Origin of the sequence: Streptomyces tagetis, assembly GCF_018069565.1 — a bacterium.
Lineage (GTDB): Bacteria > Actinomycetota > Actinomycetes > Streptomycetales > Streptomycetaceae > Streptomyces > Streptomyces tagetis.
Window position 1 is genome coordinate 169,604 of record NZ_JAGPNL010000006.1, and the last position, 56,227, is coordinate 225,830.

General features: G+C 73.8%; 51 protein-coding genes, 3 tRNA genes and 1 pseudogene (1 of these 55 only partly in view). 23 read left to right on the forward strand and 32 right to left on the reverse strand.

The window, feature by feature from the left end:
- Positions 1 to 94 precede the first annotated feature (94 nt).
- Positions 95 to 805 (forward strand): YidC/Oxa1 family membrane protein insertase, encoded by a 711-nt coding sequence (locus J5Y05_RS21615; RefSeq protein ID WP_210874698.1) that lies wholly within the window; start codon positions 95 to 97, stop codon positions 803 to 805.
- A gap of 98 nt (positions 806 to 903) precedes the next feature.
- On the opposite strand, the gene J5Y05_RS21620 is transcribed toward J5Y05_RS21615, so the two are convergent.
- The 3 genes from J5Y05_RS21620 to J5Y05_RS21630 form a co-directional block, all read right to left on the reverse strand.
- On the reverse strand, positions 904 to 1,776 hold the full coding sequence (locus tag J5Y05_RS21620) for an LLM class F420-dependent oxidoreductase (RefSeq protein WP_210874699.1): 873 nt from the start codon (positions 1,774 to 1,776) through the stop codon (positions 904 to 906).
- Between the two features lie 98 nt (positions 1,777 to 1,874).
- Positions 1,875 to 2,354, reverse strand: a complete 480-nt coding sequence (locus tag J5Y05_RS21625) for a heme-degrading domain-containing protein (RefSeq protein WP_210874700.1) — start codon at positions 2,352 to 2,354, stop codon at positions 1,875 to 1,877.
- Positions 2,351 to 3,430 (reverse strand): Gfo/Idh/MocA family oxidoreductase, encoded by a 1,080-nt coding sequence (locus J5Y05_RS21630; protein WP_210874701.1) that lies wholly within the window; start codon positions 3,428 to 3,430, stop codon positions 2,351 to 2,353. The genes J5Y05_RS21625 and J5Y05_RS21630 overlap by 4 nt, the downstream gene beginning before the upstream one ends.
- A gap of 367 nt (positions 3,431 to 3,797) precedes the next feature.
- Between J5Y05_RS21630 and J5Y05_RS21635 the strand changes: the two genes are divergently transcribed.
- The 6 genes and pseudogenes from J5Y05_RS21635 (at position 3,798) to J5Y05_RS21660 (ending at position 9,776) form a co-directional block, all read left to right on the forward strand.
- Positions 3,798 to 5,006: an ROK family transcriptional regulator gene (locus J5Y05_RS21635; RefSeq protein ID WP_307854026.1), complete on the forward strand. Its 1,209-nt coding sequence runs from the start codon at positions 3,798 to 3,800 to the stop codon at positions 5,004 to 5,006.
- Positions 5,007 to 5,134: 128 nt separating this feature from the next.
- The gene (locus tag J5Y05_RS21640) at positions 5,135 to 6,016 is read left to right on the forward strand and encodes a hypothetical protein (RefSeq protein WP_210874702.1); all 882 of its coding nucleotides are present in this window, start codon (positions 5,135 to 5,137) and stop codon (positions 6,014 to 6,016) included.
- Positions 6,017 to 6,305: 289 nt separating this feature from the next.
- Positions 6,306 to 7,085, forward strand: a complete 780-nt coding sequence (locus J5Y05_RS21645; RefSeq protein WP_210874703.1) for an HAD-IIA family hydrolase — start codon at positions 6,306 to 6,308, stop codon at positions 7,083 to 7,085.
- A 119-nt stretch (positions 7,086 to 7,204) separates the two neighbouring features.
- Entirely contained in the window at positions 7,205 to 7,756 is a 552-nt protein-coding gene (locus J5Y05_RS21650; protein ID WP_210874704.1) for a hypothetical protein, read from the forward strand.
- Positions 7,753 to 8,418: pseudogene (locus tag J5Y05_RS21655) on the forward strand (class F sortase); the annotation flags it as partial. The gene J5Y05_RS21650 and the pseudogene J5Y05_RS21655, both read left to right, overlap by 4 nt.
- A gap of 317 nt (positions 8,419 to 8,735) precedes the next feature.
- Positions 8,736 to 9,776, forward strand: a complete 1,041-nt coding sequence (locus J5Y05_RS21660; protein WP_210874706.1) for a glycoside hydrolase family 6 protein — start codon at positions 8,736 to 8,738, stop codon at positions 9,774 to 9,776.
- Positions 9,777 to 9,892: 116 nt separating this feature from the next.
- Here J5Y05_RS21660 and glxA read toward each other — a convergent pair whose 3' ends face one another.
- The 3 genes from glxA to J5Y05_RS21675 form a co-directional block, all read right to left on the reverse strand.
- On the reverse strand, positions 9,893 to 11,830 hold the full coding sequence (gene glxA, locus J5Y05_RS21665) for a radical copper oxidase GlxA (protein WP_210874707.1): 1,938 nt from the start codon (positions 11,828 to 11,830) through the stop codon (positions 9,893 to 9,895).
- Entirely contained in the window at positions 11,827 to 13,863 is a 2,037-nt protein-coding gene (locus tag J5Y05_RS21670) for a glycosyltransferase family 2 protein (protein ID WP_210874708.1), read from the reverse strand. Before J5Y05_RS21670 ends, glxA begins: the two co-directional genes overlap by 4 nt.
- 337 nt (positions 13,864 to 14,200) lie before the next feature.
- Positions 14,201 to 14,274, reverse strand: a tRNA-Lys gene (locus J5Y05_RS21675).
- Between the two features lie 205 nt (positions 14,275 to 14,479).
- On the opposite strand from J5Y05_RS21675, the gene J5Y05_RS21680 reads away from it, so the two are divergent.
- The 4 genes from J5Y05_RS21680 to J5Y05_RS21695 all read left to right on the forward strand — a co-directional run bounded on the left by J5Y05_RS21680 (position 14,480) and on the right by J5Y05_RS21695 (position 19,195).
- Positions 14,480 to 15,748: a peptidoglycan-binding protein gene (locus J5Y05_RS21680; protein WP_210874709.1), complete on the forward strand. Its 1,269-nt coding sequence runs from the start codon at positions 14,480 to 14,482 to the stop codon at positions 15,746 to 15,748.
- A gap of 73 nt (positions 15,749 to 15,821) precedes the next feature.
- Entirely contained in the window at positions 15,822 to 16,982 is a 1,161-nt protein-coding gene (locus J5Y05_RS21685) for an SPFH domain-containing protein (protein ID WP_210874710.1), read from the forward strand.
- 150 nt (positions 16,983 to 17,132) lie between these two features.
- Positions 17,133 to 17,738: a lytic polysaccharide monooxygenase auxiliary activity family 9 protein gene (locus J5Y05_RS21690; RefSeq protein WP_210874711.1), complete on the forward strand. Its 606-nt coding sequence runs from the start codon at positions 17,133 to 17,135 to the stop codon at positions 17,736 to 17,738.
- A 227-nt stretch (positions 17,739 to 17,965) separates the two neighbouring features.
- Entirely contained in the window at positions 17,966 to 19,195 is a 1,230-nt protein-coding gene (locus tag J5Y05_RS21695) for a helix-turn-helix domain-containing protein (protein ID WP_210874712.1), read from the forward strand.
- A gap of 51 nt (positions 19,196 to 19,246) precedes the next feature.
- Here the strand turns inward: J5Y05_RS21695 and J5Y05_RS21700 are convergent.
- The 7 genes from J5Y05_RS21700 to J5Y05_RS21730 form a co-directional block, all read right to left on the reverse strand.
- Positions 19,247 to 19,320 (reverse strand) — tRNA-Lys (locus tag J5Y05_RS21700).
- Positions 19,321 to 19,429: 109 nt separating this feature from the next.
- Entirely contained in the window at positions 19,430 to 20,188 is a 759-nt protein-coding gene (locus tag J5Y05_RS21705) for an IclR family transcriptional regulator (RefSeq protein ID WP_210874713.1), read from the reverse strand.
- 198 nt (positions 20,189 to 20,386) lie between these two features.
- Positions 20,387 to 21,172 carry an ectoine/hydroxyectoine ABC transporter ATP-binding protein EhuA gene (gene ehuA / locus J5Y05_RS21710; RefSeq protein WP_210874714.1) on the reverse strand — a complete coding sequence of 262 codons (786 nt, stop codon included), beginning with the start codon at positions 21,170 to 21,172 and terminating at the stop codon, positions 20,387 to 20,389.
- Positions 21,162 to 21,812 (reverse strand): ectoine/hydroxyectoine ABC transporter permease subunit EhuD, encoded by a 651-nt coding sequence (gene ehuD, locus J5Y05_RS21715; protein WP_210874715.1) that lies wholly within the window; start codon positions 21,810 to 21,812, stop codon positions 21,162 to 21,164. The genes ehuA and ehuD overlap by 11 nt, the downstream gene beginning before the upstream one ends.
- Positions 21,809 to 22,513, reverse strand: coding sequence for an ectoine/hydroxyectoine ABC transporter permease subunit EhuC (gene ehuC / locus J5Y05_RS21720; RefSeq protein ID WP_210874716.1), 705 nt, complete (start codon positions 22,511 to 22,513; stop codon positions 21,809 to 21,811). The genes ehuD and ehuC overlap by 4 nt, the downstream gene beginning before the upstream one ends.
- Complete coding sequence (ehuB, locus tag J5Y05_RS21725) at positions 22,510 to 23,430, reverse strand: ectoine/hydroxyectoine ABC transporter substrate-binding protein EhuB (RefSeq protein ID WP_210874717.1); 921 nt, start codon at positions 23,428 to 23,430, stop codon at positions 22,510 to 22,512. Before ehuB ends, ehuC begins: the two co-directional genes overlap by 4 nt.
- Positions 23,431 to 23,805: 375 nt before the next feature.
- A complete protein-coding gene (locus tag J5Y05_RS21730; RefSeq protein ID WP_210874718.1) occupies positions 23,806 to 25,257 on the reverse strand; it encodes an amidase in 1,452 nt (483 codons plus the stop codon).
- A gap of 396 nt (positions 25,258 to 25,653) precedes the next feature.
- Here J5Y05_RS21730 and J5Y05_RS21735 point away from each other — a divergent pair, with 396 nt between their 5' ends.
- The gene (locus tag J5Y05_RS21735) at positions 25,654 to 26,385 is read left to right on the forward strand and encodes a maleate cis-trans isomerase family protein (RefSeq protein WP_210874719.1); all 732 of its coding nucleotides are present in this window, start codon (positions 25,654 to 25,656) and stop codon (positions 26,383 to 26,385) included.
- A 242-nt stretch (positions 26,386 to 26,627) separates the two neighbouring features.
- Positions 26,628 to 28,169, forward strand: a complete 1,542-nt coding sequence (locus tag J5Y05_RS21740; protein ID WP_210874720.1) for a pectate lyase family protein — start codon at positions 26,628 to 26,630, stop codon at positions 28,167 to 28,169.
- A gap of 123 nt (positions 28,170 to 28,292) precedes the next feature.
- On the opposite strand, the gene J5Y05_RS21745 is transcribed toward J5Y05_RS21740, so the two are convergent.
- Positions 28,293 to 28,916 carry a TetR/AcrR family transcriptional regulator gene (locus J5Y05_RS21745; protein WP_247615126.1) on the reverse strand — a complete coding sequence of 208 codons (624 nt, stop codon included), beginning with the start codon at positions 28,914 to 28,916 and terminating at the stop codon, positions 28,293 to 28,295.
- A gap of 158 nt (positions 28,917 to 29,074) precedes the next feature.
- Between J5Y05_RS21745 and J5Y05_RS21750 the strand changes: the two genes are divergently transcribed.
- Both J5Y05_RS21750 and J5Y05_RS21755 read left to right on the forward strand, forming a co-directional pair.
- Positions 29,075 to 30,586, forward strand: coding sequence for an FAD-dependent monooxygenase (locus tag J5Y05_RS21750; protein WP_210874722.1), 1,512 nt, complete (start codon positions 29,075 to 29,077; stop codon positions 30,584 to 30,586).
- Positions 30,587 to 30,941: 355 nt separating this feature from the next.
- Positions 30,942 to 32,042 carry an LLM class flavin-dependent oxidoreductase gene (locus J5Y05_RS21755; RefSeq protein WP_210874723.1) on the forward strand — a complete coding sequence of 367 codons (1,101 nt, stop codon included), beginning with the start codon at positions 30,942 to 30,944 and terminating at the stop codon, positions 32,040 to 32,042.
- Here J5Y05_RS21755 and J5Y05_RS21760 read toward each other — a convergent pair.
- Positions 32,018 to 33,874, reverse strand: a complete 1,857-nt coding sequence (locus J5Y05_RS21760; RefSeq protein WP_210874724.1) for a putative bifunctional diguanylate cyclase/phosphodiesterase — start codon at positions 33,872 to 33,874, stop codon at positions 32,018 to 32,020. The two genes, J5Y05_RS21755 and J5Y05_RS21760, sit on opposite strands and share 25 nt — an antisense overlap.
- Before the next feature lie 327 nt (positions 33,875 to 34,201).
- On the opposite strand from J5Y05_RS21760, the gene J5Y05_RS21765 reads away from it, so the two are divergent.
- Positions 34,202 to 35,530, forward strand: coding sequence for a M6 family metalloprotease domain-containing protein (locus J5Y05_RS21765; RefSeq protein WP_372450512.1), 1,329 nt, complete (start codon positions 34,202 to 34,204; stop codon positions 35,528 to 35,530).
- Between the two features lie 171 nt (positions 35,531 to 35,701).
- Here J5Y05_RS21765 and J5Y05_RS21770 read toward each other — a convergent pair.
- The 13 genes from J5Y05_RS21770 to J5Y05_RS21830 all read right to left on the reverse strand — a co-directional run bounded on the left by J5Y05_RS21770 (position 35,702) and on the right by J5Y05_RS21830 (position 47,042).
- Positions 35,702 to 35,775 (reverse strand) — tRNA-Lys (locus tag J5Y05_RS21770).
- A complete protein-coding gene (locus J5Y05_RS21775) occupies positions 35,766 to 36,350 on the reverse strand; it encodes a bifunctional DNA primase/polymerase (RefSeq protein WP_210874725.1) in 585 nt (194 codons plus the stop codon). Before J5Y05_RS21775 ends, J5Y05_RS21770 begins: the two co-directional genes overlap by 10 nt.
- 176 nt (positions 36,351 to 36,526) lie before the next feature.
- Positions 36,527 to 36,895: a DUF8844 domain-containing protein gene (locus J5Y05_RS21780; RefSeq protein ID WP_210874726.1), complete on the reverse strand. Its 369-nt coding sequence runs from the start codon at positions 36,893 to 36,895 to the stop codon at positions 36,527 to 36,529.
- 205 nt (positions 36,896 to 37,100) lie between these two features.
- On the reverse strand, positions 37,101 to 37,697 hold the full coding sequence (locus tag J5Y05_RS21785; RefSeq protein WP_210874727.1) for a hypothetical protein: 597 nt from the start codon (positions 37,695 to 37,697) through the stop codon (positions 37,101 to 37,103).
- A 20-nt stretch (positions 37,698 to 37,717) separates the two neighbouring features.
- Positions 37,718 to 38,974, reverse strand: a complete 1,257-nt coding sequence (locus tag J5Y05_RS21790) for a DUF7224 domain-containing protein (RefSeq protein WP_210874728.1) — start codon at positions 38,972 to 38,974, stop codon at positions 37,718 to 37,720.
- Positions 38,971 to 39,663 (reverse strand): ATP-binding cassette domain-containing protein, encoded by a 693-nt coding sequence (locus J5Y05_RS21795; RefSeq protein WP_307854028.1) that lies wholly within the window; start codon positions 39,661 to 39,663, stop codon positions 38,971 to 38,973. The genes J5Y05_RS21790 and J5Y05_RS21795 overlap by 4 nt, the downstream gene beginning before the upstream one ends.
- Positions 39,664 to 40,384: 721 nt before the next feature.
- The gene (locus J5Y05_RS21800; protein ID WP_210874730.1) at positions 40,385 to 41,221 is read right to left on the reverse strand and encodes a helix-turn-helix domain-containing protein; all 837 of its coding nucleotides are present in this window, start codon (positions 41,219 to 41,221) and stop codon (positions 40,385 to 40,387) included.
- Entirely contained in the window at positions 41,205 to 41,729 is a 525-nt protein-coding gene (locus tag J5Y05_RS21805) for a DUF6879 family protein (RefSeq protein ID WP_210874731.1), read from the reverse strand. Before J5Y05_RS21805 ends, J5Y05_RS21800 begins: the two co-directional genes overlap by 17 nt.
- Positions 41,713 to 41,919 carry a hypothetical protein gene (locus tag J5Y05_RS21810; protein WP_210874876.1) on the reverse strand — a complete coding sequence of 69 codons (207 nt, stop codon included), beginning with the start codon at positions 41,917 to 41,919 and terminating at the stop codon, positions 41,713 to 41,715. The genes J5Y05_RS21805 and J5Y05_RS21810 overlap by 17 nt, the downstream gene beginning before the upstream one ends.
- Positions 41,920 to 42,045: 126 nt before the next feature.
- Entirely contained in the window at positions 42,046 to 43,407 is a 1,362-nt protein-coding gene (locus tag J5Y05_RS21815) for an AAA domain-containing protein (RefSeq protein ID WP_210874732.1), read from the reverse strand.
- Positions 43,404 to 44,996 (reverse strand): amino acid adenylation domain-containing protein, encoded by a 1,593-nt coding sequence (locus tag J5Y05_RS21820; RefSeq protein ID WP_210874733.1) that lies wholly within the window; start codon positions 44,994 to 44,996, stop codon positions 43,404 to 43,406. The genes J5Y05_RS21815 and J5Y05_RS21820 overlap by 4 nt, the downstream gene beginning before the upstream one ends.
- Positions 44,987 to 46,204, reverse strand: a complete 1,218-nt coding sequence (locus J5Y05_RS21825; RefSeq protein ID WP_307854029.1) for a hypothetical protein — start codon at positions 46,202 to 46,204, stop codon at positions 44,987 to 44,989. The genes J5Y05_RS21820 and J5Y05_RS21825 overlap by 10 nt, the downstream gene beginning before the upstream one ends.
- A complete protein-coding gene (locus J5Y05_RS21830) occupies positions 46,101 to 47,042 on the reverse strand; it encodes a phosphatase PAP2 family protein (protein ID WP_210874734.1) in 942 nt (313 codons plus the stop codon). The genes J5Y05_RS21825 and J5Y05_RS21830 overlap by 104 nt, the downstream gene beginning before the upstream one ends.
- Before the next feature lie 193 nt (positions 47,043 to 47,235).
- On the opposite strand from J5Y05_RS21830, the gene J5Y05_RS21835 reads away from it, so the two are divergent.
- A complete protein-coding gene (locus J5Y05_RS21835; protein ID WP_210874735.1) occupies positions 47,236 to 47,832 on the forward strand; it encodes a histidine phosphatase family protein in 597 nt (198 codons plus the stop codon).
- On the opposite strand, the gene J5Y05_RS21840 is transcribed toward J5Y05_RS21835, so the two are convergent.
- Entirely contained in the window at positions 47,829 to 48,734 is a 906-nt protein-coding gene (locus J5Y05_RS21840) for an NADP-dependent oxidoreductase (protein WP_210874736.1), read from the reverse strand. The two genes, J5Y05_RS21835 and J5Y05_RS21840, sit on opposite strands and share 4 nt — an antisense overlap.
- Before the next feature lie 105 nt (positions 48,735 to 48,839).
- On the opposite strand from J5Y05_RS21840, the gene J5Y05_RS21845 reads away from it, so the two are divergent.
- Positions 48,840 to 49,208, forward strand: coding sequence for a MerR family transcriptional regulator (locus J5Y05_RS21845; protein WP_210874737.1), 369 nt, complete (start codon positions 48,840 to 48,842; stop codon positions 49,206 to 49,208).
- 201 nt (positions 49,209 to 49,409) lie between these two features.
- Positions 49,410 to 50,036 carry a hypothetical protein gene (locus J5Y05_RS21850; RefSeq protein WP_247615083.1) on the forward strand — a complete coding sequence of 209 codons (627 nt, stop codon included), beginning with the start codon at positions 49,410 to 49,412 and terminating at the stop codon, positions 50,034 to 50,036.
- Between the two features lie 85 nt (positions 50,037 to 50,121).
- Here J5Y05_RS21850 and J5Y05_RS21855 read toward each other — a convergent pair whose 3' ends face one another.
- On the reverse strand, positions 50,122 to 51,519 hold the full coding sequence (locus J5Y05_RS21855) for an NsdA family TPR-like regulatory protein (protein ID WP_210874738.1): 1,398 nt from the start codon (positions 51,517 to 51,519) through the stop codon (positions 50,122 to 50,124).
- Positions 51,520 to 51,816: 297 nt separating this feature from the next.
- Here J5Y05_RS21855 and J5Y05_RS21860 point away from each other — a divergent pair, with 297 nt between their 5' ends.
- Positions 51,817 to 52,209: a hypothetical protein gene (locus J5Y05_RS21860; protein WP_210874739.1), complete on the forward strand. Its 393-nt coding sequence runs from the start codon at positions 51,817 to 51,819 to the stop codon at positions 52,207 to 52,209.
- Positions 52,210 to 52,229: 20 nt separating this feature from the next.
- On the opposite strand, the gene J5Y05_RS21865 is transcribed toward J5Y05_RS21860, so the two are convergent.
- Positions 52,230 to 52,667, reverse strand: coding sequence for a glutaredoxin domain-containing protein (locus tag J5Y05_RS21865; RefSeq protein WP_210874740.1), 438 nt, complete (start codon positions 52,665 to 52,667; stop codon positions 52,230 to 52,232).
- A gap of 126 nt (positions 52,668 to 52,793) precedes the next feature.
- Here J5Y05_RS21865 and J5Y05_RS21870 point away from each other — a divergent pair, with 126 nt between their 5' ends.
- Entirely contained in the window at positions 52,794 to 53,669 is an 876-nt protein-coding gene (locus J5Y05_RS21870) for a spermidine synthase (protein ID WP_210874741.1), read from the forward strand.
- Between the two features lie 82 nt (positions 53,670 to 53,751).
- On the opposite strand, the gene J5Y05_RS21875 is transcribed toward J5Y05_RS21870, so the two are convergent.
- Positions 53,752 to 54,327 (reverse strand): hypothetical protein, encoded by a 576-nt coding sequence (locus tag J5Y05_RS21875; protein WP_210874742.1) that lies wholly within the window; start codon positions 54,325 to 54,327, stop codon positions 53,752 to 53,754.
- Positions 54,328 to 54,415: 88 nt separating this feature from the next.
- On the opposite strand from J5Y05_RS21875, the gene J5Y05_RS21880 reads away from it, so the two are divergent.
- Positions 54,416 to 55,120 (forward strand): response regulator transcription factor, encoded by a 705-nt coding sequence (locus tag J5Y05_RS21880; RefSeq protein ID WP_210874743.1) that lies wholly within the window; start codon positions 54,416 to 54,418, stop codon positions 55,118 to 55,120.
- On the forward strand, positions 55,117 to 56,227 hold the 5' portion of the coding sequence (locus J5Y05_RS21885) for a sensor histidine kinase (RefSeq protein WP_210874744.1). It continues 296 nt past the right edge of the window; the window shows 1,111 of its 1,407 coding nt (coding positions 1-1,111); its start codon is at positions 55,117 to 55,119; the stop codon falls past the right edge of the window. Before J5Y05_RS21880 ends, J5Y05_RS21885 begins: the two co-directional genes overlap by 4 nt.

The window sequence follows — 56,227 nt, forward strand, 5'->3', positions numbered from 1 at the left end:
CCCTCACCTCGTCCCGTGAGGCCCCGCCCCGCGCGGGTCGTCATGCCGCCTCTGTCACCCGGCACGACGAGACCCCCGGAGGGCTCACCCGCTCATGTCCGTTTTCGCCGATCTGGTCGGCCGCCTCGCCGACCTGCTCCAGCCGCTGTTCGGCGCGTCCGCCGCAGCCGCCGCCATCGTCCTGTTCACCGCCCTCGTACGGCTCCTCGTCCACCCGCTGTCCCGGGCCGCCGCCCGCGGCCAGAAGGCGCGCACCGCGCTGGCCCCGCGGATCGCCGAGCTGCGCCGGAAGCACGGGAAGGACCCGGAGCGGTTCCAGCGGGCCGTCATGGAACTCCACGCCGAGGAGAAGGTCTCCCCGCTCTCCGGCTGCCTGCCGAGCCTCTTCCAGCTCCCCGCCTTCTTCCTGCTCTACCACCTCTTCTCCAGCACCTCCGTGGGCGGCCGGCCCAACGGTCTCCTCGATCACGCTCTCTTCGACGCCCCGCTCGGCGGCCGTCTCGCCGACGCCCTCTCCGGCGGGGCGGGCGGCGGTGCCGTCCTGGTGTACGGGGCGCTGCTCGCGGTCGTGGCCGTCGTCGCCGCCTTCGGCCACCGGATCGCCCGGCGCGCGGCGGCGGCCCGGCCGGAGCCGCTCGCGGACGGGGGCGAGCAGGTGCCGGGGCTGGGCGCGGTCGCCAAGGTGGCGCCGTTCATGCCCTATTTCACGCTCGTCACCGTCGCCGTGGTGCCGCTCGCCGCCGCCCTCTACGTCGTCACCAGCACGGCGTGGAGCACCGTCGAACGGGCCGTCCTGCACCGGTGAGCCGCCCCCGCCGGGGCGTGTCCGGTCTCCCGGTGGGGCGCGACGGTGCGGCGCCGTCGGGCTTGTCACGCCCCTGCGGGTGTCGGAGCCGGCCGGGGCTACGTGAGGAGGGTGGCGAGGGTGTGCCAGGCGGGGCGGGGGAGAGAGGTGGGGGTGGGGTGGACGATCTGGAGGGCCACGTGGTCGGCGCCGGCCTCGTGGAAGGCGGTGATACGGCGGCGGATCGTGTCCTCGTCGCCCCAGGCGAACACCGCGTCGATCAGCCGGTCGCTGCCCCCGCCCGCGACGTCCGCCTCCGTGAAGCCGAGGCGCAGGAAGTTGCGGGTGTAGTTGGGCAGTTCGAGGTAGCGGGCGAGATAGGCGCGGGCCGTCGTACGGGCGCTTGCCGGGTCGGCGTCGAGGACCACCTTGAACTCCGGGGCCAGCAGCGGCCCTTCGCCCAGCGTCTCGCGGGCCCGCGCCGTGTGCTCCGGGGTGACCAGGTACGGGATCGCGCCCGCCGCCCGGTCCCGGGCCAGCTCCAGCATCCTCGGGCCCAGCGCCGCCAGCACCCGGTGGCCGGCCCGCAGTCCCGCCCGGTCCAGGGCGTCGAGGTACTCGGTCATCGCGGCGTACGGACGCCGGTACCCCGTGACCCGCGGACCGTGGCTCACCCCGAGGCCCGGCACGAAGCGGCCGGGGTGCGCCACCTCCAGCTCCGCGAAGCCGGCGGCGGCCTCGGCGGGGCCGTGCTCCCAGATGCTCTGGATGCTCGTGCCGACCACGATCCGCGAGGTCGCCTCGATCAGCGGGGCGGCGTGCCGGGCGGCGCTGTTGCCGCCGAGCCACAGCGCGCCGAACCCGAGCTGTTCCAACTCGGCCGCCGCCTCGGCCCTTTGGGCCCGCCCCGCCGGGTCCTCGGAGCGCAGCCCGGTGCTCCAGATGCCGTACCGTCCGACGGATTCCCTCAGCGCGGTCCTCGTGTCGCTCATCTTTTCCGATCCCTCCGGTGGGCACCGACCGTCACGTCGTCTGTGCCGCATGCCAACCGGAGGGGACCCGCGCCGATTCCCGCGTACCGCCGTCCGGACTACCCGGCGAGGAACCGCTCCAGCGCCTCCACCACCAGCAGGTGGTCCTCGACCTGCGGAAGTCCCGAGACCGTCACCGCGCCGATCACGCCCACGCCCGCCACGGTGATCGGGAAGGAACCGCCGTGCGCCGCGTAGGTGTCCGGGTCGAGCCGCGAGGACTCCTCGAACGTGGTGCCCTTGGCCCGGAACCGCGACCCCACCAGGTACGACGCGCAGCCGTACCGTTCCACCACCCGGCGCTTGCGGGCGATCCAGGCGTCGTTGTCCGGGGCCGAGCCGGGCAGGGCCGCGCGGAAGAGCTGGCGTCCGGCGCGGTGGATGTCGACGGCGACCGGGGCGTGGCGCTTCCGGGCCATGCCGACCAGCAGCGAGCCGAGCGCCCAGGCGTCGTCCTCGGTGAACCGGCGCAGCACCAGGCGGCGTTCCTGCTCCTCCAACTCCTCGACGGTGGGCGCGGGGGTCTGTTGGCGGGTCACAGCGACACCACCACCCCGTCGCGGGCCGAGCGGCGGGCGGCCTCCAGCACGTCCAGGGCGGCGGCGGCCTCCCGGGCGCCGACCGGGTTCGGGCCGCCCTCGCGCAGCGCCTTCGCCACGGCCGTGTAGTAGGCGGGGTAGTCGCCGGGGACGGTGGCCTCCACGCGTCCGCCGCCGGTCACCGGGGACTCCCCGGAGCCGACGCGGCCCCACAGCGACTCGTCCTCCTCGCCCCAGCCGGGGCCGGGCCGCCCGCCCTCGCGCAGCGCCGCCTCCTGCGGGTCCAGGCCGTACTTGACGTACCCGGCCCGCGAGCCCAGCACCCGAAAGCGCGGGCCGAGCTGGGCGGTGGTGGCGGAGACGTACAGATGGGAGCGGACGCCGCCCGCGTGCGTGAGGGCGATGAACGTGTCGTCGTCCGCCTCCGCGCCCGCGCGCCGGACGACCGCCTCCGCGTACACGGCGCTCACCGGGCCGAACAACACGAGGGCCTGGTCGACGACGTGGCTGCCCAGGTCGTACAGGAGACCGCCGATCTCGGCCGGGTCGCCGGACTCGCGCCAGCCGCCCTTGGGCTTCGGCCGCCAGCGCTCGAAACGGGACTCGAAACGCCATACGTCGCCCAGGGCGCCCTCGTCGAGCAGCTTGCGCAGGGTGAGGAAGTCGTTGTCCCAGCGGCGGTTCTGGAAGACGGAGAGCAGCAGGCCGCGCTCCTCGGCGAGGGCGGCCAGCTCGCGCGCCTCGGCCGCCGTGCCCGCGACCGGCTTGTCCACCACGACCGGCAGACCGGCCTCCAGGGCGGCCGTGGCGAGCGGTACGTGCGTCTTGTTCGGGGACGCGATCACGATCAGGTCCAGTTCGCCGGCCCGGTCGAGGAGCTGCTCCGGTCCGGCGACGGTGCGTGCCTCGGGGAAGGCGGCGCGGGCCTGCCCCTGCCGCTCCGGGTTCGAGGTGGCGACCGTGTCCAGGACGAGGCCCTCGGTGGCGGCGATCAGCGGGGCGTGGAAGACGGAGCCCGCGAGCCCGTAGCCGATGAGGCCGACGCGCACGGGGGTGCCGGGAGGAGTGGCAGTCATACGGATACTTTCGCAACGGTGTTGCGATAGTGCAAGCGCCGGGGACAATGGCGATGTGGACAGGGCGAACGACGGTACGGGCGGCGGGGCGGACGGCACCCCCGGTGACGAGGCGGAGGGCGGGGCGCGTCGCGGGGCGCGACACGCCGGTACGGCGCACGGGGGCGGGGCCGGGAACGGCGGCGTGTCGCGGGGCGGCGGGGTGCGGTCCGGCGTGTCGGACAGCGGGCGTGGCCTGCGCGGGGTCGGCGTGTCGCCGGGCGGGGATGTCGGGGGCGGTGGGCTGCCGGGCGTGTCGAGCGGGAGCGGGGGTACGGGGCCGCGGGGTGCGTCCGGAGGCGCCGGGAGCGCGGGCGGGCCGCGGAGCGTGCCCGGTGGGAGCGGAAGCGCCGGGCTGCGGAGCGCGCCCGGCGGGGCCAACCTGCTCGCCCTGCGCAGCCACAACGCCGCCCTCGTGCTCGACCTGCTGCGCACCGCCGGAGGTGAGGGCATCAGCCGTCTCGAACTCGCCGAGCGGACCGGGCTCACCCCCCAGGCGGTCAGCAAGATCACCGCACGGCTGCGGGAGGACGGCCTCGCCGCCGAGGCCGGGCGCCGCGCCTCCACGGGCGGCAAGCCCCGCACCGTCCTGCGGCTGGTGCCGGAGGCGGGACACGCCCTCGGCGTCCACCTGGACCGCGACGAACTGCGCGCGGTGCTCGTCGACCTCACGGGCGCCGTCCTGGCGGAACACCGCGCCCCGCTGGACCTCGGCGCGGGCGCGGAGACCGTGCTCGACGGGGTCGTCCGGGCGGCGGCCGAGCTGGTGGCGCGGGCACCGGCCGGAGCCTCGGCGCCGGGAGACCGTTCGCGCCCTCAGCGCCTTGAGCGCCCCGAGCGCCCCGAGCACCCCGGAGGGCCGGCCCTGCCGCCGACGCTCCTCGGGCTCGGGGTCGCGCTGCCCGGCCCCCTCGACCACGTCCGGGGCGTGCTGCACCGGGTGACCGGCTTCCCGGAGTGGGACGGCTTCCCGCTGCGGGACGCGCTCGCGCGGCGGCTCGGCGCACCGGTCGTCGTCGACAAGGACACCAACGCGGCGGCGCTCGCCCTCGCGGTGGGCGGGGAGGGCGGCTCCTTCGCGTACCTGCACCTCGCCACGGGACTCGGCGCCGGGCTGGTGATCGGCGGCAGCGTGCACCGGGGGCCGCGTACCGGAGCCGGCGAGTTCGGGCACCAGGTCGTCCAGCTCGACGGGCCGCCCTGCACCTGCGGCGCCCGGGGCTGCGTCGAGGCCCTGTGCCTGGCCGCCGTCGCCCGGGGCGACCTGGCCGAGGCGGCCCGCGTCCTGGGCACCGGCGCGGCCAACCTCGCCGGGCTCCTCGACATCGACCTCGTCCTCCTCGGCGGCCGGACCGTCGCCGCCGCGCCGGGGGCGTTCACCGAGGGGGTCGGCGCCGTCCTCGACGCCCGCGCCCGGCGCGCGGGAGGGGGAGAGGCCGCCGTCCCGGTCCGGCTCGCCCCCGGCGGGGCCCGCGTGGTCGCCGAGGGCGCGGCCCAGCTCCTCCTGGCCCCCCTCTTCGGCCGCGACGACGGGTGAGCGCCCCGGCGTAGCCCGGATGTCCCACCCGGCTGTGCGCCAGGCGTGCGGGGGTGTGCGGCTGTTCGGGCGGAGACGCACGGACGGCGGTGCCCCGCCACGGGAACCTCCGACACGCTCATGTGTTCATGCGACTGTTTGCGCCCGCCTCCGCCTCCCTGACGGCTGCAGCCGCCCTCCTCGCCGCCGCCGCGGCCCCCGCGCCCGCCCCCGCCGCCGTGGAGCCGCGCGCGGCGCCGCCCGCCTGCGCCGCCGCCGACGACGACCACGCGTTCCCCCTCACCACCCGCATCCACGGCGGCCCCGACGGCTACGAACCCGGCGGCGCCCCCGGCACCTGGTACCTGGACCTCACCAACACCACCTCCCGCGCCTGCGAGGGCGTCCACCCCGTCCTCGTGCTCGTCGACGACCGGCACGACCTCGCGCCCGCGCAGCCGCGCCTGGAATTCGACGACGAGGGCCGTACGTACCCCGTCCGCTTCGAACACACCGACCGGGACGAGCTGGTCGCCCCCTTCGGCGAGGAACCCGCCACCACCGCCCCCGGCGACGCCGCCACCGCCCCCGGCGACGCCGCCCCCGCCCCCGGCGACGCCGCCCCCGCCCCCGGCGACGCCACCCCCGCCGCCCCCTTCGGCGGCTTCACCGTCGGACCCGGCGAGACCCTCACCGTCACCGTGCGCCTCGCCTTCGCCGCCCAGACCGCGCCCAACGAGGTCACCGCCACCGCGGCCGTCGTCCAGCGCCGGGGCGACGACGGCGAGTGGGTCGGCCAGTCGGACGACTACCGCTTCCGCATCGGCTCCGGCGAGGGCGGCACCGGCCAGGGCGCCGGCCCCGTCGCCCCCTCGGTCGCCTCCACCCCCGACGGGCGGCGCGGGGCCTTCCCCTTCGCCGACGAACTCGCGGGCACCGGGCGGGGCCGCCTCAACGCGGCCCTGGCGGTCACCGCCCTGCTCCTCGCCGCCGGCGGCACGGCGCTCCTCCTCACCCGCCGACGCCACTGACCCCGGCGCCCCACGAGCCCAGCAGACCCCAAGCCCCACCTGCCCACTCGCACGCCCCACTCGCACGCCGACGCCACCGACGCCGCCCCCGCCCATGACCCGGTCGCGCTGCCCCGGCGCACGGAGATCGTCGAGGCCCTCCGGCCCGGCCGAAGGGACATCGGCGACAATCCCACCGCGTATGGGGACGGCCGGAAGGAAGCCACCGGAAGCCGACCATTCCCCAAGATCGGGTGAGTGTTTAGGCTGGAGTCCACCGCTGGACCGCGTACGGCAGGAGAACCCGCGCATGGCAGACCGCAGGCCCATCGAGTCCTGGCTCACCGACATGGACGGGGTACTCATCCACGAGGGCGTACCGATCCCCGGCGCCGACGCCTTCGTCAAGCGGCTGCGCGAGTCCGGCAAGCCGTTCCTGGTGCTCACCAACAACTCCATCTACACCCCGCGCGACCTGCACGCGCGGCTGAGCCGCATGGGCCTGGAGGTGCCCGTCGAGGCCATCTGGACCTCGGCGCTGGCCACCGCGAAGTTCCTGGACGACCAGCGGCCGGGCGGCTCCGCGTACGTCATCGGCGAGGCCGGGCTCACCACCGCCCTGCACGACATCGGCTACATCCTCACCGACCACGAACCGGACTACGTGGTCCTCGGCGAGACCCGCACCTACTCCTTCGAGGCGATGACGAAGGCGGTCCGGCTGATCGAGGCCGGCGCCCGCTTCATCTGCACCAACCCCGACGAGACGGGACCCTCCGCCGAGGGGCCGCTCCCGGCGACCGGCGCGGTGGCCGCGCTGATCACCAAGGCCACCGGCAAGCAGCCGTACTTCGCCGGCAAGCCCAACCCGCTGATGATGCGCACCGGGCTCAACGCCATCGGCGCGCACTCCGAGACCAGCGCCATGATCGGCGACCGCATGGACACCGACGTGCTGGCCGGCATCGAGGCCGGCATGCGGACCTTCCTGGTGCTCACCGGCCTGACCCGGCCCGAGCAGGTCGAGGACTTCCCGTTCCGCCCCTCCGAGGTCGTCGACTCCATCGCGGACCTGGTCGACCGGATCTGACACCCCCCGGGCCCCGTCCGCGGGCCCGTCGGGGCGTCACCCGACCGGCGCAGCGGCCCCCGCACCGGCGTGCGGGGGTCCCGTACGCGGGGGAGTCTCCAGGTAACTGGAGGTGCACGATGGGCTCACGGAAAGTCACTCTCTGTGCCGCGGTCTTCCTGGCCGCCGCGCTCACCCCGCAGGCGTACGCGGCGGACGGCGGCGTCTCGGTCAACCCGGCCGCGCCCGCCCCCGGCTCCGACGTCACGCTCCGCGTGGCCGACTGCACCGAGCGCACGGCGATCGCCGTGTCGGCGGCCTTCGAATCCGACGTACGGCTCTCCGTCTCCGGCTCGGACGGCACGCTGACCGGCTCCAGCCGGGTACGCGCCTCCGTCACGGCCGGTGTCTACGCCGTCCGCGTCACCTGCGGCGACCGGGCCCGCGAGGGCACCCTCACCGTCGGCGAGCGCCGCGGCTCCGGCCGGCCGGACGCCCCGGCCACGCCGGTCGCGCCGGTGCACGCGGGCGGCGGCGGCACCGCCGGGCTGGCCACGGGCGACGACGCCCGCGCCGAACCCCCCGGCACCGGGCACGCGGTGACCGGGTTCGCCCTCGCCGGCGTCGCGGCGGTCGCCGTCGCCCTCGGCGGCATCCGGCGGCGCCGCGCGCTTGAGGCACGCCGGCCATGACCGACGTCTCCCCGCCCGCCGGGGGCCGGACCGGCTCCGGCCGCCTGGTGACCGGCGTCGCCTGGGCGGTGCTCCTGCTCGGCGTGTGGCTGTGGGGCCGGGAGTCCGACCCGGCCGGGGCCGCGTCCCGGCCCGCCACCGGTGACATGGCGGCGGCCGGGCGGCCCCCCGACGTACGGCTGCCCCCGGCCCACCGGCCGCTCGGCGACGCCCGGCCCGAGCGCGTCGACATCCCCGGCCTCGGCCTGCGGGCGCCGGTCGTGCCCAGCGGCCTCGACGGCGACGGCGCGATCGAGGCGCCCTCCTTCGCCGACGCCGACACCGTCGGCTGGTACGCGGACGGCACGACGCCCGGCGCCGCCGGCACCGCCCTGCTGGTCGGCCACGTCGACACCGAGACCCGGCCCGCCGTCTTCCACGAACTCAGCACCCTGGAGCCCGGCGAGACGATCCGGGTGGTCCGCGCGGACGGCGAGACCGCCCGCTTCACCGTCGACGACATCCGGGTCCTCGACCGCGACGGCTTCGACGCCCGCCAGGCGTACGGCCCGCGCGCCGCGGGCCGCGCCGAACTCCGGCTGATCACCTGCGGCGGCACCTTCGACCCCGCGGGCGGCGGCTACTCGGCCAACGTGGTCGTCTCCGCCTACCTCACGGGCACCGAACCCGGCACCGAACCCGGCACCGAACCCGGCACCGAACCCGGCACCGAACCCGGCACCGAACCCGGCACCGAACCCGGCACCGAACCCGGCACCGAACCCGGCACCGAACCCGGCGCCGGGCAGGACGCCGGACCGGACGCAGGGACCGGCACCGCCTCCGGCGCCCACGCCTGATCCGGGCCTGCCCCATGTCCGACCCGCGCCCGACCCGCCCCCGATCCACGCCTGATCCACGCCTGATCCGCTCCACCCCCGCCCGCCCGGCCCCGTGTGTCAGGATTGGGCGTTCGCACAGGCGGTCAGGTGGGGGTGGGATGGACGGCGGCAGGCGGGCCGGGACGAGGCCCGCGCGGCGGATGTCCGCGGCGGTGCTGGGGGCGGCGCTGCTGCTCGCCGGGTGCTCCGGCACGAAGGACGCGAAGGACGCGAACGACGCCAAGGACGGCGGCGGCACCGGCGTCACCCAACGGCCCGCCTCGGCGGGCCCGTTCTGGGTCAACCCGAACGGCACGGCGGCCCGCGAGGCCGCCGCCCTCGCCCGCGACGGCAAGAAGGACCAGGCCCGGCAGATCCGCAAGATCGCCGACTACCCCACCGCCGAGTGGATCAGCCCGGAGAACCCGCAGGAGCAGGCCCGCGGCTTCACCGAGGCCGCCGCGAAGGCCGGCCGTACCGCGGTGCTCGTCCTCTACAACGTCCCGCACCGCGACTGCGGCCAGTACTCCCAGGGCGGCGCCGCCGACGGCGACGCCTACCGCGCCTTCGTCGCCGCCGTGGCCAAGGGCATCGGCGACCGGCCCGCCACCGTGATCCTCGAACCGGACGCGGTGCTGCACCTGGTGGACGGCTGCACCCCGGAGGAGTTCCACGAGGAGCGCTACGACCTGCTCAAGGGCGCCGTCGCCACCCTCGCCGCGCTCAAGGACACCACGGTCTACCTGGACGCGGGCAACGCCGGCTGGGGCGACCCCGACCAGATCCACGAGCCGCTGACCTGGGCCGGCGTCGAGCAGGCCGACGGCTTCGCGGTCAACGTCTCCAACTTCTACTCCACCGGGGAGTCCCTCGCCTACGGCAAGCGGCTCTCCGCCGAGGTGGGCGGCAAGCACTTCGTCATCGACACCAGCCGCAACGGCAACGGCCCCTACACGGGCGGCGATCCGGGCGAACGCTGGTGCAACCCGCCCGGCCGCGCCCTCGGCGAGACGCCGACGACGAAGACCGCCGACCCGCTGGTCGACGCCTACCTGTGGATCAAGCGGCCCGGCGAGTCGGACGGCGAGTGCAAGGGCGGCCCCAGGGCGGGCCGCTGGTGGCCCGAGTACGCCCTCGAACTGGCCCGCGCCTCCGGCTGACCCACCCCGTACGAGCCCACCGCCGCGCCCCACCCCCCCCCGCACGCCGAAGGGCGCCCTCCCTGAGGAAGGCGCCCCCGGTGTGCCCCCGGTGCCGGCGCGGTGCCGGCGCCGGATCACGGCACCTTGACCCACTGGGCCTTGCTCGGCGTGCCCTGGTCGTCGACGACGAAGAGCATGTACCAGCCCGACTGGACCAGGTTCTTGCCCTTGGGCACGGTCACCGTCACCTGGTCGCCGGAGACCTTGAAGTCCAGGGCGATGGACCGCTGGTCGACGTCCGTGACGTGCGTCGAGGCGCTCGGCCGGATCAGCCGCACCTTCTTCACCGACGCCGCCGCCTGCGAGGTGAACGTGCCCGACGCACCGCGCTCGACGGTCTGCGGACCGCCCGAGAGGTCGGGCCGCGAGTCGCGGTACAGGTAGGGCGGCGTGTAGATCTCGATGCGCTGCTCGAAGATGCCCGGCTTGGTGTTGGCCTTGTCGCCGTAGAGCGAGTCGGAGCCGAAGAACATCAGCCGGCCGTCGGGCAGCAGGATCGACCCGGCGTGGTAGTTGCGGCCCACCAGCGGATCGGCGACCCGCTTGAAGGTGTTGTCCGCCGTGTCGTAGATCCGCGCCTGGAGGATGTTGGAGTCGCCCCGGCCCCGGTAGTCCTCCGAACCGCCGGAGACCATCACGGTGTCGTCGGGCAGGATCGAGGACTGCGGGTAGCGCGTGCCCTTCTCCATCGTCGGCCCGTCCACGAACTTCGGCGAGCCGTCCTTCAGGTCGACCAGGCGGGTCTTGTTGCTGGCGAGCTTGGACTCGCCGACCCCGCCGCCGCCGATCACCATGTACTTCTCGTCCTGGGCGGGCGGGAGCAGCACCGTGCCGGAGGTCTCCAGCATGTCGGCGTCGCTCAACCCGGGGATCTTGGTGAACGTGTTGGTCTCCACGTCCCAGATGCCCGGGTCGCGCCCCACGTCGTCCGGCCCGTACCCGGCGTTCGAACCCGAGTAGAAGATCTTGCCGTCCTGCTTGAGGAACAGCGCCGGGTAGGTGGGGAACTGGCGGACCGTGTCGGTGTAGGTCCACGTGCGGGTCTTCGGGTCGTAGACCTCGTTCTTGCCCGGGACGATCTGGCCGATGTCGTCGAGTCCGGAGACGCTGAGGATCTTCCCGTCGCTCAGGGTGGTGAGCGTCGGGTACCAGCGGGCCTCCAGCATCGGGTCGACCTTGATGTACTTCTCGGCGACCGGGTCGAACTCGAAGGCGTCCCGGATGCCCTGGAAGTCCTTCTTGTCGAGGGCGAGCTTCTGCGCGATGCCGTACGTGTTGCGCTCGTCCTCGCCCGTCAGGCCGTGGATGCGGTAGTTGTCCTCGGTGCCGGTCTCGTACTGGGAACCGCTCTTGTCCGCCTCGACGTAGACCCGGCCGTAGCCGGGGTCGTTGCGGAGGAAGGCGCCGGTGGCCGGGTCGAAGACCTTCTCCGCGCGCGGCACCAGCACGGGGTCCTTGGAGACGAACGTCTTGCCGCTCCCCTTGCCGGTGAAGCGGGTGCCCGGGGGCAGCGTCATCGGCTTGTCGGGGTTCTCGTTGTGGACGATCATCAGGCCGCCGGCCTTGGTGACGTCGCCCTTGAGCTTCTCGTAGCGCTTGGTGCCGCCCGCGATCAGCAGGTTGCCGTTGGCGAGCTGGGTGTGGCCGGTGCAGAAGAGGTCGGACGGCGTCGGCACCTTCTTGATGGTCCCCTTGACCGGGTCCCAGATGCGCGTGTCGTACCGCTTCGCGTCGAAGTTCTTCTTGTTGTTGCCCGACCCGGCGACGAGCAGCACCTTGCCGGTGCGCAGCAGCGCCGCGTGGATGGTGTTCTGCCGGTACTCCTCGGGAAACTCGACGATCTCCCACTTGCCGTTCTCGGCCTTGTACTCCGGCTTGTTGATTGCGTACTGGTGGTATTTCTCGGTCCCGAAGCGGTAGAGCCACGGCCCGTTCATCCCGGCCAGCGCGACTACCACCGCGGTGCCTATCGCGAAGCGACGGGCCCGGCGGCGGCCGGCACGGTCCTTCATTCCTTACGTCCCCCAAGTCCACCAAGGGCGATCTGCATGGTCTGTTCATCGGTGCCGTCGGGCGCCGGCCACGACGGCCGCTGCTGCGGCGGGTGCGTTCCGTACGGCCCGTGGGGGCCGGCCTGCGCGCCCTGCGGCGGCTGCTGCTGCGACGTGTACGGCGGCCCCGCGGGCGCCGTGTCCGCGACCGTGTCCACGGGTTGGGTGCGCGGCTCCGCGGGAGCCGCCGCGACGGGCTTCTTCCTCGCCTCCCGCAGCGAGTGCCGCCAGGCGAAGATCGGCGAGGCGGTGATCAGCAGGGCGAAGCACGCCCAGACGATCATGGCGGGGTGCGAGTGCCCGAAGACGAATCCGGCGGCGATCGACGCACCGAAGATCACGATGAAGTACCAGTGGTACCGGAAGGTCCCGAAGAGCGTGTCCGGGCTGGCCGAGTCGCCCTTGGGCGTGACCACGAACTTGCTCTTGCGGCGCAGCGCGGAGTCGATGAGCGCCTTCGCGTACAGCGGCGCCGACAGCGCGGACATGACCATGCCGGCCACGCCGCCGGAGCCCTCGGGCTCGTGCGGGGAGACGTTGTGGCGGCGGTTCCAGACGTAGAGCCCGATCTGGAGGGCGGAGGCGTTGCCGTAGAGCATTAGCCAGACCACCGGGTCGATGTTGACGCCCGAGGCGCCCAGGCCCAGGAAGAGGGCGCAGCTCAGCGCCGCCAGAATCCAGTTGAGGGCCGACATCGGGTAGAAGATGATCATCATCGTGTAGTTGAAGAGCTTGCCCGGGGGCAGGGAGTACCAGCCCTTCCAGTACTGCGTGAGGATCGTCTCGTAGGTCCCGCGCGACCAGCGCATCTGCTGGGTGAAGAAGTCCGTCCAGGCGTTCGGGCCCTCGCCGACCGCGAGCACGTCCGGCGTGTAGACCGAGCGCCAACGGCGGCCGGTGACCGGGTTCTTGTGGCGGTGGATCTCGAAGCCGGTGGCCATGTCCTCGGTGATCGAGTCGTACAGGCCGCCGATCTGCTTCAGCGCCGTGATGCGCACCGCGTTGGAGGTGCCGACGAACATCGGCGACCCGTAGCGGTTTCCGGCCCGCTGGATGAGCGCGTGGAAGAGGAACTGCTGCGACTCGGCGGCCTTGGTGATGGGGTTGTCGTAGTTCCCGTAGACCTGGGGGCCGATGACGAAGCCGACGTCCGGGTCACGGAAGAAGCCGAGCATCCGCTCCAGGTAGTTGGGCAGCGGCACGTGGTCGGTGTCGACCGAGGCGAAGAAGTCGTAGTCGTCGCCGTGCGCCTCCAGCCACGCGTTGTAGTTGCCGTGCTTGGTCTTGGCGCGGTGCGGTCCCTTGGGCCGGTTCCAGCGGGCGACGCCTTTGCGGGAGAAGTGGTGCACGCCCAGGCGCGCGCAGACCGCCTTCACCTCCGGATCGTCGCCCTCGTCCAGGAGCCAGACGTGCATCAGGCCGCGGTGGCGGATTCTGACGGCCGCCTCCAGGGTCTTCGTCACCATCTCCAGCGGCTCCTTGCCGGGCACGAAGGAGGTGAGGAAGGCCACACGGGTGCCGGTCTCGGGCACCACGGGGACCGGGTCGCGGGCGACCAGGGTGGCGTGGGCGTTGGAGAGGACGTTCAGGCAGCGGAAGAGTTCGATGAGGCCGATCGCCACGAGCATCACGACGTCGAGCGCGGGCAGCCAGTCGAAGGCCGGGTAGTCGCGTTCGGTCCAGTGCGCGGGGCGCAGCAGCCACACCAGCAGCACCACCGAGAGCAGCGGCGCCGCGGCCAGCATCAGCGCGACCCGGAAGCGGTGCGGCTCCTGGGAGATCAGCGAGCGGTACTGGACCCGGTAGGGCCGGCCGGGTTCGGGCTGGGTGAGGGGGCCGGCGAGCCGGCTGTAGTGCTCGTAGTCGTAGCGCGGCAGGGTCTTCTTTATTCGGCGGAAGGTCCCCGTGTTGCCGCTGCGGTGCCAGGGCACCCTGAGCTGGGTGGTCTGGGACGGGTCGTCGTCCCGTCCGGCGCCCGTCGGCGTCGACGTCATTGAGTCATCCCCCCACACGCGGGTCAGCGCGTGTTTCGTCGCTTCCTTCGTCTGCTCGGGTCCCCCTCCGCCGTCACAGACGTGTCAATGGTGGGCTGCTGTCACCACGGCATCCACACACCTTATAGAGACATGGGACGGCGATTCCCGGTTGCATGATGCCCCCCTCGGCATCCGGCCGCGCACGTACCCTCCCCCGGGTCCGCGGGCTGCCGGCCCGGCGCCCAACCGGACCAGGGTTCTACGGCGTTCGTCATGATCGCAAGAGGGTCCCACAACCCCGGGGCGCGGGGACGCGGAAGGCCCCCCGTGTGAACGAGGGGCCTTCCGGTGCCGGTGCGCCGCCAGGGACTCGAACCCCGGACCCGCTGATTAAGAGTCAGCTGCTCTAACCAACTGAGCTAGCGGCGCCTGCTGACCGGCACAACTCTACCGGACGCCGGGGCGTGCTGCCGACCACCACGCCGGGGGCGGTCCCCGGTCACCCGCCAGGGGTCCTCCATTCGGCAGAGCATTCCATCGTTCGGACCGTCAACATGCGAATGGGGAAGACAGTTGAGAAACTAACGACATGTACCGCCGCGGAACGTTCCATCGTGAGTGTGAGGGGAATCGCATGGGGACTCCGGTATTCGAGGACATCGATCCCGCGAGCGATTGCGACTGCCCCGGGTGCCGGCTCTGGCACCGCGTCCTCCCGCATTCCCGGGCCGGCCGGCGCCTGGCCCATCCGGCCTCCCACCGGGCCGTCGTCGTGGCCACGGCCACCACCGCCGCGCTCGGCGCCGGAGCGGCGGTGACCGTCCCGACCACCGCCCACGCGGCCCACTTCCCCGGTATCCCCGCAGATGAGGAGGGGGACAGCCCGCAGGGGGAGCCGGGCCCGCTGTACGGGAACGTGAGCAAGACGGCGACAGCGACCGCGGCGCCGGCCCTGCCCACCATCACCCGCTCGGAGATCATCGACCGGGCCCGGAGCTGGGTCACCGCGAAGGTGCCGTACAGCCTTTCGGCGTATTGGTCCGACGGTTATCGGCAGGACTGCTCGGGCTATGTGTCGATGGCGTGGAACCTGCCCGGAAACGAATGGACGGGAAGTCTCGCCCAGTACGGCGTCCGCATCACCAAGGAGGAACTCCAGCCGGGGGACATACTCCTCTTCCACAATGCGGCCGATCCGACGAACGGCTCCCACGTCACGATCTTCGGCGGCTGGACCGACTCCTCGCGCACCACCTACCTGGCCTACGAGCAGACCAAGCCCTCCACCCTGGCCCGCACCACGCCCTACGCCTACTGGAGCAACTCCTCGCAGTACGTGCCCTACCGCTACAAGGGGGTCACCACGGGCGCCGCCGGAGCCCCCTCGGCGAGCGGCTTCCCGGGCACCGGCGTCTTCGGTCCCGGCGCGGTCAACGCGCACGTCACCCGGCTCGGCACGATGCTCGTCGCCCGGGGCGGCGGCCGTTTCTACACCTCGGGGCCCGGACCCCGCTGGACGGAGGCGGACCGCCGGGCGACCGAGGCGTTCCAGCTCGCCCAGGGCTGGCGCGGCAAGGACGCCGACGGGCTCCCCGGCCCCGCCACCTGGAAGTTGCTGACCGGCGGCAAGGGCAAGGACATCGCCCCGCCCGCCTCGCACGGGGTGCCCGGCTTCCCGGGCCGGGGCGTCTTCCGGCAGGGCGCGGTCAACGCGTACGTCACCCAGCTCGGCGAGCGGCTCGTCGCCAAGGGGTACGGCGCCCACTACACGAGCGGACCGGGGCCGCGCTGGACCGAGGCGGACCGGCGCAACGTGGAGGCGTTCCAGCGGGCCCAGGGCTGGCGGGGCGGCGCGGCGGACGGCTACCCCGGCCCCGAGACCTGGCGGCGCCTCTTCTCCTGACCGCCCGCCCCGGGCGACCCCCGGGTCACGACCACCCGTTCATGGCGCATCTGGCGCGGAGGCTGGAGCACGCATGAGTACGACCTCGTCCACACCCTCGTCCCCGGCCGCGCCCGCGGCCTCCCCGGAATCCGTCCCCGGCTCCGGCGCCGCGGAGGGCGCCGCCCGGCACACCCGGCTCATCCACAACGAGGCCACCACCGAGATCCCGGTCCACCTGCTCTTCCGGGACGAGTCCGGCCCGGCGCCCGTACCGCTGCGGCCCGCGGTCGTCGCCCGCCGGCAGGGCACCGGGGAGCAGCCCCGGATGCGGCGGCCCGGTCCCGCCGTGCCCCGGCCGGTGCCGCCGGTCGACCCGGAGCTGACGGAGCGTCCGGCCCGGGTGCTGCCCGGCGCGGCGGGGGTGGCCGCCGGGGTGCTCGGGCTGGCCGGCTGCGCGGTCACGTCCTGGTGGGCGGGGCTCGTGCCGCCGCTCGCCCTCCAGTCGCTCGCGCTGCCGGCCGCGCCGGCCGCGGCGGGGCTCGGTCCGGCCGCGTGGGCGGCGTACGCGGCGGCCGGCACCCTCGGTCTCTTCGGCTTCGGCGGCCTGGCCCGGGGCCGCACCGGCTCGGCCTGGGTGCTCGGCCTCTTCGGCCGCTACCGGGGAAGCGTGCGGCGCACCGGCCTGATGTGGGTCAACCCGCTGCTGCTGCGCCGCCGGGTCGACGTGCGGCTGCGGCACTGGCGGGGCGAGCCGATGCCCGCGGCCGACGGCAACGGGGTCGCGCTGCGCGTGGTGACCCTGGTGGTGTGGCGGGTGCGGGACACCGCGCGGGCCACCCTGGCGATCGAGGACCACGAGGAGTACCTGCGCCAGTGCGTGGAGGCGGCCCTCGCCCGGGTGCCGGTGGAGCCGCCCGGCGGGGCGCGGGCCTCGGCGGACGGGGCGGGGGAGGCGCTGACCCGGATGGTGGCGGCGGACGCGTCTCCGGTGGGGCTGGAGGTGTTCGCGGTGCGGCCGGTGCGGGTGGAGTACGCCCCCGAGGTGGCTGCGGCGATGAACCGGCGGCGGATCGCCGCGCTGGAGGCCCGGGAGCGGGCGAGCGCGCTCGACTCGGTCGTGGACTCGGTGGAGGACACGGTGACCCGGCTCACCGTGCGCGGACTCGTCGACCTGGACGACTACGAACGCAAGGCGCTGGTGCGGGACCTCACGGTGGCGTTCTGCGCGGGGCGGGGCGACACGGGCGCCTGACCCCGCCGTCCGCGCGGGCGGGCGTGCCGGCGCCGGGCCGGAGCGGGTTCCTCCATTGGGATGGACATGTTCAACGCGGACCAATAATCTGTGACTTGGTCTAGACCTGCACGGCTCACTGATCCTCCCCCACGTCACAGGAGCAGCAGTATGCGCACAAGGACCAAGTTGTACGCCGCCTCGGTCGGCATGGCGACCGCCGGAGCCCTGGTGCTCTCCTCCGGTGGCGCCAGCGGTCACGGCTACACCGACCTGCCGATCAGCCGGCAGAAGCTCTGCCAGAACGGCTCGGTCTCCAACTGCGGCAACATCCAGTGGGAGCCGCAGAGCGTCGAGGGCCCGAAGGGCTTCCCGGCCACCGGCCCCTCCGACGGACAGCTCTGCTCGGGCAACAACGGCCAGTTCGCGCAGCTCGACCGCCCGAAGACGCCGAACGGCCAGGACTGGCCCACCACCAAGGTCAACGGCGGCCAGAGCTACACCTTCCGCTGGCAGTTCACCGCCATGCACTCCACGACCGACTTCAAGTACTACGTCACGAAGCCGGGCTGGGACCAGAACCGCAACCTGACCCGGGCCGACCTCAACCTCACGCCGTTCCTGACGGTGCCCTACAACAACCAGCGTCCGCCGGCCACGCTCTCCCACAGCGGCACCCTGCCGTCCGGGCTGAGCGGTCACCACGTGATCCTCGCGGTGTGGACGGTCGCCGACACGAACAACGCCTTCTACGCCTGCTCGGACGTCACCTTCTGACCGACGCGTAACACGGAGGAGCCCCTCGCGGGGCGAGGGGCTCCTTCTACTGTGCGCCGCCAGGGACTCGAACCCGAGGCCCGCTGATCAAGAGTCGTACGGGGCTTGTTCGTCCTCCTCCGGCTCCACGCCGTCGGAGCCGAGACCCGGAGCCCAGCCGGTCGCATCAGGCCCGGGGACGGTGCTGATGCGCAGGCAGCAGCAGGAGGCGCCGTATGAATGACCGAGTGAGACGTGCCCGGTTCGGCGCGTATCTGGCGAGTCTGCGTGGAGGCGCGGGCCTTTCGCAGCGCGCCCTGGCGCTGCGGCTGTGTGCCGTCGCCGGGATCACCACCCTGACGCGCAACGAGGTCTCCCGGTGGGAGCGCGGCGGGCGCATCCCGGACGCGTGGCTGCCCCCGCTCGCGCAGGTGCTCGGGCAGCCGCTGGACGCCCTGGAGCGGGAGGCCGCGCGAGCCCGGGGAGAAGCCGAGCCGCCGGACCGCGCCGGCCGCGAGCCGGACACGTACGTGCGGGACGCCGTGGGGTGGCTGCTCGCGCACGACAACCGCCACGGCGGGGACCACGTGGCGGACGCGGCCGTGCAGGTGTGGGAGGCGGAGCGCGGCCGGATCACCGGCGAGGACAGACAGCACCTCGCCCAAGTGGCGGAGATCGGGGAAGTGACCGGGTGGCTGCTCCACGACGCCGCCCGGTTCCGCGAGGCGCGCGCCACGCTGGCACAGGCGCACACCCTGGCCCGGCTCGCCGGGGACGGTCCGCTGGAGTGGTTCATCCTGGACCTGATCGCCATGATCGACGTGCACACCGGCCGCGCCGGTGAGGCCATGGCGATCACGGACGAGATGCTGACCGGCCGCGAGGTACCCGGCCGCGTGGCGCTCATGGCCCGCGTCCGGCGCGCGCGGAGTCTCGCGCAGGCCGGAGACCGGGCCCGCGCCCTGGACACGCTGGAGCGGGCCACGGGGGCGCTCCAGGACTCGATACAGGCCGACGACCCCGCGTTCACGTGGTGGATCGACACCACGGAAGTGGAGCTGCACACCGGTGAGGCGTTGCTGAGCCTCGCGGACCCCCGGGCGGCCCTCCCACACCTCCAGCGGAGTTCGGAGGGCTCCAGGGGCGGCGGGGGCCGCCGGGAGTTCGGCAACGTGCTCGCGGAGCTGACCGCCCTCGTCCGGCTCGGCGCGTGGCGGGACGCCGAAGCGCCGCTGCTCCGGCTCGAACCGATCCTGCGGGCGGTCACGTCGTCCCGGACCCGTGTCCGTCTCCGGTCCACGCTGCGCGCCATCGACCGGGACGCCCCGGTGTGGCTCGCGGACACGGCCCGCGAGGTCGCGGCAGCCGGTCACACCGACCTCGGGTTCACGCTGCGGGTGCACGTCCCCGACCCGCAGTCGCTCAGCGCGGGCCCGGAGAAGCCGAGCGAACCGCTCGACGGTGAGGGAGCACAGTGAAGGCCCCGTACCGCTTCCGCAGTACAGGGCCTCTCACCTGCTGTTTCTCAGTGCGCCGCCAGGGACTCGAACCCCGGACCCGCTGATTAAGAGTCAGCTGCTCTAACCAACTGAGCTAGCGGCGCATGACTCCCGCCGTCCGCCTCGGGCGGCCGGCGACGAGGAAAATCATACCTGCTTCCCGGATGTGCTCCCGACCGCACGCGCGCCGGCCGGGACGCGGTGCGGGATGGCCTAGATCGCCAGCGAGAGCAGTACCGGTGTCGCGCTGCGGTGGAGCGTGTCCGCGGCCCGCCGCAGCCGGTGGGCGTGCTCCACGGGCAGCGACAGCGCCAGACTGCCCGCGGCCGAACCGGCCGGGATCGGGACCGCCGCGCAGACCGTGCCGACCGCGTACTCCTGGAGGTCGAGGACCGGCATGTCCGCCGGCTGCGACTCCAGCCGGGAGAGCAGCAGCCGGTCGCTGGTGATGGTGCGCGAGGTCAGCCGGGCCGTCTTGTACCGGGCCAGGTGATCACGTCGGCCCGCCTGGTCCAGTTGGGACAGCAGGCTCTTGCCGAGCGCGGTCGCGTGCGCCGAACTGCGGAAGTCGACCCACTCGTTCACCCGGGGCGCCGCCGGACTGTCCGCGCAGTGCACGACGCGGACCTCCCCGTCCACGTACCGGCTCATGTAGACGGCGGCGCCGACCGAGTCGCGCAGCCGGTCCAGCGTGCGCTGGAGCCTCTCGCGCACCGCCTGCTCACGCCCGTGCGCCGAGTCCGGCCGGGCCAGCGCCTCGCCGGTCACATACGCGCCGTCGGCGCCCTGCTCGACGTACCCCTCGCGGCGCAGCATGCGCAGCAGCGGGGCCAGCCGCTCGCGGCCGAGGCCGCTGTGCCGGGCGAGGTCCGTCTCGGTGACTCCGGTGGGGTACCGAGCCACGGTCTCCAGGGCGCGCAGGGCGTCCTGGGTCGGATGGTGCGGCGCGGTCGGCTTGTGCTGAAGCGCCACGGTGGTCTCCCCTGCGCGCGCTCGATGGGCCCTGATCCGGACAGCTCGTGCGCTTCACGATAGCCGTCGGCCTCCGCGCCGCGCGGGCGTCTTGGCGAGATTGCCGGCGCTCCCGCCTGCGGCGCCGGCCCTCCGGCATATGCCGGTGGAACGCCCCACCGCCCGGACCTCGGACGTTGGGGCGTGGACGCCGTGCGGTCACAGGACCGCGCTGAGGAATTCCCGGGTCCGGTCGTGCTCCGGCTCGCTGAAGATCTTCTCGGGGGCGCCGGCCTCGATGACCCGCCCCGAGTCGAACATCAGCACCTTGTCCGAGATGTCCCGCGCGAAGTTCATCTCGTGGGTCACGCAGAGCATGGTGATGTCCGTGCTGCGCGCGATGTCCCGCAGCAGGTCGAGGACGCCCGCGACCAGCTCCGGGTCGAGCGCCGAGGTCACCTCGTCCAGCAGCAGCACCTTGGGCCGCATCGCCAGCGCCCGCGCGATCGCCACCCGCTGCTGCTGACCGCCGGAGAGCTGTGCCGGGTGCGCGTCGCACTTGTCGGCGAGGCCCACCAGGTCGAGCAGCTCCCTGGCCCGCTCCACCGCCTCGTCCCGGGTGAGGCCGAGCACGGTGACCGGGGCCTCGGTGATGTTGCGCAGCACGGTCATGTTCGGGAACAGGTTGAACTGCTGGAACACCATCCCGATCCGCTTGCGCACCTCCCGGCACTGCTTCTCGGACGCCGGGAAGAGATGCTGCCCGTCGACGACGATCGTGCCCTCGTCGGGCTTGATCAGCGTCATCAGCAGCCGCAGGATCGTGGTCTTGCCCGAGCCGGACGGACCGATCAGGGTGACGTGCTTGCCGGCCGCGACCGAGAAGTCGAGGTGGTCCAGGACGGTGTTGTCGCCGAAGCGCTTGGTCACCCCCTCCAGGCGGATCAGCTCGCCGCCCGGCCTCTCGGGACTCTTCTCGGGATGGGGGAGAGTGTCAGTGGACAAGGCGTCGCTCCAGGGCTCGCAGGGCAAGGGAGGCAAGGTAGGAGACGATGACGAAGGCCACGCCGATCACCGTCAGCGGCTCGGTGAACTGGAAGTTCTGCTGCGAGAAGAGCCGCGCCTCGCCGAGCATCTCCAGCACCGTGATCGCCATCAGCAGCGGCGTGTCCTTCAGCATCGAGATCACGTAGTTGCCGAGGGCGGGCACCACCCGGCGGACCGCCTGCGGCAGGATCACCGCGGTCCAGGTCCGCCGCAGCGGCAGGTTCAGCGCCGTCGCGGCCTCCCACTGGCCCGCCGGCACCGCCTCGATGCCGGCCCGGTAGACCTGCATCGTGTACGTCGAGTAGTGCAGGCCGATGCCGACCACGCCGGTGGTCAGCGCGGAGAAGGTCACCCCCCACTCCGGCAGCACGTAGAAGAGGAAGAAGAGCTGCACCAGCAGCGGCGTGTTCCGCACGAACTCGGTGACCACGCCGACCGGCCAGGTCACCCAGCGCGACGGCACCCGCATCAGCAGCGCCCACACCAGGCCCAGCGCGAACGAGATCACCGAGCCGAGGACCAGGATCTCCAGGGTGACCAGCAGCCCGTCCCACAGGTGCGGCAGGAAGTCGGACACCGCGGTCCAGTCCCAGGTCATCGCACACCCCCCGCCCCGGCCGGCTCGGCGGCGACGGCCTCACGCCGCGGCGCCGCCTTCCCGACGCCCGCCTTCAGCCTCTTCTCCAGCCCGCGCATCATCCGGGTCAGCAGGAAGGCGATCACGAAGTAGAGCAGCAGGATGTACGTGTAGATCTCCGCGCTCTCCTGGAGCGCCAGCCGCACCAGGTTCCCGCTGAACGCCAGGTCGCCCATGCCCATGACGGACACCAGGGCGGTGCCCTTGAGCAGTTCGACCAGCAGGTTGGAGAAGGGCGGGATCATCTCCGGCACCGCCTGCGGCAGCAGGATCAGCCGCATCCGCTGCCAGGGCGTGAAGCTGAGCGCGATACCGCCCTCCCGCTGCGCCGGGTCGACCGCGCCGAGCGCCCCGCGCACGATCTCGGAGCCGTACGCCCCGTAGGTCAGCCCCAGCGCGAGCGTGCCCGCCCACATCGGCACGAGCTGCCAGCCGAAGGCGGGCGGCAGCACGAAGAACACCCAGAAGATCATCACCAGCGCGGAGGTGCCGCGGAAGACCTCCGTGTAGAGGCCCGCCAGGAAGCGGACGACCCACAGCCGGTGGGTGCGCGCCACGCCGGCCACGAAGGAGACCGCCGTCGCCAACAGGGCGCTGAAGACGAGGAGCTGGACCGTGACCCAGACACCTCGCAGTACGAGTTCCCACAGTCCCGGGGTCATCCGCCGCACAGCTCCTTCGCGGTCAGATCGGTCATCTCGTTCTCGGTGAAACCGAAGGGCCGCAGGATACGGAGGAGTTCGCCGCTCTTCTTGAGCTTGCGCAGCTCGACGTTGAAGGCGTCGCGCAGGTTGGTCTCGGTCGGCCGGAAGGCGAAGCCGCCGCCGTCGACGTGCGGCTTGCCGTCGACCAGCGGCGCGAACGCCTCGGTCACCTCGGCCTTGGCCGACTTCTTGACCACCTCGCGGGTGGTCAGCGCGGTCCCGGCGAAGACGTCCACCCGGCCGGCCTCGACTGCGTTCAACCCGGCCACCTGGTCGGGGACGATCAGGATGTCGCTCTCCGCGTACCCGGCGTCCACCGCGTACTGGATCTCCGCGTACCCGGTGCCGGTGGCGAACCGGGCCTTCTTCGCGACGACGTCCCGGTAGTCGCGCAGCCCGAGCGGGTTGCCCTTGCGCACGATGAAGGAGTCGAGCATCTGGTAGTCGGGGTCGGCGAAGACGACCTGCCGGCACCGGTCCTCGTTGATGTACATCCCGGCGGCCACGACGTCGAACTGCTGCGAGGCCAGCCCCGGGATGAGCGAGCCGAACTCCGTCGGCACCGGCTGCACCCGGTCGACGCCGAGCCGCTTGAAGACGGCCTTGGCGAGTTCGGGCGCCTCGCCGGTCAGCTCACCGTCCCGGTCGATGTACCCGAACGGGATCTCGCCGGCGATGCCGAGCCGGACGACGCCCTGGGCCCGGAGCCGGTCCAGCAGGTCGCCGCCCTCCACACCGGAGGCGGTGGCCACCCGCGAGCAGCCCGCCGCCCCGAGCGCGCCGAGCGCCGCGACCCCCGCGAGCAGCGACCGGCGTGTCGGCCTGGGTGTTCGGACGGATATCCCCCGTGGAGGGGTTCTCAGTGGTCGAGCCATGGCGGCGCGGCTACCCGAAGCGCCCGGGGTTATGCCGATCTTTTTCCGTCCGATACCCAGACGCACCCGGCCACCACACGAACACCGGAACGGACCCCCGGTCAGCCGGTCGGCCTCCGCTGCCACCACGGGACGGCTCGCCTACGCGGCCACGGTGGCCACGGTGTACGGGCCGCGCCGCGGGGGCGTGGCGGCGGGGGCCGGACCGGACCTGCCCGAGAGGGGCGGGGGACGGACAGGAGACGGGCGAGACGGGCGGGACGGGCGGGACGGGCGGGACGGGCGGGACGGGCGGGACGGGCGGGACGGGCGGGACGGACAGGAGACGGACGAAGACGGACGGGGGCCGGACGCCGGGCCGGTTCGCCGTCGGTCTCAGCCGGCGATCGGTGCGGCGTCGGCGGTGGCCCGGGTCTCCCCCGCCGGCCCTGACGGGAGGGGCGGGGGACCGGCCAGGCCCGCCGTCAGCAGGGCGTGGGCGGCTCTGAGGGGGAGGGCGTCGTGGTGGCGGGCGGCGACGAGGTGCAGGCCCACCGGGAGACCGGCCTCGTCCGTGCCGACCGGGACGGTGACCGCCGGCTGGCCGGTGAGGTTGAACGGGTACGTGAACGGAGTCCACCCCGTCCACCGGCGGTGGCCCGAACCGCGCGGCACCTCCGCCCCCGCCGCGAACGCCGTGACCGGCACCGTCGGCGTCACCAGCAGGTCGTACGTCTCGTGGAAGAGCCCCATCCGGCGGCCCAGCTCCCTCCGGACGTCCACCGCCGCCAGATAGTCGAGCGCCGAGCGCCCCGCACCCTGCCGGCACAGCTCCCGCAACGCCGGTTCCAGCTCTTCGCGCCGGGCCGCCCCCAGGCGCTGCGCCGCCCGCGCCGCCCCGCACGACCACAGCGTCTCGAACGCCGCCACCGGGTCCGCGAAGTCGGGGTCCGCCTCCACCACCCAGGCGCCGAGCCCCGCCAGCCCCTCCACCGCCCGCCGCACCGCCGTCGCCACCGCCGGGTCAACGGCCACCTGCCCGCCCAGCGTCGGCGAGTACGCCACCCGCAGCCCCCGCACCCCCTGCGCCAGGGCCCCCGCGAACGAACCCGGGGCCGGGCCCAGCGCCGAGCCGTCCCGGGCGTCCGGCACGCCGACGACGTCGAGGAGCAGCGCCGCGTCCGCCGCGTCCCGGGCCAGCGGACCCACGTGCGCGAGGGCGCCGAAGGGGCTCGCCGGATACAGCGGCACCCTGCCGTACGTCGGCTTCATGCCGAGGACCCCGCAGAAGGCGGCCGGCACCCGCACCCCGCCCCCGCCGTCCGTGCCCAGCGCCAGCGGCCCCGCCCCCAGCGCCACGGCTGCCGCCGCGCCCCCTTCCGACCCGCCCGCCGTACGCGAGGTGTCGTACGGATTGCGCGTGACGCCGGTCAGCGGCGAGTCGGCCACCGCCTTCCACCCGTACTCCGAGGTCGTCGTCTTGCCGACCAGGACGGCGCCCTGCTCCCGCAGCCGCGCCACGGCCGGCGCGTCCTCGTCCCACGGCCCCTCGGGCGCGACGGTACGCGAGCCGCGCAGCGTGGGGTGGCCGCGCACCGGCAGCAGGTCGCCGACCGTGACCGGGACCCCGTCCAGCGGCCCGCGCGGCTCCCCGCGCCGCCACCGCTCCTGCGACTCCCCGGCCCGCGCCACGGCCTCCTCGCCGAACAGCCGGACGAACGCGTTCACCTCCGGCTGGACGCGCCCGGCCCGCTCCAGCACGGCCCGGGTCACCTCCACGGGACCGAGAGCGCCCGTGCGGTAGCCGTCGGCGAGCCGCACGGCGGTCAGCTCGGTGAGGTCGGTCATTGCACCCTCCCTGGGACTCGGCGTCCGGGTACGTACGCGCGTTTCCAGCCGGCCGCGTGAGGCGGCGGCCGGCCGTGGTGGCAGTGGGGACTGGGGCTGGGGGAGTCTCCTCCGTACCCACCTACCCGGGCGGGCCCACCGCGACCCGTGGCCGGACGGCCCGTGCCCGGGGGCCGGCAGGCCCGAGCCCGAAACCGAGCCCGAGCCGACCGGCCGGCGTTCCGGGAGCGGTCGTCCGCCCCCGGCACCACCCGGTCTCCGCCAACCCGGTGACCGAGGGGAGCGGCCTCGCGCCTACGGGGTACCCGTGCCGTGGGGCCGTGGCGGGTCCCGGCACCACGCGGCCGGAGCCGGCCGGAACGGCCGCACGCAGCGCAGCAGCGGGAAAGGGCGGACATGACAGCACTGGGGATTCTCTATCCGGGCCACTCCGGCGAGGACGACTATCCACGCATCGAGCAGTTGCTCGGCAGCAACGTCCGGGTCGACCTGGTGCACACCGAGGCCGCCGGGGACGACGGGCTCGGGGCGGACCCCCTGCGCGCCATGGGCACGCCGGCGCGGCTGGAGGCCGACGTCGCGGAACTGCGGCTCGCGGGCGCCGACGCGCTGGTGTGGGCCTCCACCAGCGGCGGCTTCCTCCACGGCCACGACGGCGCCCGGGAGCAGATCCGCACCCTGGCCCGGATGGCCGGCATGCCCGCCTCCTCGACGTCCTTCGCCTTCGTGCACGCGGTCAAGGAGATCGGCGTACGGCGTCTGGCGGTCGGCGCGACCTACCCGGACGACATGGCCGCGCTCTTCGCGGAGTTCCTGCGCTCCGCCGGCGCCGAGATCGTGTCCGTCGGCGGCACCGGGGCCGGGGTGGGGGAAAGCGCTGCCTGGGGCGAGAGCGAGTTGCTGGCCCTGGTCCGCGCCGCCGACCACCCGGACGCGGAGGCCGTGCTCGTACCGGACAACGCCCTGCTGACGGTGGCCCACCTGCCCGCCCTGGAGAAGCACCTCGGCAAACCGGTCCTCACCGCCAACCAGGTCGCCGTCTGGGAGGCGCTGCGCCTGGCCGACCGGCGGCTGAACGCCCCCGAGCTGGGCGCACTCTTCACCCGGGAGCCGCTCGTCCAAGCCTGATCCCGGGGACGGGGGACTCCCAGGGGCGGGACGGGGGAGGCCGGGGAGGAGCCCCATCCGTCGTTCAGGCATGTGGACGTCGGACCGTATTCTGCACGCGCCGAGCCTTGTCACGGCCAGGAGGGCGCCCTATTCTCACGCCGAGAAAGCGCTTTCCCTACCTGCGTCACCTTGTCATGCTCGCGCCACAATCACCCCACCCCACCACCCCACCGAGACCCCACCAGAAGGGGGACACGAGGATGAGACGACGAGGTCCACGGCGACTCCAGGCGGCGCTGGCCACCCTGGCCCTGGCCGCCGCCACCGGCCTGGTGCTGTCGATGCCCGAGGCGTCGGCCGCGGCCGGCGGCGCCACCGGCTACGCCTCCCAGAACGGCGGCACCACCGGCGGCGCGGGCGGACGCACCGTCCGGGCCACCACCGGAACGGCGATCCACGAGGCCCTGTGCGGCCGGGCCTCCAGCAGCACCCCGATCGTCATCGAGGTCGAGGGCACCATCAACCACGGCAACACCGCCAAGGCGTCGGGCGGCAGTTGCAACACCGCGGCCGGCGTGATCGAACTGAAGCAGATCAGCAACGTCACCCTCGTCGGCGTCGGCGGCGGCGCCGTCTTCGACCAGGTCGGCATTCACATCCGTGAGTCGAGCAACATCATCATCCAGAACGTGACCGTACGGAACGTCAAGAAGTCCGGCTCGCCCACCTCCAACGGCGGCGACGCCATCGGCATGGAGAAGGACGTGCGCAACGTCTGGGTCGACCACACCACCCTGGTGGCCTCGGGCGGCGAGTCGGAGGGCTTCGACGGCCTCTTCGACATGAAGAACAACACCCAGTACGTGACCCTGTCCTACAGCGTCCTGCGCAACTCCGGCCGCGGCGGCCTCGTCGGCTCCAGCGAGAGCGACCTGTCCAACGGCTTCGTCACGTACCACCACAACCTGTACGAGAACATCGACTCGCGGGCGCCCCTGCTGCGCGGCGGCACGGCGCACATGTTCAACAACCACTACCGCAATCTGAGCAAGTCCGGCATCAACTCCCGGGCCGGCGCCCGCGCCAAGGTGGACAACAACTACTTCGAGGACTCCAAGGACGTCCTCGGCACCTTCTACACCGACGCGGTCGGCTACTGGCAGGTCAGCGGCAACGTCTTCGACAACGTCACCTGGTCCGGCCTCGGCCCCGACAACCGCCCGGCCGGCCCCGACCCGAAGTCCACCACCACCGTCTCCGTCCCCTACTCCCACGCCCTCGACCCCGCCTCCTGCGTCCCGGACGTGGTCGCCCGCACCGCAGGCGCCGGTACGGGGCTGCGCGTCTCGGACGGCACCTGCACCCCCCGGACGCCGGACCCGACCGGCCCCGGCCCCGGACCCGGTGACCCGGGGCCCGACCCGACCCGGCCGGGCGGGACCAACCTCAGCATCGGCGCGGACGCCGACGGCTCCAGCAAGGCGAGCGGTACCAGCTACGGCAACGTGCGCGACGGCGACATGGGCACCCACTGGTCGCCGAACGGCTCCACCGGCTCCGTCTCGGTCAAGTGGAGCGCCGCCAGGACCGTCTCCAAAATCAACATCCGGGAGTCCTCGGACGCCGTGGGCCGCATAGGCTCCTGGCGGGTGCTGAACGCGGACACCGGCGCCGTCCTCGCCACCGGCTCCAAGGCGGGCGTGATCACCTTCCCGCCGGTCTCCCTGCGCAAGGTCACCTTCGAGATCACCGGCGCCTCCGGCACACCGAAGATCGCCGAGTACGAGACGTACGCGGGCTGACGGCCCCACCGGGGTGTCCGGCGGACCGGCCGGGGGGCGACCCCCGGCCTCGCCGGGCACCCCGCCCGCGTCCCGGACGCCGGACATCCGCCCGTGCGGCGGAACCACGGGCACCCGGGCGCCCTACCCGCCTCGGGGCAGGTCCCCCAGGCCGTTCGCCAGCAGCGCGAAGGCGTGCTCCGCGTCGGTCACCGCGCCCGCGTACCGCGCGTCGGCCGTCTCCCCGTACGCCAGGCGCTCCGCGTTGTCCTGCGCCAGGGCCCAGTGCACGGCGACGATCTGGGCCGCGGCGAACCGCGCGGTCGTCTCCGGGGTGTCCGCCGTCTCGCGCAGCGCCTCGGCGAGGGCCCGCTCGGCGCTCGCCTTGAACCGTTCCATCCCGGCCACCAGCGAGGGCGTGTCGAGGATCATCCGGTACAGCCGCCGTACCTGGGGATGGTCGCTGAGCCCGGTGATGGCGTCCCGCTCGCCGAGCCCCCGCAGGAAGTGCGCGCGCACCGCGGCCAGCGGGGCGGTGCCCGGCGGGCGGGCCCGGACGGTCCGGGCGATCTCGGTCTCGTGGTCGGCGATCCGGTGCAGTACGAGGTCTTCCTTGGTCGGGAAGTAGGCGAAGAGGGTCCGCTTGGACACCTCGGCCGCCTCCGCCACCCGGGCCACCGGGACCTGCTGGAAGCCGTGTTCGAGGAAGAGCGCGATCGCCGCGTCGGAGATCGCCGCGTGGGTGCGCCGCCTCTTCCGCTCCCGCAGTCCGGGCCCGCCGTCCGCCGGGCCCCGCGCCGCGCCGTTCGCGGCACCGTCCCGCGCCGAGCCGTCCGTGTCGCCGTTCACGGTGTCACCGTAGCAAGAAGTTTCCCTCAGGATATTTCTGCACCGGGTGTATGTTTGCACTCAGTCGAGACAAGGGGATGAGTGCGGTGGTGAACGAGAGCACGGCCGAGGTCGTCGTCGTGGGGGCGGGGCCGACCGGACTGACGCTGGCGTACGAACTGGCCCTGGCCGGGGTCGACACCCTGGTCCTGGAGAAGCTGGCCCGGCGGGTGGACCAGGTGAAGGGCGGCGGCATCCACCCCCGCACCGCCGAACTGCTGGAGTCACGGGGGCTGTGGGAGGCGGTGCGGGAGCGCGCGGTGTCGCGCGAACCGGTCGGCGGCCACTTCGCCGCCCTGCCCGTGCCCCTGGACTGCGCCCCCTGGCGCACCCGGCACCCCTTCCCGGTCGCCGTCCCGCAGGGGGACTTCGAGGCGGTGCTCGGCGAACGGGCCCTCGCCGCCGGCGCCCGCCTGGAGCGCGGCGCCGCCGTCACCGAGGTCGCCCAGGACGAGGAGGGCGTGACCGTCACGGCCGGGGGGCGGCGCGTGCGGGCCCGCCATCTGGTCGCCTGCGACGGCGCGCACAGCACCGTACGCAAGCTGCTGGGGCTGCCGTTCCCCGGCCGGCCCGGCACCTTCCGGGCGGTGCTGGCCGACGTCGCTCTGACCGGCGTCTCCGCCCAGGTGCCGCGCACCCTGGGCCACATGAGCACCCTGACCCGCCGGGCGGGCGGCTACTGGGCGATGCTCGTCCCGCTCGGCGGCGACCGCTACCGGATCACCTTCGGGGGCGCGGCGGGGACCGAGGCGCCCGGCGACGCCCCGGTGACCCGCGAGGAGATCACCACCGCGCTGCACGCCGTCTACGGGCCGGAGACGACGCTCGGGTCGGTGGCGAACGCCTCCCGGTTCACCGACGCCACCCGGCAGGTGGAGGAGTACCGCGCCGGCCGCGTGCTGTTCGCGGGGGACGCCGCGCACATCCATCCGCCGCTCGGCGGCCAGGGCCTCAACCTCGGTGTCCAAGACGCCTTCAACCTCGGCTGGAAGCTGGCGGCGACCGTCCGGGGCCGGGCACCCGACGGTCTCCTCGACAGCTACCACGCCGAGCGCCACCCGGTCGGGGCACGGGTCCTGCACCACACCTCGGCCCAGCGGGTCCTGGCTTCCCCCGACCCGGGCGAGGACGTGGCCGCCCTGCGCGACATCGTCACCGACCTGCTGCGCCTGCCCGATGCCAACCGCCACCTCGCCGGCCTGGTCTCCGGTCTCTCCCTCGGCTACCCGCTGCCCGGCGGCCACCCGCTCACCGGGCACCGCGTGCCGGACGCCGACCTGGTGAGCGCGGACGGCCCGGTGCGGCTGTCGGCGCTGTTCCACGCGGGGCACGCGGTCCTGCTCGACCTGGCCGGCGCCGTCCCCGACGGGCTCCGGCTCCCGCCGCGCGTCGACCTCGTGCGGGCCGAGATCGCCGAGGGTGCCGAGGGCCTGGGCGCCGCCGCCCTGCTCCTGCGCCCCGACGGGTACGCCGGCTGGGCGACGGACGGCCCGGTCGCCGACCGGGAGGAGCTGCGCGCCGCCCTCGGCACCCTGGCGATCCTGCCCTGAGCGGGGCGCCGTCGGCGGTGGGGGTGCCGGTGCCGGAGGGGGGCGGGCCGTCCGCTCCGTACGCGCCCCTCCGTCCGGGGCTCGTACGGACCTCGTACGCGCGCCCCGTACGGGAGACCTCGTACGCGCCCCGCGCTCCCCTCCGTACGAGCCCTCCAGGGGCGCCCCCGCGCCCCCTCCCGGACCGGGGCGCCGGAATAACCGGTGGCCGCCCCCTGTTGGCACCCGAGCGCGGCACAGCACCGCGCGCACCGGCGCGCGCCGGAGACCCGAGGTGGCCCGGCGCTCCCGGAGCAGCTCGCCACCGGCCGCCACCGGCCGCCGACATCCGCCCGACACCAGGAGGCACCGCACCATGGCCGCAGACGCCGCAGAGGAGATCCGGGGCACCGCCCACGGCACCGCACCCGTCCCCCTCTCCGTGCTGGACCTGGTGACCGTCGGCGCCGGCCGCACCGCCACGGACGCGCTGCGCACCAGCGTGGACATCGCCCGGCTCGCCGAGGCACGCGGATACCACCGGTACTGGGTCGCCGAGCACCACTCCATGCCCGGCGTCGCCTCGTCCTCCCCGGCCGTGATCCTCGCCCACCTCGCCGCCCACACCGACCGCGTCCGGCTCGGCTCGGGCGGCGTCATGCTGCCCAACCACGCCCCGCTGGTCATCGCCGAGCAGTTCGGGACGCTGGAGGCGATGGCGCCGGGCCGCGTCGACCTCGGCCTCGGCCGCGCCCCGGGCACCGACGGCGCCACCGCCGCCGCCCTGCGCCGCAGCGACCGGCTCCACGAGGGCGCCGACGAGTTCCCGCGCCAACTCGCCGAGCTGACCCGGTTCCTGGACGACGACTTCCCCGACGGCCACCCCTACGCCCGCATCCACGCGGTGCCGGGCCCGGTCCAGGGCACCTCGCCCGGCGGTGTGCAGTCCCCGCACCGGCCGCCGGTCTGGCTGCTGGGCTCCTCCGGGTTCAGCGCCCGGCTCGCCGCCGAACTCGGCCTGCCCTTCGCCTTCGCCCACCACTTCTCCGCCCGCAACACCGTCCCCGCGCTCGACCTGTACCGGGAGTCCTTCCGGCCCAGCGAGGTCCTCGACGCCCCCTACGCCCTCATCGGCGTCTCGGCGCTCGCGGCCGAGGACGAGCGGGAGGCCCGCCGCCAGGTGCTGGCCGCCGCGCTCAACATGGTGCGGCTGCGCAGCGGCCGGCCCGGCCTGGTGCCCACGCCGGAGGAGGCGGAGGCGTACGACTTCTCCCCGATGGAGCGGGAGTTCGTCGACTCCTGGAACGCCGACGTGATCCACGGCACCCCGGACGCGGTCCGCTCCGGCCTCGACGAACTCCAGAAGCGCACGGGGGCCGACGAGTTGATGCTCACCGCCAACGCGCACAGCCCCGAGGTGCGGCTGCGCTCCTACGAACTGGTCGCGGACGCCTACGGTTTGCCCGCGCGGGCCTGAATCCCCAGGGCTCCGGCGGCGCCCAGCAGGGCCGGGATGCGGTCCGGCGCGACCGGCCGCGAGTAGAGCCAGCCCTGCCCGGTGTCGCAGCCGATGCGGCGCAGCCGGTCCGCCTGGTCGGCGGTCTCCACGCACTCGGCGGTGACGGTGAGCCCGAGCCGGTGGGCGAGTTGCACCATCGCCTCGACGATGACCTCGTCGGCCGGGTTGGCCGCCGCCGCGCCGGCCGGGGGGTCCTGGCCGGCGTACTGGAAGCCGCGGACGAAGGAGCCGTCCAGCTTCAGCACCGACACCGGCAGCCGGCTCAGGTAGGCGAGGTTCGAGTAGCCGGTGCCGAAGTCGTCGATGGCGATCTGGACGCCCATGTCGCTCAGGGCCCGCAGGACTTGGAGCGGCCGGCCGGCCGAGCCCATCACCGCGGACTCGGTCAGCTCCAGTTGGAGCAGGTGCGGGGCGAGCCCGGTCTCCTCCAGCGTCCGCGCCACGTCCGCGACCAGGTCGGAGTCCCAGACCTGGCGGACCGCCACGTTGACGCTGACGAAGACCGGCGGCTCGGCGGGGTGGTCCAGTTGCCAGCGGCGGGCCTGGCGGCAGGCCGTGCGCAGAATCCACCGGCCGAGCGGCACGATCGAACCGTCCTCCTCCGCCAGTGCGATGAACCGATTCGGCGCGAGGACGCCGAACTGCGGGTGGTTCCAGCGGATCAGCGCCTCGACGCCCCGCACCCGGCCGTCCGCCATGCCCACCAGCGGCTGGTACTCCAGCGCGAACTCGCCCCGGTCGATGGCGGGCCGGAGGGTGGCGGCGAGGGCCTGGCGGGTCATGCGGCTGGCGTTGCGCTCGGGGTCGAAGAGGGTCCACCGGGCCCGTCCGTCGGCCTTGGCCCAGTACAGGGTGGTGTCGGCGGCCTGCATCAGGGCGGTCGGCGTGGTCCCGGCGGTGTGGCGTTCGACGACGCCGGCCGAGGCGGTGACCGACAGCCTGCGGTCGCACAGCTCGAACGGCTCCTGGAGCGCGGTCAGTACCGACTCGGCCAGCTCCGCGAGCTGGTCGGTGCCGGTGGAGTCCTCCACCAGCAGCGCGAACTCGTCCCCGCCGAGCCGCGCCACGAGCGGGGTGCCGGCCCGCGCGGCGGGGCCCGCGTTCTCCGCGCAGCGCATGAGCCGTTCGGCGACGGCGGCCAGCAGCCGGTCGCCGACCCGGTGGCCGAGGGTGTCGTTGACGGCCTTGAAGCCGTCCAGGTCCAGGTAGCACAGGCCGATCCGGCCGGTTCCCCCGTGCTCGTAGGCGTCGGCGTCGAGTGCGGCGGTCAGCCGGTCGAAGAACAGGGCGCGGTTGGGCAGCCGGGTCACCGGGTCGTGCATCTGCAAGTGACGTAGCCGGGCCTGGAGTTCGCGCCGGGCGCTGACGTCCGCGACGGAGAGCAGCAGGCCGGGCGCGTCCGGGGCCAGCGGTGCCACGGTGACCTGCGCCCACAGGGTGTGGCCGTCGGCCCGCTTGAGGTGCCGGGTGCAGCGCATCCGGGGCTGCCTGCCCTGGAGCACCTCGCGGTAGGCGTGCCAGGTGCCGGCGTCCGCGGCGAGGTCGACGAGGTCGGCCGCCACGCTGCCGGCCAGCTCGGCGGGGTCGGTGCCGAGCAGGGTGCCCAGGGTGTCGTTGGCGCTGACGACCAGGCCCTCGGCGTCGACCACGGCCATGGCGAGCGGCGCGGCGCCGAACGCCGAACGGTAGGCCGGATGTGCCGGGGGCGCGGCCGGGCCGGGACCACTGTCCGTGACGGCCGGCCGGCCGGGGTCTGCCGCGGGCGCCGGCCCTTCGGAGGTTCCGCTCACCGCTCGCTCCCGCAGTGCCTCGATACCGGTCCGTCTCTTTCTGTGCAGGTAAGTGTGCCGATCATAGAGGCTGACTCCGGGCCCTTCCAGCCGCCGTACCGGGGACAGGCCCGGCGCCCCAGGGAGCGGATCGTTTCTGCTCACACCTGGCCAGGTTGTTCACACCCCCGACCGGTTGTGACGTTCCGTGAGTGCGCGGGGGTCGTACGCCGGGCGCGGGGCCGAGTGTGGGGAGGCTCACTCGTCCGGTGCAGGCGAACGAGGCGCACTCTGACAAACCGACACAAGCTGGGTGCGGTATCCCGTGAACCGCCCCCGGAGGTCCCCGTGCCGTGCCCGCTCCCCCTGAGGCGACTGCCCCGCCGGTCCCTCGGGAGGTCCGGCGCCGACTGCCCGGCGCGGGAGGCCGGGCGGCTCCGGCTGCGCAGCACGGCCGCGCTGTGCACCACGATGTCCGCGCTCGCCGCGACCTCCCTCGTCACCGCCCCCTCGGTCGCCGAGCCGTTCTCGCCGGACCCCTGCGCGCTGCCCCGCACCGCCGCCCACCACTCGGAGGGCGTGGACACCTGGAACGCGGCCTACCCCCGTCCGGCGCGCGAGCTGGACGCGGTGATGGTCTTCCTCTCCTTCCCGGACGCGCGGCCGAAGACCTCCCCGGACGAACTGGCCGCCGACCACTTCCCCGCCACCACCCGCTTCTTCCAGCGCGCCTCGTACGGCAGGTTCACGCTGCGCCCGCACCCGTTACGGCAGTGGGTGCGCATGCCGCGCTCCTCGGTCTCGTACGAGCTGAAGCGCGACTGGAACCCGGCGCACCGGGCCGCCTACCTGCGCGACGCGCTGGCCGCCGCCGATCCGCACGTCGACTTCTCCCGGTACGACCTCGTCTACCTCGTCGCCGACCCGGACGCGCCCGGCGTCGACTCCGACGCCACCAAGGTCGTCAACCTGGACGTCCCGCTGCGCGCCGACGGCACCGACATCCGCCGGGTGGTCACGGTCTTCGAGAAGCATCCCCCCGACCGGCTGGTACTGGCCCACGAGACCGGGCACGTCTTCGACCTGCCGGACCTCTACCACCGGCCGGCCGACGGCAAGGGCGACTGGGACACGCACGTCGGTGACTGGGATCTGATGGGCAGTCAGTTCGGACTGGCGCCGGACCTGTTCGGCTGGCACAAGTGGAAGCTGGGCTGGCTGGAGCCGCGCCAGGTGGCGTGCGTGCGCGGCGCCGGCCCGGTCCGGCTGACGCTGGAGCCGCTGGGCGCGGGGCCCGGCGTGGTGGTCGCGGGGGCGGCCGGGGCGCCGGCCTTCGGCCTCGGCCGGGGCACGAAGCTGGCGGTGGTGCGCACCGGCGAGGACAGCGCGCTGGCCTTCGAGGCGCGGGGTCCGGTGGGCAGTGACGTGGCCGCCTGCCGGTCGGGGGTGCTGGTGTACCGGGTGCGGGCGGGGGCCCGGTCGGGCAGCGGGCCCATCGAGGTGGTCGACGCGCACCCGGACACGGCGGCCTGCTGGACGGACTCGGTGTACCCGCCGCTCGCGGACGCGCCGGTGGGCCTCGGCGAGAGCTTCACGGTGCCGGGGGAGGGGGTCCGGGTGGAGGTGGAGGGGCGGACGGCGTCCGGGGCCTGGACGGTGAAGATCACGCCCGGCTGAGGGGGGAGGGCGGCGCCCGGGGTGGGCGGGCCGGCCGCCCGGGAGGCGCCGCTGACCTGGGGGAACGGCGAAGTCGATCAGCCTGGGAGTGGCGAAGGCCGATCAGCTCCGGGAACGACGAAGGCGAGGCATCATCCGCGTTTCCGCGAAATCGCCTCGCCATCGGCCATGTGCGCCGCCAGGGACTCGAACCCCGGACCCGCTGATTAAGAGTCAGCTGCTCTAACCAACTGAGCTAGCGGCGCCTGCTGACGTCGTAGACCTTAGCACCCTGGTCGGCGGGAGGAAAAATCGCTATCCGCACCGCCGCGCGGGCCGCCCGCACCGCCGCCCACAGCAGCACCTCCGGCCCCGGCAGCCAGGGCTGGCGGGTGTCCGGGGCGACCAGCCAGCGCGAGCCCGAGCGGGCGCACGCGCCGGTGGGCGCCGGCACGGTCACCGTGTCCCCGGCGCCGTGGCAGAGCAGCGGCGGGACGGCGCCGGTACGGCTCGTCGCCCGGTCGCGTCCGCTCCACTCCTCCCACTCCAGCAGCGAGGGCAGCCGCTGGGCGGTGCCGGGCGCGGTGAAGAGCAGGGTCCGGCCCCGGAACTCGGCCACCGGACCGGACCCCGGGCCCTCGTCCCACATCCGGTCCAGCATGCGGCGGCCGAAGATCGTGGGGACGCTCACCACGTCGAAGGCGGAACCGCAGGGCAGCACCACGGGGGCCTGTGGCCGCTCCTCCCAGAAGGCGAGCGTGGAGCGAGGATAGGCGCCCGCCGAGGCCAGCCAGGCGGCCCCGTCCGAGGTGACGATGGAGACGTTGCGTGCACTGCTCATGGCGCATACATCTACCGTCCGTGAGAGCGGTGTCGCGGTGAGTTCCGGGAAACCGGGACACAGGCATGCCGGACCATGTATCGTGCCGCGCCCACTTGGCATATGCCCCGACCGCCGCGCTCATACGCGGTCGCTACCGTCACCGCAGCCACCGGCGTCACTCCCGGCCCCCGCGGTCACACCGGATCGACGTGCCCCGACCGGCCCTCGCCGCCGCGCAGCAGGTCCCGGCCGAACTCCACCATCTTCTTCGCGTAGTCCTCGGTCCACTGGGCCCGCTCGGCCAGGTCCGCGGCGGTCAGCCGGTCGAACCGCCGCGGGTCGGCCAGTTGCGCCGCCGCCATCGCCTGGAACTCGACCGCCCGGTCCGCCGCGGCCCGGAACGCCTGCGTCAGCTCGGTCGCCCGGTCCAGCAGGGCGCGGGGGTCGTCGATCGATTCGAGGTCGAAGAAGTGCTCGGGGTCGGCGGCTGCCGCCGCGGGCTCGAAGAGCAGGGGCGCGGGGCGTAGCCGCGGTTCGTTCCGACGCGGCGTGGGCTCCGCCATGTCTTCTCCTCACTGGTACGTCTCGACCCGCCGGTGGAGTGGGCCACCGTCCATTGTCCCGCGCCCGTGCAAGGGGGCGTCGAGCGCACACGGCACACCGCGCACGCCGGACATCCGTACCCCCCTCGGCCCCGATCCATGGCCATCCCGCCTCTCGACCCCGCCCCACACCCGCAGCCGACACGCCTCATCGAGGCCCCTCACCTCATGCGGACATCTCGCCCCGTCCGTGCGGGGAGGACACGGCACCCGGTGCACCGCCCAGCGTGGCGACCAGCCCGGCCGCGATGAGAACGGCCGCGGCGACCGCCGCGAGCAGCGACCGGGGTTCGTGCAGTGGCCAGGCCCAGAATGTGGGACGGCCGCCCACGCCGATGCCGAAGGCCGCACACAGGAAGGGGAACAAGGCGATCACGAGGGTGGCAAGACCCGGCCCCGCGAATCGGCGGGCCAGGAGGGCCAGGCCGAGGAAGCCCGCGAAGTTACGGGCCATGGCCAGGCCCATGTCCCAGCCGCCGATGACCGCTTCCACCAGACCGATCAGGGACGCGGTGGTCAACAGAGCTGCCATGGACAGCCCGTCCCAGTGCGGCATCGACCGTACGGCCGTCCGTTCCGCGGCGGCGTCGCCCCTCCCCTGACCATGGACGAGCAGGCATACCGGTATCAGTGGGAGGAGGAAGGACAGGCGCATGGAGAACGTCACCGGCCCCAGCAGGACCGGAACCGGCACCGTCGCGGACGAGGCCGCCGCCCCCAGCGTCATGGAGACCATCAGTCCCGCGAGGACGGCTGGGGCCATGCGGATGCGCAGCCACCACCTCATGAGGCGGCCTGAAGGCCGGATGGCCGGCCGAAGTGGGACGGGTCGAGGTCCGGCCGCAGGTCGCAGCCGTGCAGGGTGGCGGCGTTGTGGTCGAACCAGCGTTGCTGTGCCGGCCTCGGCAGCCGCCTGACCTGCTCGGCGGTCTGGATATCGGTTTCCACGGAGCCGCCCCGCACGGACTGCGGGTCAGCCCCGGCGGTCAGCATGAGCCAGGCCAGGAGCGTCCCCTGAGCGGTGGAACCCGGCCATGGCCCTGTCGCCGAGCAGTTCGGCGGCTGCCCAGGCAGAGCGGTGCTCGCGACGAGCGCGAGGATTTCGTCCCGGCGTGGCGTCGTGGACAGGATGGTGATCGTGGATGCGGTCGAGACGCCGGCGGCGTCGAGTCGTTGCCGGGCTTCGGTGCTCCAGGAGCGGATGTGTGCCCCGGACTCCTGCTGTTCCGGCCACAGGCAGACCATCGGCACGGTGCCGGAGCAGCGCAGAGCCGAGATGTCACGTGGTTGCCCCGCCTCGTAGCCCAGGGGCATCGCCACGGACGCGCCCGTGACGAGGGTGACGCAGAGTGTCACCGCCGCCCACAGACGGCCGGGGAGCCGGCGTGCTGAGATCCACACCAGCGAGGCAATGATCACGCCGACGGCGACCAGTGCCGGTGCGACCAGCGCGCGTGGGGCGACGGTCTGGTTGAGGGCGCAGCACTCCATGAGGTTGTGGCCGTTCATCTGCCGGAGCCACAAGGGCGTCATCGCGGCGGGATAGGCCATCCACAACCAACTCGTCACCAGGGCGGCGGGCGCGGCCAGCAGTCCGGGCAAGGTCAGGCCGGCCACGTAGCCCGCGAGTGTGTGGGCTGCCAGCACGAGTAGCTCCATGCCGAGGATGGCCATGCTGGAAGCACCCGGAAGACCGGAGGACTGGGGCACGAACAGGGCCGACGCCAGTACCACGGACAGGAAGCCGAGGACGAATATCGGCAGCAGCACCGACAATGCCATGACCGTCCGTGGCCTGACGGGCGTTGCTTCCAGTACGCGTGACCGTTTCACCCGTACCGCCTCCCACGCGGCACAGGCCGCGCAGGCAGGGGCGGTGAAGACGAGCAGGAAGCTGCTCTGAGCGGTGACGGACTCCCAGTAACCGGACGTGATCCACTGGGTGATCCTGCCGCTGTAGGCGAAGAGCCAGGGCAGCAGCACAACGGCCGCGCGTGGCGCGGTCGAGGTGCGGAACACGGTGCGCAGGTGCACGGTCACACCTCTGCCTTGACCAGACCGGCGTAAGCGGCCTCTGCTCGTCGCTCGGGGCCGGTTTCCGACGGTGCCAGGGTGAGGAAGGAGACGATGGAACCCTGGTGGCGTGGGCTGCCGTGATCCAGGACGATCACATGATCGTAGATATCGGCCAAGTCCTCGGTCTGGTGAGTGGAGACGACCAGACTGGTCCTCTCCGCGAGGCTGCCGACCAGTTCGCGGAAGATCCGGCGCTGCACCGGGTCGAGACCCGCGGTCGGTTCGTCCATCAGGAGTACCTCAGCATCGTGGACCAGCGCCTGCGCGATCCCCACACGCCGTAGCTGGCCTCCCGACAGTTCGGCGCTGCCGCGCTCGGCGAGGTCGGTCAGGTCCACCGCCCGGAGCGCCTCCCGTGAGGCTTCCCACGCCTCGCGGCGGGACATGCCCTTGAGCCAGCCCGCGTGCGCCACCTGCTCGCGAACGCGCAACCCGGTTACCGGTCGCACCTGTTGGGGAAGCCAGCCGACCCGGCGACGGTACTCCTTCACACTCTTGCGGCCGGTCGTGTCGAGCCCGTCCAGTGCCACGCTCCCCGAGCCGGGCCGTAGTGCCGAGGCCGCCAGCCCCATCAAGGTCGACTTACCGGCCCCATTGGGGCCCAGGAGCACGGTGGCACCCCTGCCGAAGGCAAGGGTCAGATGGTCCAGCACGCGGATTTTCCTGCGGTAGCCGAACGAGCAGTCGTGGAATGCGATGGGCAAGGAGGGTCCAAACAACCGAGGGGACGGAGCGGAAAGACCCGGCGCACCCAGTCCGCCGACTGAGTGCACCGGGCATGCAACGGTGGATCGGTGCCTACGCACCGCAGGCCGGCCCCGACTACGGGAGTGACGGGCGACGCAATGGCCGGCCTCACCGTCCTCGGCCTCGGACCCGGACACGCCGAAGCCGAGACCTCACTCGTGGGCCCTCATCCGGAAGCGTGCCGACGCCCTGCCCTTCCGGTCCCCGGCTGTGGCGCTCCCAGGCATTCCGCGATCTCCACGCAGAGGCCTCCTCATGGGAACGACTCCCCCCGCCGCCGAGGAGAGTTGCCATGCACCCGTCGCGGTTGTGCCAAGGCCCGTGCCTGCTCGTGGTGCCGGACCAAGGCGGCAAGCTGGATCAGATCCCTGTCATTGGCGGACCGTACCGATACGGCACGTGTCTGCCAGCGGAGACCAGAGGGACGCGTCAGGATCAGCATGGGGCCCCTGCGTGAGTGAACGACGCCCACCATGTGACTGGCGTTGTCGAACACCGCTGTTCCGGGCTCCCACGGTTCCCTTTTCGGTCTGCTTTCCATGCCGTTGCGCCTCCCGAATCGTAGGGAGAAGATGATCCCCCGATTTCGGTGTGGCATGGTGCGATATGCGCGTTGCCGAATAAAGATCACCGGCGGCAGTGTTCTGCCCATGCGGCCAGATGCTCTCTCGCTTGCTCGCCGAAAAGTGCATAACTCTCGTAGGAGGTGAAGCGGCGGATCAGATCCTGTACATCTCGGCTATCGCGGAACACGATCGCACCCAGGTCCAGTTCGCCGGTTGCCAAGGTCTCGTCATAGATAGTGAATGTGTTCAGGGCGCCAGAGGTGAAGTGAACCCCCATGGGGATGATCCCGAGCCGGATGTTCGGCTGGCGAGTGAAGGACGCGAGCCGGTCGATCTGTATGGCCAGTTCAGCGGGCGGGATGAGCGGATACCTGACGGCCTGTTCAGTCAAAATGAAGGTGAACTGTTTGGATCGCTCGAACAGGACCCGTTGCCTGTCCAGCTTCATGGCGACGGCTTTGGCCTGCTGCTCCGGGGGTGCCTGAGCCAGGCTGGCGCGAGCGTATTCCGGGGTGGCCAGGAGTCCTGTAACCATGGAAAGAAGGAAGTACCGGAATGTTGTGGAAGACGCCTCAAGTCCGGCTAGCTGAAACTGCTTCTTGTCGAGCCCCTTCCTTCGGAGGCCCCTCCCGTCCTGCCATTCGGTCTGCGTGATGCGGGCTATGGCCATCACTTCGGCCGAAACGGCGGGGGATGCCTTGAGACCCCGAAGGAGCTGTTCGACGTCCAGGAGTGAGGGGTGGCATTTGTTGCTCTCGATCCGGCTGATCTTGGATTGCGACATGTTGCAGCGTGCGGCAAGCCGGACTCCTGAGAGCCCGGCTTGCTTGCGGAGATGCTTGAGCATGGCCGCGAGTTCACGCCCCGACTGGTTCAACTCGTCAGGCTCGATGGCCACCGTTGACGTACTCCCTGAACGGTACGGATTCCGCGAGAGCGATCCGCTGGTATGCGACGTACGGTGCCGGACTGCCGTCGTACAGTTCCCGGCTGATCTGTGTACCGTCCGCCGCATAGTTCATGAGGACGACTTCCGACCGGTCGAAGAGCCAGAAGTCCTGAACCCCTTCAAGGGGGTTGAGCCGGTCGGTCACGTCCAGGATGCGGATGTCGTCGCCGGCCCGTGAATGTACGTCGTAGTACATGAACTCGAAGCGGAGATAGTCCGTGAGCGGCCGCCTGACGATGTGGACCCGGCCTTTGGACTTCCCCTCCGCCTTGATCTTCCGTAGTCCCTCTGTGTAGCCGGAGGAGTAGTTCTCAGGGTCCAGCCGTTGCCCGGCCAGGAAGTCCCGGATATCTCCGTCCTCACTCGGCACCCTGTAGACGGGAAGGGTTTCCAGTCGCCACGCCTCATGCTTGAAACCCTGAACCTTGGCCGTCCAGGCTTCACCATCCAAGAGCACGGAACGCCTCCCGCAAGGTCTCTTCGGGAATCTCGACGAGTCCTTCGCCGTCCGGCGCGGTGAACGCCTCGGATACGTCCCCCTGGACCACGAACGAGCCGGAGGCGGTCCGGTAGACGTTCGGGCAGTCGTCGTTGTTGCAGTTGCCGTTCCCGTTGCCGGTAAGCCGGGTCAGCCCCTCACGAACCATAGCCACGAACCCCCTGATACAGGCCCCTCGCGGGCCGGTCGTCATGACGGTACGAGCGGTGTGGGTGAGTCGTCCATGCGGGAACGCGACTATGCGCGTCCTTGCATAAAGAGCGGACTGAGGAGGTCACGGCCGCCAGCGCACCCGGTGTTCGGCGAGGTGGGCGAGGACCGCGTGGTTGGCTTCCCAGCCGTCGGGGAATTTGACCAGGGTGCCCAGTTGGACCGGTTCCGTGGACGGGTAGTCGTCCAGCAGGTCGTCCACGCCCGCGCGGCAGACGACGATGCACGCGTGCCGGTGGCGGGAGGCCAGGACGCACAGGCGGCCCGTCTCCAGGTGGAAGGCGGTGGCGTCCGGCCGGCCGGAGAGCGGGTGCAGGACGACCGTCACGTCGTACTCCCGGCCCTGGAGCCGGTTGGCCGTGTCCACGGTCACCCCGCTCACCCCCAGCGCGGCCAGCGCCGCGCGCACCGCCGCCGCCTGGTCCCGGTGCGCGGTGCCCACCGCGATCCGGGACGCGGTCAGCGGCACCGGGTCCGGCGAACGCTCCGAGACCGCCGCCCCGCCCCGGTCCAGCAGCCGCCGCACCACCTGTGCCACCGCCCGCACCGCCTCCGGATCGGTGCGCGGCGTGTGCCGGGCGGGCAGCTCCAGCAGCCCCCAGCCGGACTCCGCCGCCGCGTCGATCACCCGGTCCGGGCCCGAACCGTCCGACGCGACGGCGAGCGCGAGCCGCCGCTCGCCCGGCCCGGTGCCGCTGCGGAACGGCGTGAACGGGTAGAACGCGTCGGACACCAGCCGCGCCGCCGACGCGGGCAGCCGCCACGACACCGGCAGCCGGTGCTGGGGCAGCGCCGGATTGTGCGCCAGCAGCGTCGTCACGGCGGCGGCCGACGGGTCGTACGACAGGCCCGCCCACTGCTCGCCGCCCACCGTCGAGAACGGGTCGAGCTGCCCCGGGTCGCCCACGAACAGCGCCCGCTCGAAGAGCCCGGCCACGGCCAGCAGCGCGTCCGACCGCATCTGGTACGCCTCGTCGACGATCGCGTGCCGCCACGGCTCGTCCACCGAGACGTGCGCCCACTTCGCCGCCGTCGACAGGACGACCGGCAGCCCGGCGAGGTCCTGGGCCTTCGCCGAGGTCCGTACGTTCGCCAGCTCCTCCAGCGCCCGGTCGTAGGGGTCGGCGTCGCTGCTGTGCAGCCGGCCCACCGGCAGCTCGGGCTCCTTCTCGGCGAGCCGCACCACCAGGTCGTCGACCTGGGCGTTGGTCTGCGCGACCACCATCAGCGGGCGCCCGGCCCGCGCCAGCTCCAGCGCGGCCCGCACCACGAGCGTGGACTTCCCGGCGCCGGGCGGGGAGTCGACGACGACGCCGCGCGCGGTGCCGTGCAGCGTGTCGTCGAGGATCGCCTCGGTCGCGCGGGCCGCCTCCGCGCCCGGGTCGAACTCCGGCCGGCCGGGCGCGGACACCGTCTCGGCGGTCACAGCACGTCCTCCTCGGTCGGGGCGTCGGGGGCCTCGGCGACGGCGCCCTCCGCGCCGGGCGGCCCGCCGTGCGTCCACGGGGTGTCCTCCGGTTCGGGCAGCCTCGCCCCGCCCCGCTGCTCGTGCTCGAACAGGGTGAAGCAGACCGGGTCGCCCTTCTCGGGCACCGACCCGGGCTCCGGCTCCTTGCCGCGGCCCATCTTGTCGACGATCCGCACCACCAGGACCCCGTCCCCGGCCTGTTCCACGAACTCCGCCGTCTGCGCCCGGCCGCCCAGCGACCGGTACACCTTGACCCGCTCGCCCAGGTGCGGCCGGTCGTCGGTGAGGACCGTGACCAGCGGGCGCGGGCTGGGCCGGCGGCCCTCGCTGTACGTCATCACCACGTCCACGACCTCCCCGGCGAACGCCTCCCCGGACAGCCGCCGCCCCGCCATCACCAGCGGATCGTCCAGCGCCTCCTGGGCGTCCAGCCGGGCCTGCTCGCGCTCCCGGGCGGCCAGCTTGTTCGCCGCCGTCACCGCGTCGTCGCGGCGCGGCTGCGGCGGCTCCCCGGAGCGGACCCGGTCGCGGTGGCCGGTGAAGGACCAGCGGTCCCGCGTCCACCGCTCCTCGACGCGCGCCCCCTCCGGCAGTCGCCGCAGCAGCTCCAGCCCCCGCCACACCGCGTCCCAGGTGGGCCGCGTACGGCTCTCCACCAGATCGCGGACCTCCCGCTCGGCTTCGGTCAGCGCGCGCAGCAGACCGTCGGCCGCGAGGCCGTCCTCGGCGCCGGCGAGCGCGAGGCGGGCCCGGTCGTAGCGCTCGATGGCGGGGGCGAGGAGCTTGTTGTCGAAGGCCGGGTCGGTGGCCGGACCCGCCGGCGGGCACAGCAACTGCCCGTCCTCGCGGGCCAGCTCGGCCCGGTGCGCCGCCTCGGCGCCGGTGCCGCCGGCGGGCGGGTCGATCCAGGCGAGCAGCGCCCCCAGGTGCTGGTCCTCCAGGGTGGACTGGCCGGTCGCCCAGTGCCGGCCCAGCAGATCGGTCATGGCGAGCAGCAGCGAGGAGCCGGGCACCCGCGCCCGCTCCCCGTAGTGGGTGAGCCACCGGCCCAGCAGCGGCACCCGGGGCGGCGCGGGGTGCGGCGCCTGCGGGTCCTGCTCCGCCGTCCGCCGAAACCGCGTCGACCGGCCCAGCAGCCGCACGTACTCCACGCCCGCGCGGCTCGGCACGACGATCTGCGCCGCGTCCGCGCACAGCTCGACCTCGACCTTGACACGGGCGCCGGTCCCCGAGTCCCGCTCGGTGCGCTCGGCCGGCTCCACCGCGTCGGCGTACGCCTCCAGGTACGGCAGGACGACGTCCGCCAGCTCGGCGAGGAACCCGAACCGCAGGTCGCGGTCGCGGGGCTGCGGGACGACCAGCAGGTGCGGGGCGTCCCGGTCGGTGCCGACCAGCGCGCCGAGCGGGGCGCCGGCCTCGCCGGCCGTGGTGAGCGGTACGAAGACCAGCGGGGCGGCGGACAGGTGCCGGTGGCGGACGGTGGCGGCCGGCTGGGCGCGGCCGGTGCGCACGGCCTCCAGTTGGGCCAGGGTGGTGATCAGCGACACGCGGCCACCTCCGCGGCCTCGCGCAGCGCCTGCTCGCGCAGGGTCGCGGCCCTGCGCAGCGCCGCGACCACCGGGTCGTCCGGATCACCGGCCTCCCCGCGGGCCGCCGCCAGGACGTCGTCCACCGTGGTCAGGCCGCCCAGCTCGGCGCGGACCGGGCGGCCCAGCGGCGTCACCGCGCCGGCCGCCCGGGACCGGCCCCGGCAGTGGAAGGCCAGCTCGCACGTGGCCAGGCACTCGGGCGCGTACGCCGCCGGGACCGCCTCCACGGCCGCCGTCAGCTCCTCGGGCGGCAGCTCGGGCGAGAAGCACACGCCCTCCGGCAGGGCGGCGGCGATGTCCTCGACGCGGGTGAGCCGGGCCAGTTGCCGGGCGGTGACGGCGCGCTGGCGGCGCACGTCGACGGCGGAGGCGGCGGGCAGGTTGGAGAAGTCCTTCGGGCAGACCAGGAGCACCCGGTGCCGCACGCGCGGCGCCCCGGCCCCGGCGGGCCCCTCCGGCGGGCCGGCCAGGTGCGCGGCGACCCGCTCCAGCGCCAGGACGTACACCGCGGCCTGCCGGGCGGCGGCGCCGACCTTCGCCGCGTCGGCGGCGCCGTCCAGCATCGGGAACGACTTGATCTCCACGACGGTCCAGCGGCCGTCCGGATGCACCACCACCGCGTCCGGCTCCAGGAAGGCGGGCGAACCGGCGACCTCCAGGGCGAGCATCGGATGGTCCAGCAGGGTCCAGGAGCCGGCCTCGGCGGTCGCCTCCCGCAGGGCCAGCGCGGTGCGCGCCGCACGGCCCTCGGGGCCGGTCGCCGTCAGGTCGGGCAGCCGCGCGCGGGCGGGCGGCTCCGCGCCCCGGTCCAGCGCCTCGTGGGCGAGCCGCAGCAGCTCGGCACCGCCGTCGGCCTTGACCCGCGCCTCGAAGGCGTTGCCCCGGGTGAGGGCGAACTGCGACTGGCCGAAGGGCGCCGGCGCCCCCAGCCGCTCCGCCAGCGACGCCTTGTCCACCCCGGCGCCGTCCAGCAGCGCCCGCCGTCCGCACCCCGGGTTGGCGGCGAGGGCGGCCAGGGCGCGGGCGTCCAGCGCCTTGGCCGGGACACCGGGACCGCGCAGCTCAGCGAGCCGGTGCCGCAGCCCCGTCGCCCGCGTCCGCGGGGGAGGTGTCCGGCCCGGCTCCCGCCGGGGTCCGCTGCTCGCGCTGCCGTGGAAATCGCTCACCCGCGGAAGTCTGGCATCCGGCACCGACAATCGGGGAGCGCACGGCCTTCCGGCGCTCCGCGTACGCCGCGGACAGCGCCCGCGCCCGGTCCGCCGCGCGCAGCACGTACGGGGTGAGCAGCAGGCCCAGACCCATCACGGCCGCGCCCGCCACCGCGTCGAGGAAGTAGTGGTTGGCGGTGCCCATCACCACGACCGTGGTGATCAGCGGGTAGAGCACGGCCGCCGCCTTGGTGGCACGGGTGCCGCCGAGCCGCCACAGCATCACGCCGCACCACAGCGCCCAGCCCACGTGCAGGCTCGGCATGGCCGCGTACTGGTTGGTCATCCCGCCCAGCCCCCGCGGCGCGCTCGCCTCGCCGCCCCACCAGCCGTACGAGCTGTAGTGGGCCATCGTGTCGACGAAGCCGTGGCGCGCGTCCAGCAGCCGGGGCGGGCAGGTCGGGAGCAGCGTGAAACCGATCAGGCCGATGAACGTGGAGGTCATCAGCCAGGTGCGGGCGGCCCGGTAGCGCACCGTGCGCGAACGGAAGATCCACACGAGGACGGCGGGCGTCACCAGGTAGTGCAGGGAGGCGTACCAGAAGTCGGCCGGCACGCCGAGCCACGGCTCCCGGGTGAAGACCCGGTTGAGAGGGTGCTCCGCGTTGAGGAACAGCGCCTGCTCCACGCGGAGGATCGCCAGGCCGTGGCCGACCGCGTCGGACACGTCGCCGCGCACCAGGAGACGGCCCGCCGAGTAGCACGCGTACACCAGGAGGATCAGCGGCAGCTCGGTCCACCAGCGCAGCCGAGTCTGCGGGGCCGCCCCGGTGCCCGGTGTCTCGGTGTGCGGCAATCCGATCGCCCTCCCCCTTCGTCCTCGCGCCCCGGTCGGAGCCGGCGTGTCACTCTACGGCGTCCGCGGGGGCCTCCCGTGGAGAGCCCCCGGCCGGGATAGACGTCGGAAACGCCCCCCGGGTTGCCCGCCCGGGGCGTGGGCGATGATGGAGAGGTTCCACTTTGTGCACCTCCCCCGGAAAGGCCGCTCCATGGCACCCCGCATCCTGCTGGCCCGGCACGGACAGACGGAGTGGTCGCTGTCCGGCAGACACACCGGCAGGACCGACGTCCCGCTCCTCGAAGAGGGCCGCCGCGGCGCCAAGCTGCTCGGCGAACGCCTCCACCGGCCGCCGCTGGACGGACTCTCCGCCGCCGAGGTGCGCACCAGCCCGCTCTCCCGCGCGCGGGAGACCTGCGAACTCGCCGGCTTCGGCGACCGCGCCCGCGCCTGGGACACGCTCATGGAGTGGGACTACGGGGCCTACGAGGGGCTGACGCCCCAGGAGATACAGGCGGAGCGGCCCGGCTGGCTGATCTGGCGGGACGGCGTGCCGGGCGGCGAGAGCCTCGCCGAGATCACGGCACGCGCCGACGAGGTGGTGGCGTGGGCCCGCGAGGCCGACCGGGACGTGCTGGTCTTCGCCCACGGGCACATCCTGCGCTCCATCGGCGCCCGCTGGCTCGGCCTCTCCCTGGAGTTCGCGGCCCGCATCCGGCTCAACCCGACCTCCCTGTCCGTCCTCGGCTGGGCCTACGGCGAACCGGCCGTCGAGAGCTGGAACGACCTGGGGCACCTGGCGGGCTAGATCAGGGTCACGATCTTTCCCCGGACGCGTCCACGCTCGGAGTGGGCGTGGGCCTGTGCGATCTCTTCCAGGGGGTAGGTCTGTTCGACGCGCGGCGTGTAACGGCCTCGCGCGCCGTATCCGGCGGCCTCGGTGAGGAGCGCGGGGTCGTTCGCCGCGTTGGCCAGGCGGACGCCCAGGTGACCGGCATTCCTGTAGTCGGCGACCGTCACGACACGGGCCGGGCTTCCGGCGATCTCGATGAGGTCCGTGAGGGAGCCGGAGGCGGCGGTGTCGAGCACGAGATCGATCCCGTCGGGGGCCAGGCCGGCGAGGCGTTCGGCAAGGCCCGTGCCGTAGGTGGTGGGAAGGGCCCCGAGGGACGAGAGGAACGCGTGGTTGCGCTCACTGGCCGTCCCGATCACGGTGGCCCCCAGGGCGACCGCGATCTCGACCGCCGCGCCGCCGACACCGCCGGCGGCGCCCTCGATCAGCACAGTGCGCCCCGCCAGCGGGCCGAGCGCCTTGAGTCCCCCCAATGCCGTCACGGCCACCAGTCCGGCCCCGCCCGCCTCCGCGTCGTTCCACGCGTCGGGCGCGGGGGCCCAGGCCGAGAGCACGGCCAGCTCCGCCGTCGCTCCCGTGACGCCGCCCAGCCCGAAGACGCGGTCGCCGACGCTCACCCCGTCCACGCCCTGGCCGATCCTGTCGACCAGGCCGACGGCGTCGCGGCCGGGGATGGCCGGCAGGTCCACGGGGAGTACGTCGCGGACCTCTCCGCTGCGCACCTTCCAGTCGACGGGGTTGACGCTCGCTGCCGCGACGCGAATGCGGATCTCTCCGGCACCGGGCTCCGGGTCCGGCGCCTCCTCGACGGTGAGGGTCTCCGTGCCGCCGTATTCGTGGTAGCGAGCTGCGCGCATGATGTTCTGCCTTCCATCCCGATGTCTTGGTACGCCTTGACGTCGGCCACGCTAAAACCTGACGCTGGCGTCAGGTGCAAGTCGGGCAAGCGAATCGGAGGCCCCGTGCGTATCGGTGAGGTGGCCCGGCAGGCCGGGGTGAGTGTCCGGGCTCTGCGGTACTACGAAGAGCAGGATCTGCTGCAGGCCCAACGGAGCACCGGAGGGCAGCGCCACTATCCGGAGTCGGCGGTGGCTCGGGTGAGGCTGATCCAGCAACTGTTCGCCGCGGGGCTGCCGAGCAGGTCCGTTCGCCTGGTGCTGCCCTGTGTGGACTCCGGCACGGCGGCGCCGGGGCTCTTGGACCACCTGGAGGCCGAACGCGCCCGGATCAGCGAACGGATCACCGACCTCGCCGCGGCACGCGACCGACTCGACACGGTGATCGCCAACACCCGCAACCCTCCGCCCGAGTGCACCCACGATCCGAAGTGAGGCACCCTCGATCGGCGGTCCCCCCTGTGCACTGCCGCCGACGGCCGACATGATCGCCGCACGGTCACGGGAGGCGCAGGCTCGTCTGGCGGTCGGGCGGACGTGAGCAGGGCCTTGAGGGGGAGCATGCACCGTAACCACCGTAACCACCGGAACCACCGGAACCACCGGAACCACCGGAACCACCGGAACCTGGCCGAGTTGGCCCACGTCGCCCTGACGGCCGCGTCCGGTGCCGGACCGGGGCCCTCCGTCGCCGGCGGGCGGTGGGTCGTCGGCACCTGCGTCCGCGGGGGCCTCGGCTTCGCGCTGCTCCGGCACCGGCGGACGGACGGGTTCGCCGCCGAGGAGCTGTACGCCGCGGTCCGGGAGGAGGACGGGGGCTGGAGCGCCCCGGACCACCTCACGGGGGACATCGGGGGGATCAACCCCGACGACCCAGACGACGCCGGGGAGGTCGCGCGGGTCCTGCACGGGCGGGCGCTGGCGCCGTGGGGCGAGTTCGAGGCGACCCTGTACACCGGGCGGCCCGGGGGTGACGAGGGGTACGAGCCGCTGCGCTTCCACGCGCTGCTGGTGACACCCGAGGCGGACCACCTCGACGTCCGGGACGACACGCCGGGGGCCGGCACCGCCCGCGAAACGGACCGCAGGACGCTGCTCTCGCGGGTCGCCCTGTTCGCGCTCTTCCCGGGCGAGCGGTTCACCGTCCGCGCGGTGGCCGGGACGGGCTCCCGCGCGCGGGAGCTGGGGGAGCCGTGGGAACTGGCCGGTGCCGGCCCCGGGTGGGAGGAAGAGCCTCCCGGGTGGCTTGCGGAGGTGGAGTGAGGGGCGGGGAAGGCGGGTCCGCGGCCCGGCCGGTCAGGTGCCGGGCCACGGACCCGCCGCTCGGTGGGGACCCGCCCGCCGCCGGTCAGGAAGCGCGGCTTCGCGGCAGCGCCGCGTGGCGCTCCAGGAACGCCGAGACGCCCGAGGCCCGCTTGTGCGGCAACAGCACCCGGGTCGTCCCCGCCAGCATCGTCTGGACCCGCGAGGACTGGACCTCGTCCAGCAGGTCCAGCACCCGCGTCCCCGCCGCCGCGGCCTCGTCCGGCCGCCCGCCGCGCGCCAGGTCGTCGGCCAGCTCCGCCCAGTACAGCGCGCGGTTGCGGGCGAAGTGCGGCTCCTGCAACTCCGCCGCCCGCCGAGCGTGCCGGGCCGCCCGAGGCCAGTCGCCCAGCGTCGACCAGCACTGCGCCTCCAGTCCCTCCAGCTCGGCCTCCCCGTAGAAGCTCATCCACTCCGGGTCGGCGTCGCCGGGGCCCCGGCCGTGGAGGGCCTGCGCGCGGGCCAGGGCCTGTTCGCAGCCGACGCGGTCGGCGAGCCCCGCCCAGCCGCCCGCCTCGCGCAGCGCCAGCAGCGACAGCAGCCGGTCCGAGCCCAGCGGGCGGGCGGCGCGCTGCGCGGCCTGGGCCGCCCGTACGGCCTCCCGGGGACGGCCGGCGTCCCGCGCCAGGAACGCCGTGTTGCAGAAGGCGTGCGCCTCCAGACCCGCGTCGCCGGTCATCCGGGCCATGGCGAGCGCCTCGGCGTAGTGGGAGCGGGCGTCGTCGAACCGGCCCGAGTCGTGGGCCAGCCAGCCCACGGAGAGCGCCAGCTCCCCGGCGCCCGCGTAGAGCCGGTCGGCCGTCGCCTGCCGGGTCGCGCCGGCGTCCAGGAGCGCGTAGGCGGCGCGCAACGGGGCCGCCGCGCGCCGGTAGAGGCCGTCGGCGCCGTGCCGGTCGTCCAGCAGCCGGATTCGGCGGACGGCCTCCTCCAGGGCGCCCGCGTGTCCGGCCCCGGCCCGGCGCGGCGGGTCCCCGGCCGCGGCGGCGTCGAGGGCGAGCCCCAGCGGGCCGAGCGAGGCGGCGGCCACGGTGGCGCCGCCCGTCATGAATGCGCGACGCAGCACGTCGCTCTCCTCAGGGTTGTCGTGCGGGTGGTGCGGGTCCGCCGGTCCGCCGGCCGGGGCCGGGGGACCGGCGTCGGCGGTGTGCGCCCCGCGTCCGCGGACGGACGAGCGGGGCGCGAAGCCGAGGTCGGTGAGGGTGCGGCCGGGGAACATGTGCAGGAACACCCGCTCGTAGGCGTAGTTCGGGCAGCGGATCTCACCCGCCTCGACCCGGCCGATGTAGCGGGCGTCGCAGCTCACCCGCTCGCCGATCTCGCGGGCGGCCCGGCGGACCGCCGCCGCGAACTCGGCGGCTGAGCGCCGCCCCCGCAACCGGCGGAAGGCGAGATTCGGCTGCGCCGGCCGGTCGGGCCGGGCAGAGTGCACCGTCGACGACGCCATGGCCGGGCCCTCTCGTGCGAACCGTCGAACCCCTGCCGGAGGGACGGCGAGTCGACGGGAACGTCCCGGTGGCCCCCCGTTTCCGGCGACACGACGGTACCGTCTGTGACCGGTCCGCCACTCGGTGTTTGGCGACAAAGTGGATATCCCCACCGCGATCTGCCATGAAGTGCCATCCTTTGCCGCCGTGTTGTGCCGTAGCCCCGGGGGCCCTCACGCGTTGGGCACGACGGACCGGGAGGCCCCCACCCCCCGATCCCGTTCGCGCGAGGAGGGAGTTCCGTGGTGGAGGCCGGGATGCAGACCAGCGGGATCAGCGACGCGGAGGGCGGCTGCGACACCGTCTGCGACGTCGTGACCGTGCCGACCCGTCAGGGCCTGGAGGCGGTCGACATCCTCAGACGCGGGGCCGGCGAATCGGTGGGCCCCGTCGTGCACGTCGACTGCTGCGACACCCTGGGTTTCGTGGTGCCGCCGGGCACCGCCGCCGCCTGGGACCTGCCCGGCAGCTCCTGCATGCACACCCACGGCCGCGGGCTGCGCCTGACCTTCGCGCCGCATCCGCCCACCGAGGACTCCGACTGGCTCCTGCCGCCCGGCCAGGGCGACCCGGCCACCGACCCCGCCGTCCTGCGCGCCGCCCTCGGCGAGGCCGCCCGCCTGATCGAAGCGGCGGACAGCCGCTGCTGAGACCGCTCCCGCGCGCGCCGTCAGCCGCGCGGGGCGAGCTGCTCCCGTACCCAGGCGGGATCGGGATTGGTGTGCGGACGGCCGTCCACGAGGACGGTCGGCACGGTCTCGTCGCCGCCGTTGGCCGCCCGCACCGCCGCCGCGGCGGCCGGGTCCCGCCGGATGTCCACCCAGTGCAGCCGATGGGCGGCGCGGCCCAGCCGAAGGCGCAGCCGGACGCAGAACACGCACCCGGGCCGCCAGAAGACGACCGGCATCCCGTCGGCCGCGCCGCGCCGCCGCGCCTCCCGCTCACCGGTCGAACGCGGGAAGAACAAAGGCGAGTTCACCCCCGCGAGGAGCACGAACACCAGCAGGAACGCCACCGCCGGGCCCCTCGACCCGTCGGAGAACAGCCCGGCCGCCAGGACGCCGCCGGACACCAGGAACACCAGCGGCAACCCCCACGCACGTGTCATGAGACCGAAGCCTAGTGATGCCCCCGAACCGGCCGGTGCGAAGCCTGGCGACGCCCCCGAACCGGCCGGTGCCGGATGCGGTGGCCGTCGGCGGGCCGGGTGCCGGAAGTCGCCGATAATGGGGTGATGGGAAAGTCGGGAAACGCCGCCGGCCGGCGTGGTCGTGGTGGTGCGGAGAGCCTCGTCGAGGAGGTCGACCAGGGGCGGGCCGAGCTGGTGCCGGACCGGGAGCGCCGGCGGGCCTGGACGCTGCTGGTGGACGGGGCGCCGCAGTCGCACGTCGACCTCGACGACCCGGCGTACCTGTCCTTCGAGTACCAGCGCCGCCTCGGGCACGTCATCGACCTGGCCGCCCCGCCCGGGAAGCCGCTGCACGCCGTGCACCTCGGCGGCGGCGCCCTCACCCTCGCCCGCTACGTCGCCGCCACCCGGCCCCGCTCCACCCAGCAGGTCGTCGAACGGGACGCCCGGCTCGTCCAGTTCGTGCGCCGGGCCCTGCCCCTGGACCCGGGCGCCCGTATCCGGGTCCGCTCCACCGACGCCCGCGCCGGGCTCGCCAAGGTGCCCGACAACTGGGCCGGGATGGTCGTCACCGACGTGTTCGACGGCGCCCGCACCCCGGCCCACCTGACCTCCGCCGAGTTCCTCGACGAGGTACGGCGGGTCCTCGCGCCCGGCGGCATCCTCGCCGCCAACATCGCCGACGGGCCGCCGCTGGCGCACCTGCGCGGCCAGATCGCCACCGCCGCCGACCGGTTCGGGGAACTCGCCCTCGTCGCCGACCCGGCCGTGCTGCGCGGCAGACGGTTCGGCAACGCCGTCCTCGTCGCCTCCGACCGGCCGCTGCCCGTCGCCGAGCTGACCCGTCGCGCCGCCGGCGACCCCCATCCCGGCCGGGTCGAACGCGGCCGGGCGCTGGCCGACTTCACCGGAGGCGCCCGCCCCGTCACCGACGCCTCCGCCGTGGCGTCCCCGGCCCCGCCGCCGGGCACCTTCACCTGAACGGGGCGCCGCCGCACGGTCCGTAGCGTCCGCATGGTCCTTACCGTCCGCATGGTCCGGCCGTCCGCATGGTCAGGGTGGCTCAGTACGAGCCGATCTCCACCCGGGGCGGGCCGTCGTGCCAGGTGCAGAAGACCGACACCCGGTCCGTGTCCGAGGTGAACTCCACCCTGATCCACGACTCCGTCTTCCACACCTGCATCGACCAGCCCGGCCCCGGCGCCGCCGACACCAGGGACGCGGACTCCGTCCCCAGGTCGAAGACCGCCCGCCCGCCTGCGGTGTCGTACCCCTCGACGCGGCCCGGGGCACCGTCCGGCGGTCCGGGGTCGGCGGGGGCTTCGGGCGCCGGGGACCCGGCGGGCGCGGCCGGCGGAGGCTCGGGTTCCGGCGCCGCCGAGGAGCCGCCCGGGGAGGGCGACGGCGACGGCGAAGGGGACGGCGGGAGAGGGACCGGGGGCGAGGGCAGCGCCGTCGACGAGGTGGCGTCCCGCAGCCCCGCGCCCGTGTCGGCGGCCGTGATCGGCAGGGCCCGCGGCGGGTCGTAGACCGTGCCCGCCAGGACCGTGCGGACACCCCACCACGACAGCGTGACCGCCGCACCGGTGGCGAGCAGCCACGCCAGGACATGGACGAGACCTCTGCGCATCGCGGCCATCCTGCCCCATCCGTCACTCCCGTGTCGCCCCACGGAAGTTGTCCACAGGCCCCCACCGGCCGGGCCGCGTTGGCGTACGGTGCCGTCCATGGCACGTGTGCTCGTGGTCGAGGACGATCAGTTCGTACGCTCGGCGCTGATCCGGCACCTGTCCGACGCCTCGCACACCGTGCGCAGCGTCGGCACGGCACTGGAGGCGCTGCGCGAGGTCGCGCATCTCCGTTTCGACGTGGTCATCCTCGATCTGGGACTCCCCGATCTCGACGGCTCGGAGGCGCTGAAGATGCTCCGCGGCATCACCGACGTCCCCGTGATCGTCGCCACCGCCCGGGACGACGAGACGGAGATCGTCCGGCTGCTCAACGCGGGCGCGGACGACTACCTCACCAAGCCCTTCTCCGTCGAGCACCTGTCGGCCCGCATGGCCGCCGTGCTGCGCCGCGCCCGCACCGGCACCGCCCAGGCCGCGCCCTCCACGGTGCTGCGGGTCGGCGGGCTCACCGTCGACCCCCAGCGCCGCCAGGCCGAACTGGACGGCGCACGCCTCGACCTGACCCGCCGTGAGTTCGACCTCCTCGCCTTCCTCGCCGGGCGCCCCGGAGTCGTCGTCGCCCGCCGGGAGCTGCTCGCCGAGGTCTGGCAGCAGTCCTACGGGGACGACCAGACCATCGACGTCCACCTCTCCTGGCTCCGCCGCAAGCTGGGCGAGACCGCGGCCCGCCCCCGCTACCTGCACACCCTGCGCGGTGTCGGCGTCAAGCTGGAGCCGCCCGGGACGGAGCCCACGCCATGAGATGGGCCCTGGTCAAGGTCTCCCTGGCGGTCACCGCGATGGTCGTCGTCGCCTTCGCGGTCCCGCTCGGACTCGTCGTGCGCGAGATGGCCCGCGACCGCGCCTTCTCCAACGCCGAACGGGAGGCCGCCGCCGTCGCCCCCGCCCTCTCCATCACCACCGACCGCGACGAACTGGAACGGGTCGTCGCCTCGGCCGGCACCGGATCGGCGATGGCCGTCCACCTGCCCCCGTCCGTCGCCGACGGGGACGCGGCCGACATCGGCCCCCGCCGCGCCCGCGACCGGGACATCGACGCCGTACGGGAGATGGGACGCGCCTCCACCACCGAGGTCGAGGGCGGCTCCGCCCTGCTCCAGCCGGTCGCCCTCAGCTCCGGCGAGATCGCCGTCGTCGAGGTCTTCGTCCCCGAGGCCGCCGTCACCAACGGGGTCGGCACGGCCTGGGCGGTGCTCGCCGCCGTCGGCGCCGCGCTGATCGTCGGCTCGGTCGCCGTCGCCGACCGGCTCGGCGTGCGCATGGTGCGCCCCGCCCGCCGCCTCGTCGAGGGCGCCCGCGAGCTGGGAGAGGGCAAGCTCGGCGCCCGCGTGCCCGAGGAAGGACCGACCGAACTGCGCCTGGCGGCCGTCTCGTTCAACTCCATGGCCGACCAGGTCGTCCAACTCCTCGCCAACGAACGGGAGCTGGCGGCCGACCTCTCCCACCGGCTGCGCACCCCGCTGACCGTGCTCCGGCTCAACGCGGCCTCCCTGGGCGAGGGTCCGGCCGCCGAGCAGACCCGGGCCGCCGTCGCCCAGTTGGAGCGGGAGGTCGACACCATCATCCGTACCGCCCGGGACGCCAGACCGCGCACCGCCGCGGCCGGACCCGGCGCCGGCTGCGACGCCGCCGAGGTGGTCCGCGAGCGCATGGGCTTCTGGTCCGCCCTCGCCGAGGACGAGGGCCGCCGGTGGCGGGTGGCCGGTGCCGAGGCCCCGGTGCGCATCCCCGTGGCCCGCGCCGACCTGGCCGCCGCCCTCGACGCCCTCCTCGGCAACGTCTTCCGGCACACCGAGGAGGGCACCGCCTTCGCGCTCGACGTGCACAACGGCGACGACGCCGTGATCG

Bases quoted from the DNA above. Each gene is read 5' to 3' on its own strand.
- J5Y05_RS21670 (WP_210874708.1), bottom strand. From the start codon at position 13,863: ATGACGTCGACGCCGACGGGCGCCGGACGGGACGACGACCCGTCCCAG.
- glxA (WP_210874707.1), bottom strand. From the start codon at position 11,830: ATGAAGGACCGTGCCGGCCGCCGCCGGGCCCGTCGCTTCGCGATAGGC.
- J5Y05_RS21735 (WP_210874719.1), top strand. From the start codon at position 25,654: ATGACAGCACTGGGGATTCTCTATCCGGGCCACTCCGGCGAGGACGAC.
- J5Y05_RS21780 (WP_210874726.1), bottom strand. From the start codon at position 36,895: ATGGCGGAGCCCACGCCGCGTCGGAACGAACCGCGGCTACGCCCCGCG.
- J5Y05_RS21785 (WP_210874727.1), bottom strand. From the start codon at position 37,697: ATGGCCCCAGCCGTCCTCGCGGGACTGATGGTCTCCATGACGCTGGGG.
- J5Y05_RS21615 (WP_210874698.1), top strand. From the start codon at position 95: ATGTCCGTTTTCGCCGATCTGGTCGGCCGCCTCGCCGACCTGCTCCAG.
- J5Y05_RS21870 (WP_210874741.1), top strand. From the start codon at position 52,794: ATGGGAAAGTCGGGAAACGCCGCCGGCCGGCGTGGTCGTGGTGGTGCG.
- J5Y05_RS21650 (WP_210874704.1), top strand. From the start codon at position 7,205: ATGGGCTCACGGAAAGTCACTCTCTGTGCCGCGGTCTTCCTGGCCGCC.
- J5Y05_RS21855 (WP_210874738.1), bottom strand. From the start codon at position 51,519: ATGGCGTCGTCGACGGTGCACTCTGCCCGGCCCGACCGGCCGGCGCAG.
- J5Y05_RS21835 (WP_210874735.1), top strand. From the start codon at position 47,236: ATGGCACCCCGCATCCTGCTGGCCCGGCACGGACAGACGGAGTGGTCG.
- J5Y05_RS21645 (WP_210874703.1), top strand. From the start codon at position 6,306: ATGGCAGACCGCAGGCCCATCGAGTCCTGGCTCACCGACATGGACGGG.
- J5Y05_RS21810 (WP_210874876.1), bottom strand. From the start codon at position 41,919: ATGGTTCGTGAGGGGCTGACCCGGCTTACCGGCAACGGGAACGGCAAC.
- J5Y05_RS21680 (WP_210874709.1), top strand. From the start codon at position 14,480: ATGGGGACTCCGGTATTCGAGGACATCGATCCCGCGAGCGATTGCGAC.
- J5Y05_RS21750 (WP_210874722.1), top strand. From the start codon at position 29,075: ATGAGTGCGGTGGTGAACGAGAGCACGGCCGAGGTCGTCGTCGTGGGG.
- ehuB (WP_210874717.1), bottom strand. From the start codon at position 23,430: ATGGCTCGACCACTGAGAACCCCTCCACGGGGGATATCCGTCCGAACA.
- J5Y05_RS21775 (WP_210874725.1), bottom strand. From the start codon at position 36,350: ATGAGCAGTGCACGCAACGTCTCCATCGTCACCTCGGACGGGGCCGCC.
- ehuC (WP_210874716.1), bottom strand. From the start codon at position 22,513: ATGACCCCGGGACTGTGGGAACTCGTACTGCGAGGTGTCTGGGTCACG.
- J5Y05_RS21690 (WP_210874711.1), top strand. From the start codon at position 17,133: ATGCGCACAAGGACCAAGTTGTACGCCGCCTCGGTCGGCATGGCGACC.
- J5Y05_RS21865 (WP_210874740.1), bottom strand. From the start codon at position 52,667: ATGACACGTGCGTGGGGGTTGCCGCTGGTGTTCCTGGTGTCCGGCGGC.
- J5Y05_RS21860 (WP_210874739.1), top strand. From the start codon at position 51,817: ATGCAGACCAGCGGGATCAGCGACGCGGAGGGCGGCTGCGACACCGTC.
- J5Y05_RS21875 (WP_210874742.1), bottom strand. From the start codon at position 54,327: ATGGCCGCGATGCGCAGAGGTCTCGTCCATGTCCTGGCGTGGCTGCTC.
- J5Y05_RS21880 (WP_210874743.1), top strand. From the start codon at position 54,416: ATGGCACGTGTGCTCGTGGTCGAGGACGATCAGTTCGTACGCTCGGCG.
- J5Y05_RS21755 (WP_210874723.1), top strand. From the start codon at position 30,942: ATGGCCGCAGACGCCGCAGAGGAGATCCGGGGCACCGCCCACGGCACC.
- J5Y05_RS21640 (WP_210874702.1), top strand. From the start codon at position 5,135: ATGCGACTGTTTGCGCCCGCCTCCGCCTCCCTGACGGCTGCAGCCGCC.
- J5Y05_RS21740 (WP_210874720.1), top strand. From the start codon at position 26,628: ATGAGACGACGAGGTCCACGGCGACTCCAGGCGGCGCTGGCCACCCTG.
- J5Y05_RS21840 (WP_210874736.1), bottom strand. From the start codon at position 48,734: ATGCGCGCAGCTCGCTACCACGAATACGGCGGCACGGAGACCCTCACC.
- J5Y05_RS21630 (WP_210874701.1), bottom strand. From the start codon at position 3,430: ATGACTGCCACTCCTCCCGGCACCCCCGTGCGCGTCGGCCTCATCGGC.
- J5Y05_RS21620 (WP_210874699.1), bottom strand. From the start codon at position 1,776: ATGAGCGACACGAGGACCGCGCTGAGGGAATCCGTCGGACGGTACGGC.
- J5Y05_RS21730 (WP_210874718.1), bottom strand. From the start codon at position 25,257: ATGACCGACCTCACCGAGCTGACCGCCGTGCGGCTCGCCGACGGCTAC.
- ehuD (WP_210874715.1), bottom strand. From the start codon at position 21,812: ATGACCTGGGACTGGACCGCGGTGTCCGACTTCCTGCCGCACCTGTGG.
- J5Y05_RS21685 (WP_210874710.1), top strand. From the start codon at position 15,822: ATGAGTACGACCTCGTCCACACCCTCGTCCCCGGCCGCGCCCGCGGCC.
- J5Y05_RS21660 (WP_210874706.1), top strand. From the start codon at position 8,736: ATGGACGGCGGCAGGCGGGCCGGGACGAGGCCCGCGCGGCGGATGTCC.